At 74.6% G+C, this 57,671-nt stretch carries 12 protein-coding genes (2 of these 12 only partly in view); 5 read left to right on the forward strand and 7 right to left on the reverse strand.

All coding sequences use genetic code 11. The features are described from left to right. The 3 genes in view from ACZ4VF_RS21335 to ACZ4VF_RS21345 are tightly spaced (at most 20 nt apart) and all read right to left on the reverse strand, a layout consistent with a single transcriptional unit that may run on beyond the window. Positions 1-11,158 carry the 5' portion of an SDR family NAD(P)-dependent oxidoreductase gene (locus tag ACZ4VF_RS21335; RefSeq protein WP_467927749.1) on the reverse strand. 3,221 nt of this gene lie to the left of the window's left edge, so 11,158 of the gene's 14,379 nt are visible here — the first part of the coding sequence; the start codon lies at positions 11,156-11,158; the stop codon falls past the left edge of the window. A gap of 20 nt (positions 11,159-11,178) precedes the next feature. Then, positions 11,179-33,573, reverse strand: a complete 22,395-nt coding sequence (locus ACZ4VF_RS21340; protein WP_467927750.1) for an amino acid adenylation domain-containing protein — start codon at positions 33,571-33,573, stop codon at positions 11,179-11,181. After that, positions 33,570-48,152, reverse strand: a complete 14,583-nt coding sequence (locus ACZ4VF_RS21345; protein WP_467927752.1) for an SDR family NAD(P)-dependent oxidoreductase — start codon at positions 48,150-48,152, stop codon at positions 33,570-33,572. Before ACZ4VF_RS21345 ends, ACZ4VF_RS21340 begins: the two co-directional genes overlap by 4 nt. A 407-nt stretch (positions 48,153-48,559) precedes the next feature. Here ACZ4VF_RS21345 and ACZ4VF_RS21350 point away from each other — a divergent pair, with 407 nt between their 5' ends. The 3 genes from ACZ4VF_RS21350 (at position 48,560) to ACZ4VF_RS21360 (ending at position 52,475) form a co-directional block, all read left to right on the forward strand. After that, the gene (locus ACZ4VF_RS21350) at positions 48,560-49,318 is read left to right on the forward strand and encodes a thioesterase II family protein (protein ID WP_467927753.1); all 759 of its coding nucleotides are present in this window, start codon (positions 48,560-48,562) and stop codon (positions 49,316-49,318) included. Positions 49,319-49,488: 170 nt separating this feature from the next. Then, positions 49,489-50,913: an amidase gene (locus ACZ4VF_RS21355; RefSeq protein WP_467927755.1), complete on the forward strand. Its 1,425-nt coding sequence runs from the start codon at positions 49,489-49,491 to the stop codon at positions 50,911-50,913. A gap of 776 nt (positions 50,914-51,689) precedes the next feature. Continuing rightward, positions 51,690-52,475, forward strand: coding sequence for a pentapeptide repeat-containing protein (locus ACZ4VF_RS21360; RefSeq protein WP_467927992.1), 786 nt, complete (start codon positions 51,690-51,692; stop codon positions 52,473-52,475). Here the strand turns inward: ACZ4VF_RS21360 and ACZ4VF_RS21365 are convergent. Beyond that, entirely contained in the window at positions 52,453-53,148 is a 696-nt protein-coding gene (locus ACZ4VF_RS21365) for a 4'-phosphopantetheinyl transferase family protein (protein WP_467927993.1), read from the reverse strand. The two genes, ACZ4VF_RS21360 and ACZ4VF_RS21365, sit on opposite strands and share 23 nt — an antisense overlap. Before the next feature lie 195 nt (positions 53,149-53,343). On the opposite strand from ACZ4VF_RS21365, the gene ACZ4VF_RS21370 reads away from it, so the two are divergent. Further along, the gene (locus ACZ4VF_RS21370) at positions 53,344-54,054 is read left to right on the forward strand and encodes an N-acyl homoserine lactonase family protein (protein ID WP_467927757.1); all 711 of its coding nucleotides are present in this window, start codon (positions 53,344-53,346) and stop codon (positions 54,052-54,054) included. A gap of 40 nt (positions 54,055-54,094) precedes the next feature. On the opposite strand, the gene ACZ4VF_RS21375 is transcribed toward ACZ4VF_RS21370, so the two are convergent. Then, positions 54,095-54,832 (reverse strand): flavodoxin family protein, encoded by a 738-nt coding sequence (locus ACZ4VF_RS21375; RefSeq protein WP_467927758.1) that lies wholly within the window; start codon positions 54,830-54,832, stop codon positions 54,095-54,097. Positions 54,833-55,328: 496 nt separating this feature from the next. Then, positions 55,329-56,285, reverse strand: a complete 957-nt coding sequence (locus ACZ4VF_RS21380) for an NADP-dependent oxidoreductase (RefSeq protein WP_467927994.1) — start codon at positions 56,283-56,285, stop codon at positions 55,329-55,331. A gap of 149 nt (positions 56,286-56,434) precedes the next feature. On the opposite strand from ACZ4VF_RS21380, the gene ACZ4VF_RS21385 reads away from it, so the two are divergent. Continuing rightward, positions 56,435-57,409 (forward strand): GlxA family transcriptional regulator, encoded by a 975-nt coding sequence (locus ACZ4VF_RS21385; RefSeq protein ID WP_467927760.1) that lies wholly within the window; start codon positions 56,435-56,437, stop codon positions 57,407-57,409. 117 nt (positions 57,410-57,526) lie between these two features. Here the strand turns inward: ACZ4VF_RS21385 and ACZ4VF_RS21390 are convergent, their stop codons facing one another. After that, positions 57,527-57,671 carry the 3' portion of a cold-shock protein gene (locus ACZ4VF_RS21390; RefSeq protein ID WP_467927761.1) on the reverse strand. The gene runs 56 nt beyond the window's last position, so 145 of the gene's 201 nt are visible here — the last part of the coding sequence; its start codon lies off the right edge, out of view; it ends in the stop codon at positions 57,527-57,529.

The raw sequence follows: 57,671 nt of genomic DNA on the forward strand, positions 1-57,671 counted from the left end.
CGGCGGCGTAGTCGGCCTGGCCCGGGTTGCCGAAGGCGGCGCTCGTGGACGAGAAGCACAGGAACAGTTCCAGCGGCTCGTCCCGGCTCGCCTCGTCCAGGTTCACCAGCCCGCGCACCTTGGGGGCGAGCACCCGCTCGGCGTCCTGCGGTTCCTTGCAGGCGAGGAGGCCGTCGCCGATCACGCCGGCGCTGTGCACGATGCCGGTCAGCGGGCCGTGGACGTCCGTGATGCGGGTGATCAGTTCCCGTACCGCGCGCGGGTCGGTCACGTCCACCCGCTGGTGGTCCACCCGCAGCCCGGCGGCCCGCAGTCCGTCCAGCGCGGTCCGCCGCTCCCCGTCGAGCGGCGAGCGGCCGGTGAGGACGACGGTGGCGTGGTCGACGGACGCGGCGATCTCGCGCGCCGCGATGAGGCCGAGGGCGCCGGTACCGCCGGTGATCAGGTAGACGCCGCCGGTGCGCCACGGGGTCGTGGCCGGGCGGGCGGGCGTCACCTCGGTGAGCCGCCTCACCTCGCGCCGGCCGTCCCGGTACCGGACCTCCGGCTCCACGGGGTGGGCCGCCTCGGCCCGCAGGCGGGTGGCGACCAGGTCCGGGGCGGCCCCGTCGAGGCAGTCGACGTACTGCGCGTGCAGCCGCGGGTTCTCCAGCCGTGCCGTCTTCAGCAGGCCGGTCAGGCCGGCGAAGCACTCCTGGCGGTCGGCGTCACCGGGCTCCCCGACGGCCACCACCTGGAGCAGTGTCTCGTGGCGCGGACCGGGTTCCAGCATCCCGCGCAGCAGGCCGAACAGATGCCGGCTCACGCCGAGGTACTGCTCGTCCAGCGGCCCGGTGCCGAGGTCCACGAGGTCGTAGGAGACGGACTCGGGCAGCGCCCGCGCCAGCGCGTCCCGGGCGGCGGCGTCGAGGCGTCCGACGAGGACGACGTGGTGCTCGGCGAACCCGGCGTGGCCGGGTGCGCCGTCCGCCTCGGCGGCCTCCCACACGGGGCGCAGGAGCAGGAGGTCGGCGGGCGGCTCGGCGACCGCACTCGAACCCTCGCCGTCGGTGAAAGAGCCGGTGCCGGTGTGGCTGTCGGTGCCGGTGCCGGTGCCGGTGTGGCAGTCGGTGTCGCTGTGGCCGTCGGTGTCCAGCCAGTACCGCTCCCGCGCGAACGGGTAGCCGGGCAGGCTGATGCGCCGGGCGGGTGCGCCGGCCGGACGCAGCGCTTCCCAGTCGACGGCGAGCCCGTCGGCCCAGTGGCGCAGGACCGCGGTCAGGTCGCCGCTCTCCCACAGCCCGCGTACGGCATCCCGGGCGTCGTCGGCCGTGAGCGGCACCGGTTCGCCGGGGCGGACGGTGCCGCGCTGCCAGCGGCCGGGCCCCGCCGGGTCGTCGGTGAACGCGTGCAGGGTGCGGCGGAGCGAGGCGAGGGAGTCCGCGGTGAAGGCGAGGCGTTCCTCCATCGCGACCCGCCCGGTCTGGAGCGTCCAGGCGATCGCCGGCAGGTCGTCGTCGGTCAGTTCGGCGGTCCGTACGGCGAGGCGCCGGGCCTGCTCGACGAGCTGGGCCGCGCTCTTCGCGGACAGCACGATCAGGGCCGGCCGCGGGTCCTGGGGCGCCGCCGGACGCCGGCCGGCCGCCGGCTCGTACTCGGCGATGACCAGGTGGGCGTTGGATCCGCCGGCGCCGAAGCTGGAGACGCCGGCGGTACGGGGAAGGGCGCGCCGCTCGCCGTCGGTCACGACCGTCGGCTGCCGCCACGGCTCCAGGACCTGCTGCACCCGGAACGGGGTGCGCGCGAAGTCGATGTGCGGATTGGGGGTGGCCGAGTGCAGGCTGGGCACCAGTGCGCGGTGCTTCATCTGCAGGAGCACCTTGGTGACGGCGGCGATGCCCGCCGCGCTCTCGCAGTGGCCGATGTTGGACTTGACCGAGCCGATCGCGCAGTGGTCCGGCAGCGTGCCGTCGCCGGCCGTGCGGAACGCCTTGACCAGGCCGGCGATCTCGATGGGGTCGCCCAGGGACGTGCCCGTGCCGTGGGCCTCCAGATAGCCGAGCTCCCTGGGTTCGACCCCGGCCTCGGCGAGCGCGCGGGCGATGACGTCGCCCTGGGCGACGGGGCTGGGCACGGAGAAGCCGTGGGTGCGTCCGCCGTGGTTGAGCGCGCTGCCCTTGACGACGCCGTGGATGTGGTCGCCGTCGGCGATCGCGCGGTCCAGGGGCTTGAGCAGGACGGCGCCCACGCCCTCGCCGGGGACGTAGCCGTCGCCGCCCTCGCCGAAGCTGCGGCACCGGCCGTCGCCGGCGGTGAACCTGCCCTGGGCGAGCATCAGGTACTTGTTGGGGTGGACGCTGACGTTGACCCCGCCGGCGATCGCCGACGCGCACTGCCCGCTCCTGATGGCCTCGCAGGCCAGGTGGATGGCGGTGAGCGAGGAGGAGCACATGGTGTCCACGGCCATGCTGGGCCCGTGGAAGTCGAAGAAGTACGAGACCCGGTTGGCGATGGACGCCGGGTTGCCCGACAGCGCGACCTGGTGGCCGCGGGCCTGCGCCTGGGCGCCGTGGAGCTGGTACTCCTCGTACATCACGCCGACGAAGACGCCCACCTTGCCGTGGGGCTGGAGGGCGGCGGTGTCGTCGTCCGCGGACCGCCGGGCGAGCAGCTCGCCGGTGTAGCCGGCGTCCTCCAGGGTGTGGTGGACGCACTGGAGGAAGAGGCGTTCCTGGGGGTCGAGGTACTCGGCCTCGCGCGGGGAGATGTGGAAGAACAGCGGGTCGAACTCGTCCACGCCGTCGAGGAATCCGCCCCACCGGCCCCCGGCCGGGTACCGGCGGTGGTCCCAGCGGCTCGCCGGGACCTCGCGGATGCAGTCGCGTCCGGAGCGGAGGTTCTGCCAGAACTCGTCGAGGTCGGCGGCTTCCGGGTACCGCCCGGCGACACCGATGATCGCGATGTCGGCCGAGGCCGGCGGGACGGCGGTGACGGCGGGCCGCCGGGAGACGGTGGGCTCCGGGGAGGCGGTGGTCTGCCGGGAGGCGGTGGGTGCCCGGTGGGGCGCGTCCGGCGCGGCGGCGGCCGGGACCGCGGCCTCGGCACCGAGCGCCGCCCGCAGCTGTCGCGGGTACTCCTCGGCGAAGTGGTCGCTGAGCGCCCGGATGGTGCGCACCTCGAAGAACAGCGTCTTCGGCAGCGGGCCGAACGGTCCCTCCAGATGGCGGGTGAGTTCCATCGCCATCATGGAGTCCATGCCGTAGTGCTCCAGCGGCGTGTCCACGTCGAGGCGGTCCGGTGCCACCTCCAGCGCGGTGGCGAGCTGTTCGCGCACGTAGGGCAGGGCACGGACGCCGAGCGGCTCCTCCGGGCGCGCGGGGGCGGGGCCGTGGCCGCCCGGTTCGCCGCGGAGCACGCGTGCGCTCAGTCCGGTCAGCTCCGCGCACACCCGTCCGCGTTCGTCCAGCAGGGTCACGTCGAGCTTGGCCGAGGAGGCGTCCGGCCGGCTGCCGTCCTGGTGCCTGATCCACGCGTACGCCGTCACCGGCGTCGGCGCGGTCGCCCGCAGGTGCTGCAGGGCGAACGGCAGGGCGGGCCTGCCGCCGTCGTCGCCGGCCCGGTCGGCGGTCAGTCCGAGGCCGAGCGTGGCCTGCAACGCGCCGTCCACGATGCTCGGGTGCAGGTGGTACGACGCCGGGTGCTCCGCCTCCGCGGGCAGCCGCAGCTCGGCGAGCACCTGGGGCCGGCCGTCGGGGGCGGTGCCGGTGCCGAGCCAGGTCACGGACCGGTGCGCCGGGCCGTACTCCATGCCGACGCGGCTGTAGCGGTCGTAGATCTGGTGCGCGGTGAAGACGGTGTCGGCGCAGGAGGCGCGCAGTTCGTCGAGCGGCGGGACGGGCGTGCCGGGCGTGTCGGTGAGCCGGGCCCGGCCCTGGCTGCACAGGACGCGCCGGCCGTCGGCGTCGACGCTGTGCAGGGCGTACTCGTGGACGTCGTCGGACACCCGGCGCACGTCGAGGCTCAGGTGCAGCCCGTCCGCACCGCACACGGCGGGCCGCAGCCACACGATGTCGTCCAGGCGTATGCGGCCCGCCCGGTCCTCGCCCACCAGGCGGGCGACCGCCGCGTGCGCCATCTCCAGATGGGCCGCGCCCGGCAGCACGCCGGCCCCCCGCACCCGGTGGTCGCGCAGGAACGGCTCGCTGCCGCTCAGGCGGGTCTCGTAGCGGGTCGTCGTGCCGTCCGGCAGCGACCGTTCCAGGAGGGGGTGCGGGCCCGTCGGGGCGGCCGGTCCGGCCGTGGCCACGGCCGTGGCGGTCGGCCGGTCGGTGCCGCGGCCCGCCCAGTACCGCTCGTCCGCGAACGGATAGGTGGGCAGTCCGGTGCGGCGCGGACGGGGCCGGCCGGCGTGGAGCCGCTCCCAGTCCACCGGGTGTCCGGCCGCCCACCGGTCGAGCAGCCGGTCGTACTGCTCCGCGTCGATCCAGCGGCGGGACGCGGCGAGCCGCTCCGTGTCGCGCACCGCGGCCGCGGCGGCTCCGCGGGGTACGGAACCGCGGTGCCAGCCCTCCGGGGCGGCGTCCGCGTCCGTGACCCGCGCGAGCCGCCGGCGCAGCTCCGCGAGCGAGGACACCCGGGTGGCGAGCCGCTCCTCCATGGCGTCACGGCCCGTCTGCAGGGTGTACGCCAGGTCGGTCAGGCGGGGCGTGGCGATGCGGTCGTCATCGAGGTGGGCCAGCAGGTTGCGGGCCTGGGCGGCCAGCCCGCCGGGGGTTCGGGCGGAGAGGACGATCAGCTCCGGGGTCGCGTCGACGGCGGGCTCCTCACGGCGGCTTCGGCCCCGGTACTCCTCCAGGACCACATGGGCGTTGACCCCGCCGAAGCCGAACGAGCTGACGCCGGCGCGGCGCGGCACCTCGGTGCCGTCGGCGTCCCGCAGCCGCTGCCAGGGCCGGCGTTCGCGCACGACGTCGAACGGGCTGTCGGTGAAGTCGAGGTAGGGGTTGAGATCGTGGCAGTGCAGGCTCTCGACCAGTTCGCCGTGGCGCATCTGCAGCAGGGTCTTGATCATGCCCGCGACACCGGCGGCGAGTTCCAGGTGCCCGATGTTGCTCTTGACCGAGCCCAGGCCGCAGCGGGCGGGCTCGCCGACGCTGTCGGGAACCTCGTCGCGCAGCGTGGCGAACGCGGTCTTGAGCGCGCCCACTTCGACGGGGTCGCCCAGCTCGGTGCCGGTGCCGTGCGCCTCGACGTACGTCACGGTGCGCGGGTCGATCCCGGCCCGGCGGTAGGCCGTCGTGAGCAGGTCGGCCTGTGCCTGGGGGTTGGGCGCGGTGAGCGAGTGCGCCCGGCCGCCGTGGTTCTCCGCGGTCGCCAGGATGACGCCGTGGACGCGGTCGCCGTCGCGCTCGGCGAGGGAGAGGGGCTTGAGGACGAGGATGCCGACGCCCTCGCCGCGCACGTAGCCGTCCGCCTGTGCCGAGAAGGTCTTGCAGCGGCCGTCCTCGGACAGCATGCCGGCGCGGCTGTAGCCGATGTGCAGGTCCGGGCTGACGATGGTGTTCACCCCGCCCGCCAGCGCCAGGTCGCTCGCTCCGCTGCGGAGCAGTTCGACGGCCCGGTGGACGGCGACCAGGGAGCTGGAGCAGGCGGTCTCGACCGGCTCGCTGGGGCCGTGCAGGTCGAGCAGGTAGCTGACCCGGTTGGGCCCGACGGAGCCGGAGACGCCGGTGGCGGCGTAACCGTCGCCGGTGAGCTGCCCGTCGAGCAGCAGGGTGCCGTAGCCGCTGGGCGCGGTGCCGATCAGGACGGCGGTGTCGCTGCCCGCCAGGCTCGACGGTGCGTGCCCCGCGTCCTCCAGCGCCTGCCACACGTGGGTGAGCAGGAGTCGCTGCTGCGGGTCCATGGCGGTCGCCTCACGCGGCGAGATGCCGAAGAACAGCGGGTCGAAGCGGTCCACGGCGTCGAGGAAGCCGCCCCAGCGCACCGGCCGCGGGCCGGATCCGTACGCCGGGTCGTCGTGGAGGGCGCGCCAGTCCCAGCGGTCCTCGGGGATCTCGGTGATGCAGTCCCGGCCCTGCCGGAGGTTGTCCCAGAACGCGGTGAGGTCCGGGGCCTGCGGGAAGCTGCCGCTCATGCCGATGACGGCGATCGGCTCGGTCTCGCGCCCGGTGGGCACGGCGGACGGTTCCCGTCCCTCGCGCACCCGGGTGGCCCCGGGGGTCTCCACGGCGGCCGTACCGGGTTCGGTACGGGCGGGGCCGTTGAGGCGGAGCGGCTGCTCGCCGTGGGTGGCGACGAGGTGGGCGGCGAGGGCGCGCAGGGTGCGGTGCTCGAAGAAGACGGTCGGGGCGAGCGTCAGTCCGTGGCGTTCGCCCAGACGGCCGGCCAGCTCGGTGAGGCTGATCGAGTCGAAGCCGTACTCCCCCAGCTCCTCGTCCGCGTCGATCTCCGCGACGGGCAGACCGAGTTGGGCGGACACCTCCGCGGCGACCGCGGCGATGACGGCGTCGAGGTCCGCGGTGCCGCGGGGGGCGGGCCCGGTGACCCCGGAGGGAGCCGGATCCGTGGCCGGGGACGGGGCCGGGTCGGTGGTCCGGGAGGGGGCGGGCGTGTACCGGTCCGCGAGGTGGGCGGCGAGTCGGCGGGGGGTGGGGTGCTCGAAGAAGACGGTCGGGGCGAGTGCCAGACCGTGCTGGTCGCCCAGGCGCTCCGCCAGCTGGGTGAGGCTGATCGAGTCGAAGCCGTACTCCCCCAGTTCGCCGTCCGGCTCGATCTCCGCGGCCGGGAGACCCAGCTGCGCGGCGATCTCCTCGACCAGGACGCGCTCCCAGCCCGCCGCGTCCGGGCCGGCGGGCTCGGCGACACGGGAGGGGTCGGCGACACGGGAGGGGTCGGCGACACGGGAGGGGTCGGCGACGGGGGCGGTCACGGGACCGGCGGTGTCCGGGGACGAGTCGGCCGGGGACACGGCCCCGGGTGCCGGCCGGGTGAGCGGCGCGAGACGGGTGAGCAGGGTCTCCCGGTCGCCGTGCAGCACCAGCATCCGCTCCCGGCCGGAGGCGAGCAGGGCGTGCAGCGCGCGCAGTCCGTCCGGCGTGGGCAGCGGTGTCACGCCGAGCCGGGCCAGCCGCTCCAGGCCCGCGGCGTCGACCCGCATCCCGCCGTCGGCCCACAGCGGCCAGCTGACGCTGACGGCCCGGCCGGAGCGCAGGCCGCGCGCGGCGAGTTCGTTGCGGTGGGCGACGTAGGCGTCCAGGAAGCCGTTGGCCGCCGCGTAGTCCGCCTGCCCGGCGCTGCCGAACGCGGCCGCGTTGGAGGAGAAGACGACGAACCGGTCCAGCGGCAGGTCGCGGGTGGCCTCGTCGAGGTGGACGACACCCGGCACCTTCGGGGCGAGGACGGCGTGGACGTCCGCGTCCTGCTTGCCGGCGATGAGACCGTCGCGCAGGACGCCCGCGCAGTGCACGATCGTGTGGAGCGCGCCATGACGGCTGCGCACGCCGTCGACGAGGTCCCGGACGGCGGCCCGGTCGGTCAGGTCGGCCTGGCGGTACTCGACCGTGAGGCCGGGCCGGCGCAGCGCGGCGAGGGTGCGCTCGGTGTCCGGCGCGGACGCGGAGCGGCCCACGAGGACGAGCACGCCCTCGGTGAGGCCGCTCGCCAGGTCGCGGGCGAGGTGCAGCCCGAGCCCGCCGAGCCCGCCGGTGATCAGGTGGACACCGCCGTCGCGCCACGGCGCGTCCGCCGTGACCGCGGAGGCGTTCACGGGGAGTTGCGCGAGGCGTCGTACGTACGTCTCGCCACCGGTGCGGCGGACCTCGGCCTCGCCGGGGTGCCGCTGGGCCGCGCGGACCGTCCGGTCGAGGGCCGTTGCCGTCGGGGCGTCGAGGTGTTCGACGTACTGGGCGCGCAGCCGGGGGTGCTCCAGGCGGGCCGTGCGCAGCAGTCCGGACACACCCGCCATGAGGCGGGCCCGTGGCGCGTCCTGCCCGGCCACGACGACCTGGAGGAGGTGGTCGCGCGCGGCGCCGGTCGTGGTCAGGGCGCGTATCCCGGTCAGGAGCGCGCGGGTCAGCCGCTGGTAGTCCTCGTCCGCCGTGCCCGTCCCGGTGCGGAACGCGCGCAGTTCCGCACCGGCCGGGAGGAGGGCGGGCAGCGCGCGGGCGAGCGAGCCGTCCGGGTCATCGCCGACGAGCCACACCGTGTGCCCGTGGCCGTCGGCCGGGGCGTCGCCTGGTTCCGCGGCGGGCGGGCCGGCCGGCTCCCAGCGCGGTTCCAGCCACAGGGATTCGCCCTGCGGCACGGTGGCGTCCGGGCGGGCGGGTTCGGGGTCCAGCCAGTAGGGGTCGGCCGCGAAGGGGTAGGTGGGCAGGGAGGTCCTGGCGGGGCGGCCCGTCTCGAAGAGGGTGTCGAAGGGCAGGGCACGGCCCGCGGCGTACTGCTCGGCCAGCGCTTCGAGCTGCCGTCGGCCGACCTGGTCGGCGGCGCCGGACGGCTGTCCGCGGAAGCCGCCCGCGGGCCGCTCGGGCTTGCGGTCGCCGCGGTGTACGGCGGGGTCGGCGCCGGTGCGCAGCCAGTTCTCCAGCGTCTCGGTCACCTGCGCGGTGCTGTCGGCGACCAGCGCCAGGCGGTGCCGGAAGTGCTTGCGGCCCAGCAGCAGCGTGCAGCTCAGGGCGCGCAGGCTCTCCTGCGGGTGGGTGCGCAGGTGGTCGAGCAGCCGCCGCGCCTGGTCGCGCAGTTGCGTCTCGGTACGCGCCGACAGGGCGACGAGCCGGGCGCCGGGCGCCTCCCGCCCGGCGGCCCGAGCCGGGCTCGGCGGGGCCTCCGCGAGCACGACGTGGGCGTTGGTGCCGCTGTAGCCGAAGGAGCTCACCGCGGCGAGCCGGGGCCTGCCCCGGTCCGGCCACGCGCGTTCCTCGGTGTTCACGTAGAACGGTGTGCCGCTGAGGTCGATGTGCGCGTTCAGCCGGTCGTACTGGATGGTCGGGGGCAGCGTGGCGTGCTTCAGGGCGAGTACGGCCTTGAGGGTGCCCGCGACGCCCGCCGCGCAGGCGCTGTGGCCGATGTTGCTCTTGACCGAGCCGATGGCGCAGTACGCGGTGCGGTCGGTGCGGGCGCCGAAGCTCTGTACGAGGCCGTCGATCTCCACGGGGTCGCCGAGGGCCGTGCCCGTGCCGTGCGCCTCGACCAGTTCGATGTCGGACGGGTCGATGCCGAACCTGTCGTACACCCGCCCTTGGAGCGCGGCCTGGGCGTCGGCGTTCGGCGCGGTGATGCCGTTGGAGCGGCCGTCCTGGCCCACGCCCCAGCCCTTGACGACGGCATGGATCCGGTCGCCGTCCGCCAGCGCGTCCGGGAGCCGCTTCAGCAGGAGCATGCCGACGCCCTCGGCGGGGACGAACCCGTCCGCCCGGTCGTCGAAGGCGTGACAGCGTCCGGTCGGCGACAGGGCGCGCAGCTGACTCATCGCCACGTGGACGCCGGGGCCCGGGATCACCCAGACGCCGCCGGCCAGCGCGGTGTCGCTGTCGCCCAGGCAGAGGCTGTCACAGGCGGCGGCGAGCGCCACGAGGGACGACGAGCACGAGGTGTCGATGGACAGGCACGGGCCCTTGAGGTTCAGCGTGTAGGAGATCCGGCTGGCCGTGATCGCGCTGTTGGTGCCCAGGTTCTGGTGGGCACTCAGCCCGCTCTCGTCGACCCGGCCGCCGTAGCCGTTGACCGAGCAGCCGATGAAGACGCCGCAGCGCGAGCCCGAGAGGGTCTCGGGGTTGTGCCCGGCGTCCTCGACGCAGCGCCAGCTCTCCTGGAGCAGGAGGCGCTGCTGCGGGTCCATCGCCTCGGCCTCGGCGGGCGAGAGGGCGAAGAACAGGGGGTCGAAGTGGTGCGCGTTCTCCAGGACGCCCATCCACTTGCTGTACGACTTGCCGGGCGTCCCGGGCCGTTCGTCGTAGAACCGGTCCACGGCCCAGCGGGAGGGCGGCACCTCGGTCACGCAGTCCCGGCCGGTGACGATGTTCGCCCAGAACTCGTCCACGTCGGCGGCCTGGGGGAAGGCCCCGGACATGCCGATGACGGCGATGTCCACGAGGTCGACGGACGGGCGGGGGGCGCGGTCGGGGGCAGCGGGGGCGGGGGAAGAGGCACGGGTAGGGGCAGGGGCAGGGCGTGCGGGGGGCGCCGGGGCGTCGGCCGGGACCTCGGCCTCTGCGGGGACCGGCTCCTCCACGGGGACCGGCTCCTCGACCGGAACCCGCTCCACGTCCCCGGCCAGCCCCTCGGCCGGGCTCGTCCCGGCCGGGCTCTCCTCGCCGGCAGCCGTCGGCGCGGGCAGTGACGCCCCGTGTTCCCGTGTCAGGTGCGCGGCCAGTTCGGCGATGGTCGGGTGGCCGTAGACCGTGGTGGCGGAGAGCGCGAGGCCGAGGCGGGTGTTGACGGACCTGGTCCAGGTGACGCCCGTGATGGAGTCCAGGCCCAGCTCCACGAAGGGCGTGTCGTCGTCGATGTCGGACTCGGCGAGTTCGAGTTCCCTGGCGAGACTCTCCCGGAGCCAGCCGGTCAGCGCGTCCTCGGCGGCCCCGGACGCGGGGGCGGCGGGGGTCTCGGAGGCGGCCTGGGAAGCGGGCTCGGGCGCGCCGGCCGTGTCCTCCAGGCAGTCGGCCACGTGCGCGGCCAGGTCCGCGACCGTGGGGTGGCTGTAGACCTGGGTGGCGGAGAGCGCGAGACCGAAGTGCGTGTTCAGCTTGCGCGTCCATGTCACGCCGGTGATGGAGTCCAGGCCCAGTTCGACGAAGGGAACGTCGTCGGCGACGTCCGCGACGGGCAGCTCCAGCTCCTCCGCGAGGCTCTGCCGCACATGGTCGGCGATGGCGTCGCGCCCACGCGTGCCGTCGACGCGGGCAGCCGAGGACCGGGGGGTGGTGGCACTCATCAGATCTCCCATGACGCCCTCGATCAGGGCGGCCAGCTCGCCGAACGTGGGGTGACCGCACACCTCGGCCACCGTGAGGGACAGCCCGAGGGCACGGTTGATCTCGCGCAGCCACACGACGCAGGAGATCGAGTCCAGGCCCAGCTCCACGAGGGGGAGGTGGTCGGGGCTGGAGGTCAGATCGGTTCCCAGGACGCCGCCCAGCGTCTCTTGCAAGAACCGCCGCAGGTCACTCTCGCTGCGCATCCTAGTACCTGAGGACCGGCTCATCGCGCCTCGCCCCCGCCCGCCCCGGCCCGCCCGCCGGGAGCGGCAGCGGCTTCCGGAGTGGCTCCGGTGATGCGGCGGACGTGCCTGGCCAACGACGCGTTGAGCGCGTCGGGGTCCTCCAGCATCGCGAAGTGCCCGACGCCCTCGACGAGTTCGACCTCGACCCCGCGGCGCGCGGCCGAGTCCGTGTCCGTCGGCATCCACGAGGTCGAGTTGACCAGGACGAGCGGGACGGCGGGGTGGTGCGGCAGCCGCTGAAGGTACGTCAGCATCTCACGGAAGGCCGCCGACACGATGTCCGCGCCGACGTGCGCGCGGGTCCGCTCCACCAGCTCGATCAGGTCCGCCCGGCGCGCGTCGAGGAACAGTTCCTCGGCACGGACCGGGTCTTCGGCGAACGTCCGGACGAACCGGTCGATCTGTGCGTCGCTGAGCGGCCGGGGGTCGAAGGTGTGCAGGGTGTCCACACCGATCATGCCCCGGACCCGCCCGGTCAGCAGGGGTTCCGCGGCCAGCATGACGGGGCCGCCCAGCGAGTGGCCGACGAGGATCACCTCCTGGGCGCCGACGTGGTCCACGACGGCCGCCACGTCGGCGGCGAACGCCTCGACGGTCCAGCGCCGCCGCTCACGCCCGGACCGGCCGTGCCCGGCGAGGTCGAGGGTGACGACGGTGAAGTCCCCGGCGAAGTGCTCGGCCTGGCGGTCCCAGTACGACTGGTCGCAGCCGAGGCCGTGGACGAACACCAGGGCGGGGGCGCCGGGGCGTCCGCCGCGCACCCGGTGGTTGACGGGGAGGCCGTCGGCGCTGCGCACGACCTCTCCGGACGCGTCGCCGGGGGTGTGCTCCGGCTTGCGCGCGATGATGCCCACGTGCTCCATGTCCGGGCCGGGCGCCCCGTAGGCGCCCTCGTCCACGCCGACCGCGCCGAAGTACCCGGCGCGCTCCACGACGAACCCCGCGGCCTCGCACTCCCTGCGGAACACCTCCGGGTCGAGCGCGTTGATCAGGCTCGGCCCGCCGACGACGTGCGCGGGGTCGAAGTGGGCGGCGACGTCGGGGATGTAGCCGGGCCAGGGGTCACCGGCCCGCCTGCGCTCCTCGTACTCGGCCGCCTTGGAGGCCCAGTAACCGAAGTAGGGCGAGTCCGTGCTCAGGAACACCTTCCCGCCGGGCGTCAGCCAGCGGAACATCCTGCGCAGCGTCAGCCGGACGTCGTCCGGGCCGAGGAAGTGCATGACGCGGCTGGCGTGCACCGCCGTGAAGCGGCCGTCGGCGAAGTCGACGTCGGGCAGCACGCCCTGTTGCAGGGTCAGCCGGTCGCGGGCCTCTTCGGTGACACGCTGTCCGAGGATGTCCAGGTGCTTGCGCTCCATGTCCAGCGCGACGACGCGGGCCCCGCGCTCCAGCGCCGCGATGCTGGCGACGCCGTACGCGCAGCCGAGGTCGAGCACCTCGCCGCCGCACCCTCCGGCGTACTCGGCGAAGTCCGAGGAGTAGGGGATCAGGTGCTCCACCATGACCCCGGTGCGGTTCAGGGTCGCCACCATGCCGCCGAAGTCGATGTCCGCCGCCGACTTCAGGTCGTCCAGGATGTCGTGGTCCAGGGTGACCGGTCGCGGGGCGGGGGCCGGCTGTTCCGTCGCGGGAGCGGGTGAGGCGGGCGGGGGCGTGAGCGCGGTCAGCGTCACCGTGCGGGGCCGCGCGGCGGCGCTGTCGTCGATCCGGTGGGGCAGCCGTGTCACGTCGGTGAGGACGACGCGCCGGACGGCCGGCCCGTGGGGCGTCTCACGCGGAGCCGGGACGGCGGGGGTCTTCGCGACGGCGCGCTCGGAGGCGGGGGCCTCCGGGATCACGGTCGCGGAGGCGGGGGTCTTCGGCTCGGCGGGGTCGGAGGCAGGGGTCTTCGGCTCGGCGGGCTCGGGGGCGGCGGCTTCCCGCCGTACCCAGTAGCGGGTCCGGGCGAAGGGGTAGGTGGGCAGGGGCAGCCGGACCGGACGGGGTCCGCCGGCCGGGGCCGGGTCCGGGCAGGACATGTCGTGGCCGGCCACGTAGAGGCGGGCCAGCGCGGTCAGGGCCGTGCTGCGCTCCGTGGCGTCCGGCCCGGCTTCCCCTGCCCGGGCGGTCCAGGCGGCCACGGAGTCGCCGTCGGTGTCCGCGGAGAAGTCACGGGCCACCGTGCCCGCGAACCAGGCCGGGTGGGACGTGTTCCCGTCGGCGCGCCAGGTGCGCCACAGCTCCGCGGCCTCGTCGAGGGTGCCCACGACGACCGCGCAGCGGTGCCGGAAGTGGTGGCGTCCGCCGAACAGCGTCCGGCTCAGCTGCGGCAGGTCGGCGTCCCGCAGTCCGCCGCTGTCGATCCGGTCGAGGAGGCGGTCCACCAGCTCGCCCAGTGCCTCCAGGGTCTTGGCCGACAGGGGCAGCAGATGGCTGGTGGCACGCGGGGCGCGCACCGGGGCGGGGCCGGTGTGCTCGCGTACGACGACATGGGCGTTGGTGCCGCTCATGCCGAACGCGCTGACCGCGCCCATGCGCGGCCGGCCCTCCGTCACCCACGGCCTCGTGGCGGTGTTGACGTAGAACGGGCTGTCGCTCCAGTCGATGTACTCGTTGCCGTCGCGGTAGTGCAGGCTCGCCGGGATGACTCCCCTGCGGACCGACTCGGACAGGCACATCAGGCCCACCAGGCCGGAGGCGGCGAAGGTGTGGCCGAAGTTCGTCTTGGTGGAGGTCAGCGCGCAGAACTGTCCCGCGCCCGCGGCGCCGCGGGCGTGGAACGCGGCGCGCAGCGCGTTCGCCTCGACCGGGTCGCCGAGTTTCGTGCCCGTTCCGTGCGCGACGACGAGACCGAGGTCCCGCGGGTCGATACCGGCCCGCTCCTGGACGGACTCGACCAGTTCGCGCTGGGCCTCTCCGGCGGGCGCGGTGATGCCGTTGGTGCGGCCGTCGTAGTTGAGGCCGCTCGCCACGATCACGCTGCGCACCGGGTCGCCGTGCGCCTCGGCCGCGTCCAGCGGGCGCAGCACGAGGGCCGTGACCGCCTCACCGGGGACCATGCCGTCGGCGCGCTGGTCGAACGTGAAGCAGCGTCCCTCGGGGGACAGCATGCCCGCCTTGTCCATCGCCGCGAGCGCCTCGGGGGTGAGGACGAGGTTCGCCGCGGCGACCACGGCGATGTCGCACTCCTTCTGCCGCAGGCTCGTGCACGCCTGGTGCAGCGCCACGAGGCCGGACGAGCAGGACGTGTTGACCGCCAGCACCGGGCCCTTGAGGTCCAGGAAGTACGACAGCCGGGCGGCAAGGACGCCGTCGTGGTTGGAGGTGACGTTGCCGGCGTCCTTCACCAGCAGCTGGTAGTCGCCCTGCTCCACGCCGACGAACACGCCGACGCGGCGGCCCTTCAGTTCCTCCGCGCCCAGGGCGGCGTCCTCCAGCGCCTTCCAGCACTCCTGGAGCAGATGGCGCTGGCGCGGATCGAGGGTCCGGGCCTCCTTGGGCGCGAACTCGAAGAAGCCGGCGTCGAATTCGTCCGCCCAGTCGATGCTGCCCATCCAGGGGTAGCGGTCGTCGGGGCCGTCCGGGGCCGGGGCGTCGCCGAAGCGCACGGCGGGCAGCCGCGTGACCATGTCCCGGCCCTCGGCGAGCGCGTCCCAGAACTCGGCGACCGAGCGGCAGCCGGGGAAGATGCCGCTCATGCCGATGACGGCGACGGGCTCGTCCCGGCCGGCGGCCACCGGGGCGGGCGGCCGCTCGCTGACCGACGCGTCGCGACCGGCGGGCACGGAGACGGGCGGCTGCGCGCTGACCGGCTCCTCGCGGCCGGCGGGCACCGGGGCGGGCGGCTGCGTGGCGACGGACGCCGTGGCCGTCTCCCGCCGGGCGGTGACGCCGGGCCGTGCGTCGGCGGGGGCCGCCGCGGCCAGATGCCCGGCCAGGCGCTCAACCGTCGGGTGGTCGTACAGCACGGTCGGCAGCAGTCGCACGCCGAGGCGCTCCGAGAGCTGGTGCGCGAGCTGGGTCAGGCGCAGCGAGTCCAGACCCAGGTCGACGAAGGCGGTGCGGTCGTCGAGCCGGTGGGCCGGAAGCTTCAGGCACTCCAGGACGACCTCACGGACGGTCGCGGCGAGGTCCGGCCGCGGTGCCGCCGGGACGGCTCCGGCACCGTTCCGTTCCGCTGCCGGGCGCGCCGGAACGGAGGACGGCCGCGCGGCATGCCGTTCGGTCACGGCCGCCGGTTCGACGGCACGGCGGACGAGCGCCGCGGCCCGCGCCGCCGGGGCGTGCAGCACCAGGGGTGCCGGGTGTCCCGCCGTCAGCAGCCGCTCCAGCACGGCGAGACCCTGCGCACCGTCCAGGGGCCGCTGGCCGGTGGCGGCCAGGTAGGTGTCGGCGCTGCCCCGCTGGGCGGCGGCTCCCATCCCGCCGTCCGTCCACAGGGGCCACTGCACGGCGATCGTCGCCACCGGCGACGCGTCGTCGCGCAGAGCGCGGGCGTACGCCGCCTGGAAGCGGTTGGCCACCGCGTAGTCGCAGCTGCCGAAGTCTCCGAGGACGGCCGCGCTCGACGAGAAGTGGCACACGAAGGCCGGCGGGCGGGGGGCGTCGCGCAGTGCGCGGTCCAGCGCGAGGGTGCCGTGCAGCTTCGGACCGAGGACTTTCTCGAACGACGCGCGCGTCTTGTCGGGCAGCGCGACGGCGTCCGCCGTGCCCGCGGCGTGCAGGACCCCGTCGAGCGCGGGCAGCGTGGCCAGCAGCCGGGTCACGGCGTGCGGGTCGCTCATGTCGAGCCGGTGGCGGACGACGTCCGTGCCGTGCCGGCGCAGCGTCCGGATCCAGTCCTCGTCGGCGGGCAGCGGCGCGGAGCGGCCGACGAGGACCAGGTTCGCGCGGTACCGGTGCGCCAGGTGTTCGGCGACGCGTCGGCCGAGCCCGCCGAACGCGCCGGTGACGAGGTAGGTGCCGCCGGTGCGCAGGCCGGGGCGTGCGCCGGGCGCCGTGGCGACGTCGACCGGCTCCACCCGGCACACATGGCGTGCACCGGCCCGGTACAGGGCGCTGACCGGCCGCTCCTGGAGCTGCTCGGCGAGCAGCAGGCCGGCCCAGCGGGCGGGGGACGCCTCTCCCTCGTGCATGACCACGCGCAGTGAGGTGCCGGGCAGCAGCTCGGCGAGGGACCGCTCGTAGCCGATCAGGGAGTCGAGGACGGCCTCTTCCTCCGCGTCGCGGAAGTGCCCGGCGACGAGGACGCGGGGCACCGGCGTCCGGGTGCCGGCCAGGGCGCGCACCAGGGTGGCCACGCGCCAGGGCTCCTCCAGCAGGGACTCGCCGGGCACGTGTTCGGCCGGCCAGAGGTAGTGGACGGCGTCGACGCGCCCGTGCGCGTCGGCGGCCTCCGCCAGGACGCGCCGCAGCGCGTCCTCGTTCCCGGGATCGGCGAGGCGGCCGCCGCCGTCGTCACCGGAGCCCGCGCGGCCGACGAACACGGGCCGTACGCCGGGGGCACGCTCGCGCAGTTCCCTGGCGTACTCCCGCTGCGCTTCCTGTCCGGACAGGAAGCAAAGGACGACCTGGTCACCTGCCGCGGGGGTGCCTGCCGCGGCCTGCGGTACCCAGCGTTCCGCGGAGAAGTGCACCTGCGCGTCGGCAGCGTCGTGCTCCCGCGCCTCCGGTTCCCCCGGGCCGGCTCCCGCCGGGCCCGCTTCCGCAGGCTCCGCTTCCGCCGGGCCCGCGCCCAGCCAGTGGTACTCCTCGCTGAACGGGTACGTCGGCAGGCTGGTCCGGCGCGGCCGGCGCTCCCCCGTGTGCAGCGCGTGCCAGTCCACCGAGCCGCCGTCGGCCCACAGGCGGGCGAGCTTGTCCAGCCGGCCCTCGGCGAGCCAGCGGCCGGTGAGTACGCGCAGGTCGTCCTGGTCGAGCAGCCCCGGGGACACGCTCAGGGAGCCGCGCACGCACGCGGTGTGGTCGCGGCCGACGGCGAACTCCTCCAGTGCCTCGACGAGTTCGTCCAGGTCGCGCACCACGAACGCGACACGCTCCGCCAGGGCGGTGCGGCCGACCTGGAGGGTGTACGCCACGTCGGCGAGCCGTCGGCCGGGACGGGTGCCGTACGGTGCGGCGAGCCGGTCGGCGAGGTCACGGGCGTAGCGCCGGAGGTTCTCCGGCCTGGCCGCGGAAAGCGGCACGAGCCGCGGTCCGGGGGCGGGGGCCTCCTCGTCCGCCGGGGCGGGCGGGGCTTCCTCCAGGATGGCGTGGACGTTGGTGCCGCCGATGCCGAAGGAGCTGACGGCCGCTCGCAGCGGGCCGTTCGCGGGAGTGAGTTCGGTGAGCCGGTCCACGACGTGGAAGGGCGAGGACGCGAAGTCGATCCGCGGGTTGGGCGCGCTGTGGTTGACGGTCGGGGGCACCAGGCGGTTGCCGAGGACCAGCGCGGTCTTGAGGACGCCCGCAAGGCCCGCGGCGGCGTCGAGGTGGCCCAGGTTGGACTTGACGGAGCCTATGCCGCAGAAGCCCGTCCTGGTGGTGTGCCGCCGGTAGGCCTCGGAGACCGCCATCACCTCGATGGGGTCGCCGAGGCGGGTGCCGGTGCCGTGGGCCTCCAGGTAGGCGATGGTCTCCGGGTGCACCCCGGTGCGGTCGAGGACCGCCGAGATCAGCTCGGTCTGGCCGCTGACGCTGGGGGCGTAGTAGCCGGCCTTCCGGTCACCGTCGTTGTTCATCCCGACGCCACGCAGCAGCGCGTAGACGTGGTCGCCGTCGCGCACCGCCGACGCCGCGTCCTTCAGCAGCAGGACGACGACGCCCTCGCCGCCGACCATGCCGTCGGCGTCGGCCGAGAAGGGCTTGCAGTGCCCGTCCGCGGAGAGTGTCATGCCCTCCTCGTGGAGGTAGCCGACGGCGTGCTCGCCGTACACGCTCGCGCCGCCGACCAGGGCGTGCCGGGTCTGCCCGGACTGGATGGACTGCACCGCGAGGGCCAGGCCGGCCAGGGAGGAGGAGCAGTTGCTGTGCACGTACAGGCTGGGGCCCCGCAGGCCGAGCCGGTGCGAGATGGTCGTGGGGATGGTGCCGGGCTGGGCCTGGAGGAAGGCGACGAGGCCTTCGGAGTCGCGCCGGGCGCCGGGGCCGGCGAGCGGTGCCTGGTACAGGGCGTTGCTCGTGGACATGTACACGGCCGCGTCGGCGATGTCGCCCGGCAGGTGGCCGGCGTCCTCCACCGCCTTCCAGGAATGCTGGAGGAGCAGCCTCAGCTGCGGGTCCATCAGCTCCGCGTCACGGGGTGTGACGTGGAAGAACTCCGGGTCGAAGTTCCCCTTGCCGCGCATCGAGGACCGTACCGGCACGTAGTCCGGGTGGGCGATCAGTTCCTCGTCCACGCCGAGGCGGCGCAGTTCCCGCTCGGAGAAGAACTCCACGCTCTCCTGGCCGGCGACGAGGTTGCGCCAGAACGCGTGGTGGTCGTCGGCGCCCGGCAGCCGGCAGGAGACGCCGATGACGGCGACGCTGTCCCCGAGGTGGGCGGGCGTCGCGGTCAGGGGGGCGGCGGGAGCCGGCGCGCGCCTTCCGGCGGGGTCCGGCTGCGCGGGGGCCGTGCCGAGGGCGGTCAGGTGCTCGCTCATGCCGCGCGCGCTGACGCACTTGAAGACCTCGGCGGCGCCGAAGGGCAGCCCGTACCGCCTGCCCGCGCGGTCGGCGAGCACGGCGGCCAGCACCGAACTGCCGCCGGCGTCGAGGAACGCGTCCGTGGGGCGGAGGTTGCCCACGCCGAGGACGTCACGCCAGAGCGCGAGCACGTCGGCCTCGTCGGGTACGGCGGCATCGGCGGGTACGGCGGCATCGCGGGGTACGACGGTGGGCCGCGCGACGGCCGACCCGACCGGTGCCGAGCTCGGAGCGGAGTCGACTGCGGATTCCGGCCGGGAGGCCGGTGCGGAGTCCGGTCGAGAGGCCGGTGCGGCGGGTTCCGCTCCCCCGGGCAGCGTCACGTCGCGTTCCTCCAGCGCCTTGCGGTCCACCTTGCCGTTCGGCGTCCGGGGCAGCCGGTCGACGGGCAGGAGGAACGGCGGAACCATGTAGTCGGGCAGTCGGCGCCGCAGGTGCGCGGCGAGTTCGCCGGCGGACGTCCCGGTCGCGGCCGCTCGGGTGTAGTACGCCACGAGCTGCCTGCTCGCGGACTGGGTGCGCGCCACGACCGCGCACTCGCGGACGGCCGGGTGGCCGGCCAGGACGTGCTCGATCTCGCCGAGTTCGACGCGGAAGCCACGGATCTTGACCTGGGAGTCGATGCGGCCCAGGCATTCGAGGGAGCCGTCGCTGAGCCGGCGCGCCAGGTCGCCCGTGCGGTACAGCCGGGTGCCGGGTGCGAAGGGGTTCTCGGGGAAGCGCTCGGCGGTGAGTTCCGGCTTGCCGAGGTAGCCGAGGGCGAGTCCGTCCCCCGCGATGCACAGCTCGCCGGGCACACCGGCGGGCACCAGCCGCCCCCGCTCGTCCAGGAGGTGGATCCGCGTGTTGTCGATGGGCCGGCCGATGGTGACGCGCCGGTGCGGCTCGATCCGCCCGGCGGTGGACCACACCGTGGTCTCGGTCGGTCCGAACAGGTTCCACGCCTCGCAGCCGAGTCCGGCGAACCGTTCGCGCAGGGTCTCCGGCAGCGCCTCGCCCCCGCACAGGACGCGCACGCGTTCCTCGTTGGTCCACCCGGCGTGGAACAGCATCGTCCAGGTCGACGGGGTCGCCTGCATCACCGTCGGCCGCGCGGTGCCGATCAGCTCCTTGAGGCGTTCGGGGTCCCGCGCGGTGGCGGGGTCGGACATGTGGCAGCGGGCGCCGGTGACGAGCGGCAGGAACAGTTCGAGCGCGGCGATGTCGAAGCTGTGCGTCGTGACCGCGAGCATCCGGTCGTCCGCCGTCAGTCCGGGCCTGCGGGCCATCGCGCACAGGAAGTTGGTGAGGGCCCGGTGCGGCACCATCACGCCCTTGGGGTCGCCGGTGCTGCCCGAGGTGTAGATGACGTAGGCCAGGTCGGCTCCGCCGACGTGCCGCGGGCCGGCCCCCGGGGTGTCGTCACCGTGCTCCTCGTCGATCAGGACGACGTGGGGCGCGGTCGCCGCCGTCGTCAGTTCCCGGAGCCGGCCGTGCAGTCCCGAGTCGGAGACCACGACCCGCGGCCGGGAGTCGGCGAGGATGTACGCCAGACGGTCCCCGGGATAACCCGGGTCGAGCGGGATGTAGGCGCCGCCCGCCCGCATCGTGCCCAGCAGCGCGACCAGCAGCTCGGCGGAGCGCTCCATGTAGACGGCGACGAGGCTGCCGGGGCCGACGCCCAGCGCCGCCAGACGGCCGGCGAACCGGGTCACGCGGGCGTCCAGTTCGGCGTACGTGAGCGTGTCGGCGCCGCTCACCACCGCCACGGCGTCCGGGGTACGCGCGGCCTGTCCGGCGAAGAGCTCGTGCACGCACCGGTCGGGCTGCTCCACCCGGGTGGCGTTCCACTCCACGGTCAGGGTGTGCCGCTCCTCGGGGGACAGCATGGAGCACTCGTCCACGGGCAGGCCGGGGGCGTCCGACGCGGTGCGCAGCAACTGCTCGTACTGGCGCAGCAGTTGCTCGATGGTCTCCGGGTCGAACAGGGCGGCGTCGTACTTGCAGTTGACGGCGAGGCCGGGGCCGTGTCCGCCGGGTGCGACGACCTCCAGGACGAGTTCGTACTCCCCCTCCTGATGGATGCCCTCGACGTACCGGAAGGAGGGGGCGGGCGCGGTCACGTCCTCGTACCAGTCCTGGTACATGAAGGCGCAGGTGAAGACCGGTGTGCCGGTGCCGGACAGGCCGAGTCCGCGTACCAGCGCCGGGAAGGGGCAGGGGTGGGCGAGGCCCTCGACCAGGGTCTTCTGGACGTCCGCGGCGAGGCCGGCGAAGGGTTCGGCCGGGCTGACGCGGGTGCGCACCGGCATCATGTTCACGAAGTGGCCGACGGTCGCGGCGAATCCCTGTGCGGGCCGGGTGTTCACGGCCGCGCCCACGATCACGTCGTTCTGCTGGGTGTACCGGCTCAGCAGCACCTGGTAGGCCGCGAGGAACAGCGCCGACGGGTAGAGGCGGTGGTCGCGGGCGGCCCGCGTGATCCGCTCCGCCAGCTCCGGCGACAGGCGCCGGGTGGCGGTGGCCCCGCGCACGGGGCCGGGGTGCGCGGAGCGCGGCCGGTCGGTGGGCAGCGCGAGCGCGGGCAGCGGCGGAGTCAGCCGGTCGCGCCAGTAGGCGAGCCGGGCGTCGGCGTCCGGGGCGCGCAGGCCGGCCTCCTCCAGCGCGACGAACTCCGCGTAGGCGGCGGTGGGCGGGAAGGCGTCGGCTTCCGTGCCGTCCACGCGCGCCTGGTAGGCGGTGAGCAGTTCCTTCACCAGGACGACGGCCGAGGCGCCGTCGAGGACGAGGTGGTGGGCGTTCAGCAGCACCCAGGAGTCCCCGCCCGGCCCGTGGAACACGGCGATCCGGCACAGGGGGCCGCGCTCCAGGTCGAACGGCGCCTTGGCCGAGGCGCGGACACGCTCCAGGACCTCGGACTCGCCCCGGGCGGTGAGGTCGTGCTCGGTCAGCCACGGTCCCTCCGCGGGGGCCTCCACGAGCAGCAGGCGGCCGTGCTCCTCCCGGACGGCTCCGCGCAGGACGGCGTGCCGGTCGCGTACGGCGTCGAAGGCGCCGCGCAGCGCCGCCACGTCGGGCCCGGTCACCCGGAAGCACAGCGGCACGTTGTAGACCCCGGCCTCCGGTGCCGCCTTGTGCAGGGCCCACAGCCCCTGCTGGCCCTCGGTGAGCGGGTGCCGCAGGACCGCGGGGGCGGTGGCGGTGGCGGTGGCGGTGGGGTGCCGTACCCCGCCGTCGGCGGTCTGCCGGGCGGTGGGGGCGGTGACGCCCCGCCCGGTCAGGTGGGCGGCGAGTGCGTCGACCGTGCCGTACTCGAAGAGCAGCGCGGTGTCGAAGTCCGCGTCGAGGTCCTGGATCTGCCGGCCCAGCCGGACGAGCGCCATGGAGGACAGGCCGGCCGCGGTGAGGTCGCGGTCGGTGGGCACCTGGGAGGGGTCGCAGCCGAGGTGCGCCGCGACGGCCCGGCGCAGCCAGTGGCGCACGCCCTCCGGGCCGGGCGGGGCGGAGTCCGGTCCGGTGGGCGCGCCGGCCTTACCGGCCGGGGCGGGGACCGCGCGGTCCGGTGCGGGGGCCGCCGCGGGGCCCGGCCGGGTGTGCCAGTGCGGGGTGCGCCGGAACGGGTGCGTGGGCAGGCTGACCCGCCGCGCCGGGCGGCCGGCGTACAGCGTGTCCCAGGAGACGGCGGCGCCCGCGAGCCACCTCCGGGCCGTCTCGTACGGGTCGGTGCCGGTGCCCGCAGGCCCGTCGGAACGGCCGGGGCCGGGACGCGGTTCACCGGTGAGGTCGGCGTACGCGTCGGCGCCCGCCGTCCCCGTCTCCCGGAACTCGGTGAGGCGTGCGGCGAGTTCCGCGACCGAGCGCACCACGTACGCCAGCCGGACGGGCAGTTCGTCCCGGCCGACCTGAAGGGTGTGGGCGAGGTCGCGCAGCGAAACCGGGTGGGCGGCGCGGGCCGGGTCGGCGAGGAAGTCCGCCAGGCGCCCGGTCACCGCCCGCAGTTCCTCCGGGGTCCGCGCCGACAGCGGCACCAGGCAGGGCTCGTCGTGCGGGTGCTCCAGCGCCGGGGCCACGTCGCCGCCTCCACGGTGTTCCTCGATGATCAGATGTGCGTTCGAGCCGCCCGCGCCGAAGCAGGAGATTCCGGCGCGGCGCGGCAGGGGCCGTCCCTCGGCGTCCGTCGGTGCCCAGGGGGCGAGTTCACGCTGCACGCGGAACGGCGACCGGTGGAAGACGATGCCCGTGTTGAGTTCCTCGGCGTTGATCGAGGGCGCGAGCTGTCCGTGCCGCAGCTGCAGGAGGACCTTGGTCAGGCCCGCGAGGCCCGAGGCGCTCTCGCAGTGCCCCAGGTTCGACTTGAGCGAGCCGACCGCGCAGTACTGGCCCTCCCGGTCGCTCCCGAACGCGCGGGACAGCGCGGAGATCTCGATGGAGTCTCCGAGAGCGGTCGCCGTGCCGTGGGCCTCGACGTAGCTGACGGTGGCCGGGGTCACGCCCGCCTTCTCCAGGGCGCGCGCCACAACGTCCCGCTGCGCCCGCGGGCTGGGCATGCTGTACCGGCTGGTGCGTCCGCCCGCGTTGACCGCGCTGCCCTTGATGACCGCGTACACGTGGTCGCCGTCGTCCAGCGCGTCCTGGAGGGGCCGCAGCAGTACGGCGCCCACTCCCTCGGCCGCGAGGAAGCCGTCGGCGTGTTCCGAGAAGGGCCGGCACCGGTCCCCCTCGGACAGCAGGCCGTGCTCGGCGAGGACGTCGAAGTGGTCCGCGTTCAGCAGCAGGTTGACCCCGCCCGCGACGGCGCAGTCGGTGTCACCGCTGCGCAGGCTCTCCACGGCCAGGTGGACGGCGGTGAGCGAGGAGGAGCAGGCCGTGTCGACGGCGATGCTGGCACCCTGGAAGTCGAACAGGTGGGAGGTGCGGTTCACGATCGACGAGTAGGCGGTGCGGCCGTTGTACGTGGAGTTCATGACGCCGGCGAAGACACCGACCCTGCCGTGCCGGTTGAGGGCGTCGGCCGTGTAGCCGGCGTCCTGGAGGCAGCTGTGGACCGTCTCGATGAACAGCCGCTCCTGGGGGTCCATGGCCGCCGCCTCGTCCGCGGGCACCCCGAAGTACTCCGCGTCGAAGGAGGCCACGTCGTCCAGGAAGCCGCCGTGCGGGCGGCGGCGCCCTTCCTCGTCCCAGTTCACCCACCAGCGGTCGGCCGGGTACGGGGCCGTGCAGTTCCTGCCCTCGCGGACGTTCTCCCAGAGGTCGGCGACGCTGTCGGCCTGCGGGTAGCGGCCGGCCAGACCGATGATGGCGATGTCACCGGAGGGCCGTGCGGCGGCCGCGGCGAGCTCGGGGCGGCCGGGCTGTTCGGCGCGCTGCGGGCGTGCCGTCTGCGCTGCGTGCTCCGGACGCTCGGCGTGCTCGGAGGGCACAGCACGCTCGGCGCTCCCGGCGCTCTCGGCGTGTTCTGCGTCTTCTGCGTGTTCGGGGTCTTCGGGGTGCTCCGCGAGGAGGCGGGCCACGACGTCCCTGATGGTCGGGCAGTCGAAGAAGAGCGTGCTGCCGAGCCCCTCGAAGTCCTGGCTCAGGGCGTTGTTGAGCTGGACGACGAGGATGGAGTCCAGGCCGAGGTCGAAGAGGTTGGCGTCGGGCGACGGTTCGCCGGGGGCGAGCCGCAGGGTGGCCGCGACGAGTTCGGTGACCCGGCGCGTGGTGCGGTCGGCACGGGACTCCCCGGCGGGCCCGGGCGGCACGGCGGACACCGACTGCGCGGGGGACACCGACTGCGCGGCGGGTGCCGGCGACATGGCCGGCGCGCTGCCGAAGAGCCCGCGCAGCTCGCTCTCCCGCGTCGCGAGGAAGTGGCCGACCAGCTCGTCCAGGGTGCGCAGCTCGAAGAAGAGGGTGCTGCCCACGTCCGCGAAGTCCCGGGCGAGGGCGTTGTTCAGACCGGAGACCAGGATGGAGTCGAGCCCGTAGTCGTGCAGGTCCTTGTGCGGGTCGAGGTCCCCGTCCGGCAGCCGCAGTGCCTCGCGCAGCAGCCCTGAGAGGTACTCGGTGGTCCGCGCCCGCAGCGTGCCGTCCGTACCGGTGCCGGCGGACACCGGCGGCGTCCGCTCCGGCCGGGGGCTGCCGGGGGCGGCCGGCGTGCGCGGTACCCGGAACAGCCCGTCGCTCTCGGCGACGGTGAGCTGCTGGCCCAGGGCGTGCGCCTCCGGCTCGGGCTGGAGCGCCGTGCGGAAGCCTTCCCGGTCCAGTACGTCGAGCCAGCGGTCGGGGCTGAGCACCGGGCTGCCGGGGATGCGCAGCTCGGCGTCCCGGGTCCGCCACCAGCCGTCGACCAGCCCGAAGGTGAGGTGGGCCGGGAGCGTGTTGCGGCTCATCTCGTTCAGGAAGAGCAGGCCGCCGGGCCGCAGGGCCGCCTTGACGTTGCGCAGGGTCCGGGTGATGTCGGCGGTGGCGTGCAGGACGTTGGTGGCCACGACGATGTCGAAGGAGCCGGGCTGCAGGCCCTGTTCGCCGGGCGGACGCTCGGCGTCGAGGATTCGGGTCGTCAGGTAGGGGTGGTCCGGGAGGAGTTGCTCCTCGGCGCGGAACAGGAACGCCTTGGACAGGTCGGTGTAGCAGTACTCCTCGATGCGGTCGCTCAGCGGTGCGAGGGCCCGCAGGACCCGGGCGCTGGTGGCGCCGGTCCCGGCGCCGACCTCCAGGATGCGCAGCCGTCGTGCGGGGTCGGCCGTACCCCAGCGGCGCACGGCGTCGGCGAGGAGTTCGGCGAGCCGGTCGTTGAAGTAGTCGGCGATGGGGTCACCGCGGTAGATGCCCTCGACCCGGGACAGCGACGAGCCGGGGAAGAGGATCTCGGTGGCGGGGCGGGCTCCGACGAGGACGTCGGGCAGCGCGCGGAGGCAGGATTCGACCAGGTCGACGTGGGCCCGCTGGTGGTCGCCGTGGTGCCACTGCCCGCGTTCCTCGTGCCACTGGCGCCACAGCTCGGCGCTGTCGAGGCCGGACACGAGGGCGGTGCGGCGCCCGCCGGTGATCCGGAGCAGACCGGCGCGGGTCAGCACACGGTCGCTCTCCTCCAGCCACGGACGGTACCCGTCGAGCACGCGCTCCTCCAGGCCGTCCAGGCCGAGGTCGCGGAGCGTGGTGAACAGCAGGCGTTCGGCGAGCGCGCACAGGCGGGGGTGGGGCAGGAAACGGCTCAGCCGGGCGACCTCGCCGGCCGGCGGGCGGTGGGCCGCCACGACCTGGCCGAGTACGGGGGGCAGGGGGTCGGCGCCGGCCGTCTGCCGCTCGGCGAGGGCCAGCCCGTCGAGCGCCCGGTCGCCGAAGGTCCGCATGAGGGTCACCTGGTCGTGGGTGCCGCCGAGGAAGTGGGCCAGGTGGCGCAGCGCCTCCCCGGGGTCCAGGGAGTCGATGCCCTCGGCGGCCATGCGGCTGCGGTAGAAGTCGCCGCTGACGACGCCGGTGGCGCCCCAGTAGCCCCAGTTGACGGTCTTCACGGCGGTGTCCGGCCACCGGTCGCGCAGGGCGGCGGCGAGCGCGTCCTTGAAGGTGCACCCGGCCGCGTAGTTCGCCTGCCCCGCGTCCCGGACGTGGCTCTCCACCGAGGAGAAGAAGAGGACGAGGTCGAGGGGTTCGGCGCCGAAGACGCGGGCCATGGCGGCGCCCACGTCGACCTTGGCGGCCAGGGCGTCCCGGAACCGCTCCTCGTCCATGTGGGCGAGCGTCTTGTCGGCCAGGACGATCGCGGAGTGCACCACGCCGTCGATGCGGGGGCGGCTCTCCTTGATCCGGCGGTGGGCGGCGGCGAGGCTGTCGACGTCGCGCGCGTCCGCCGGGACGTACAGGGGGGCTTCGGCGCCGGCGGACCGCGCCAGCGCGGCGAGGCCGGCGAGCCGGCGCTCGATGTCCTCGTCCTGCTGCCGTCGGCCGATCCAGACGATCGCCGCCCGGTGGTGCTCCACCATGTACCGGCTCCACAGCTCGCCGAGGCCGCCGGCGCCGCCGATGACGACGTAGCAGCCGCCGTGGCGGTACGGCGCGGCGGCCGGCTCCAGGGCGGGCAGGGGCAGGAGTTCGGAGGAGAACCACCGGCCGTCGCGCAACGCCAGCGTGGTCCCGGGCCGCAGGCCGGGCAGCGCGTGCCAGGCCCGCCGCAGGGCGGAGGCCGCGTCGGTGGTGCCGTCGGCGGTGGCGTCGCCGGGCAGGTCGAGCAGGCGTACGGTCCACCGGGCGTGTTCCCTGGCCGCGCTGCCCATCAGCCCGTGGACGCTCGCGTGGGTGGCGGCGACCCGGTCGCCGGGCTCCACCCGCTGGGTGCCGTACGTCAGGCAGGTCCAGGTGAGCCGCCGGGTGCCGTGCCCGAGGGAGAGCAGGGCCCGGACGATCCGGTAGACCTCGATGACGCCCCGCTCCTGTCCCCGTACCAGGTCGCCGCCGTCGTCGTACGGGGCGGCCCACACCAGGTGCGTGGGTGCGTCGTCGCCGCAGGCCTCGCGGATCCGCCCGGCGATCTCCTCCACGGAGGCGCCCGGGCGCAGCGGGACGCGCCGGTGGCCGGGCGCGCACGCGGTCAGGGTGTCACCCAGCCGCCGGTCGGCGTCGAAGAGCAGGACGACGCCCGGTTCCCCGCTCGCGTCGTCCGCCGGGACGGCGAGGGTGCGCGGCTCCCAGACCGGGAGGAGGGTGCGCAGCGCCGAGTCCCGGCGCCCGGCGGCCCGCTCGCCCGTCTCCGGCGCGCGGTACGCCAGTCCGCGCAGCGCGGCGCAGACGCGGCCGCGGGCGTCGGTCAGGTCGATGTCCAGGACCCGGGCGACACCCTCCGGCGCGGCCGCGGTCGCCGGGCGCACCCAGGCGTACATCGACTCCTCGCAGTCGGCGAACACATCCAGCCGGTCCAGGGCGAACGGCACGGCCGGCGCGGCGCCCTCGTCGGGCAGTCGTGCGCCGTCCGTGTCGAGGGCGGGGTGCAGACCGAGCGAGGCGTGGATCGCCCCGTCGAGGTGAGCCGGGTGGAGCGCGTACCGCCGCAGCGAGTCGCGGGACGCCCCGTCGAGGCGCAGCTCGGCCAGGACCTCACGACGGCCGTCGCCGCCGCGCCACAGCGTGCGTACGACGCGGAAACCGGGGCCGTAGTCGACGCCGGCGCGGGCGATGTGGTCGTAGGCCTCGGCGCCGGTCAGCGGCCGCGAGGTCAGGGCGGCCCGCAGAGCGTCCAGGTCGACGGAGGGCCGCGGGACGGTGTCCGCGAGGACCGCGCGGCCCTGCACGTGGACCTGGCCGCCGTCGGCGGGGGCGGTCAGCTCGAAGCGCAGCGGGCCGTCCGCCGTCCCCGGGCGGTCCTCGGCCAGGGTGAACTCGACGTCGAGCCCGTCGTCGTCGACGGCGACCGGTCGCACCCAGGTGACGTTCCGCAGCGTGATCCCGCGCTGCGCGGCGCGGGGCACGGCGCGCCGGACGGCGGTGTACGCCATCTCCAGGCTCGCCACGGCGGGCAGCAGCCGTCTGCCGCCGACCACGTGGTCGCGCAGGACGAACTCCTCGCCGGTGAAGCGGCTGCGGTGGCGGACGGCACCCAGACCGGAGACGTTCTCGTGCAGCAGGGGGTGCGCGGGGGCCGCGGCCCGCGGTGCCGGGGTGCCGGTGCGGGCCGGCCAGGGGTGGACGACCGGGCGGAAGGGGTACGTCGGCAGGCTGAGCCGGCGGCAGGCGACGGGCCTGGTCAGCCGGGACCAGCCGACGTCGGCACCATCGGTCCATGCCTTGGCGAGCTTGCGCAGTCTGCCCTTCTCCCACCAGCGGGCGAGCTTGGCCGCGGGGTGGCCGGGAGCGGCGGCCGCGTCGCCGGTGAACCGGTGCGGCGAGTCGGCGCCGTCGAGGAACAGGGCGAGTTCGGCGGCCAGTTCGCCGAGGTCCCGCACGACGAACGCCACCCGCGCGGCCATCGGCACGCGACCGGCCTGGAGCGTGTACGCGAGGTCCCGCAGCCGGGCGTCGGCCGCCCGGGGGCCGCGGAGGTACGCCAGCAGGTCGCGGGCGTAGCGGTGCAGGTCGGCGCCGGCGCGTGCGGAGAGGGGGACGAGCTGCGGGGAGCCGTCGTCGGCGGGGGCGGCGGGGCCGGTGGCGTACTCCTCGAAGACGGCGTGCGCGTTCGCGCCGCCCAGTCCGATCGAGCTCTGCGCCGCCCGGCGCGGGGCGGGGCCGGCGGGCCACTCCCGCAGCGTGTCCACGACGTGGAACGGCGACCGGTCCAGGCGCAGCTCGGGGTTGGGCCGGGTGTAGTGGAGGGTCGGCGGGAGCTGCCGGTGGTGCAGGGAGAGCAGGACCTTGATGCTGCCGGCGAGCCCCGCGGCGGCGTCGAGGTGGCCGAGGTTGGACTTGACCGAGCCGATGCCGCAGTAGCCGGTGGCGTCGGTGTGGTCGCGGTAGGCCTCGGTGAGCGCGGCCAGTTCGACGGGGTCGCCGAGCTTGGTGCCGGTGCCGTGGGCCTCGACGTAGCCGATCGAGCGGGCGTCGATGCCGGTGCGCTGGAGGACGCTGCGGACGACGCGGCTCTGTCCGGTGACGCTCGGGCTGTAGAAGCCGGTGGCGTCGGCGCCGTCGTTGCCGACGGCGATGCCGCGCAGCAGCCCGTAGATGTGGTCGCCCGCGGCCACGGCGTCCGCGGCGCGGCGGATCAGCAGGACGGCGACGCCCTCGCCGCCGGCCATGCCGTCGGCGTCGGCGTCGAAGGCCTTGACGCGGCCGTCGCCGGAGAGGTTGAGGCCGGGCTGGTGCACGTAGCCCCGGCTGTCGACGCTCGCCGCGGACGCCGCGGCGACCAGTGCGAAGTCGGTCTCGCCGGAGCGCACCGCCTGGGCGGCCAGCGACAGGGCGGTCAGCGAGGAGGAGCAGTTCGAGTGCACGGACATGCTCGGGCCGCCGAAGCCGAGCTGCTGGGAGATCATCGCGGCGACGGTGCCGCTCTGGCTCATCACCCACGAGAGGTACTGCTCCGGTGTCTCCACGACGCCGGTGGGCGCCCCGTCGGCGGGCGCGCCGTAGAAGTGGTTGCCGTGGGTGACGTAGACGGCGGTGCCGGGGATGTCGCGATGGTCGTACCCGGCGTCCTCCACGGCCTTCCAGGCGTGCAGGAGCAGCTGGCGGAACTGCGGGTCCATGAGGGCCACGTGATGCGGTGACAGCCGGAAGAACTCGCCGTCGAAGAGGTCCTTGCCGTCGAGGGACGAGCGCAGGGGGACGAACCGCGGGTCGCGCAGCAGGTGCTCGGGGACGCCGGCGTCGCGCAGTTCCGGCTCGCTCCACCAGCGGGCCGCCGCGTCGCCCCGGGTCAGGTTCTCCCAGAACTGCCACTGGTCGTCGGCGTCGGCGAAGCGGCAGGCGATGCCCACGACCGCGATCGCGTCCTGCGGCACCGCCGGCTCCTGTCCGGGTGCCGGCCGGCCGGTCCCGTCCGGTGTGCCGTCGTCCGCCTCGTCGTCCGGGGCGGACGTCGTGGCGTGCACGTGCTCGGCGACGGCCCGGACGCTGCTGTGCTTGAACAGGTCGGCCGCCCCGAAGGGGATCCGGAACTCGCCGGCGATCCGCTGCGCGAGGAGCACCGCCGCGAGCGAGTTGCCGCCCACCTCGAAGAAGGAGTCCGCCGGGGCGATGTCGGCGACCTGGAGGACCTCGCGCCAGCAGCGGAGCACCCGTTCCTCGATGCGGGCACGCGAGGCGCGCGGAGCCCGGGGAGACCCGGGAACCTGCGTCGCGGGGGCCCGGTCCGGCTCGGGTGTGCGGGAGATCTCCCGCCGCATCAGCGCGTTGCGATCCACCTTGCCGCTGCCCGTCAGCGGGACGGCGTCGAGCGCGACGTAGAAGTCGGGAACCATGTACGCCGGAAGGCTCGCCCGCAGGTGCTCCTTGAGGGCAGCCGTGCCGCCCTGCCGTCCACCGGCGGGTACGTAGTAGGCGACGAGGTGCTTCGCCGCGTCCTCGCCGCGCGCGACGACGACGCACTGGGCGATGTCCTCGTGCCGGCCCAGGTGGTACTCGATGTCGCCCAGCTCGATGCGGTAGCCGCGGATCTTCACCTGGAAGTCCAGCCGTCCGAGGTACTCGATCTCGCCGTCGTCGGTCCAGCGGGCCAGGTCGCCGGTGCGGTAGATCCGGCCGCCGAGCGCGCTCGGACGGTCCACGAACCGTTCCGCGGTCAGCTCGGGACGGTTCACGTACCCGTCGGCGAGTCCGGTGCCGGCGATGCACAGCTCCCCGCTCTCGCCGGCGGCGACCGGCCGCAGCCGTTCGTCCAGGATGAGCGCCTCGGTGTTCGCGAGGGGCCGCCCGATGGTGATCGGGGCGTCGGCGCGCACGCGCGTGCCGGTGGAGTACACGGTGGTCTCGGTCGGGCCGTAGAGGTTCCACAGCTCGGTGCCGGTGCTCAGGAACTGTTCCTTCAGCGTGCGGGAGAGGGCCTCGCCGCCGCAGAAGGCGCGCAGTCCCTCCGGGTTGCGCCAGCCGGAGTGGAAGAGCATGCTCCAGGCGGCCGGGGTGGCCTGCATGACGGTGGGCCGCACGCGCGCGATGCGCTCCCTGAGCCGGTCGACGTCCTTGAGCGTCGCGCTGTCGCAGACATGGCAGCGTCCGCCGCGGACCAGGGGCAGGAACAGCTCGACCTGGGCCATGTCGAAGCTGATCGTGGTGACGGCGAAGAGCGTGTCGGTACGGTCCAGGCCGGGCTCCTCGGCCAGGGAGCGCAGCAGGTTGGTGAAGCCGCGGTGCGGGATCATCACGCCCTTGGGCTTGCCGGTGCTGCCGGAGGTGTAGATGACGTAGGCCAGGTCGGACTCGGTCGCCCGGACCTCGGCGCGCTCGCCACGGGCCGCGGCACCGGCGAGTTCGGCGCGCTGTTCGTCCAGGACCACGATGCCGCCCCCGGCCCGGTCGTCCCGGCCGGCGAGGAGGGCGCGGGCCTGCTCCTTGTGGCGGGACTGGGTGACGACGAGGGTGCTGCCGCTGTCGGTGACGATGTCGGACAGGCGGGCGGCGGGCAGTTCCGGGTCGAGGGGGACGTAGGCCGCGCCGGCCTTGAGGATGCCCAGCAGCGCCACGACCACGGCCGCGGAGCGGTCCAGCAGGACGGTCACCAGGTCGCCCCGCCGTACGCCGCGTGCCGCCAGGTACGCGGCCAGGGCGTCGGTGCGGCGGCCGAGTTCGGCGTAGGTGAGGACCTCGTCGTCGGCCTCGACCGCGACGGCATCGGGGTGCCGGCGCACGGCCGCCTCGACCATGTCGTGCACGCAGGGGCCGTCGCCCTGGGCGGTGCCGGGCGCGTCGGTGGTCCGGCACAGCTCGGCGGCCCGGGCCGCCGGATCGCCGGTCACGGCCCCGAGCAGCTCGCCGATCCGGACCTCCGGATCGGCGGTCACGGCCCGGAGCAGGCGCAGACAGCGGTCCGCGAACCGCTCGACGAACTCCCGGGAGTACAGCTCGGGGTGGTACTTCCAGTGCAGCGTGTAGCCGTCGTCGGTGCGCCAGGCCTCCACCGACAGCTCGTACTCGCCCTCCTGGTGCACCTCGTGGAGCAGCTCGTACGGCAGGCCGGGGCCCTCGATGCCGTCGAGGACGTCCTGGTAGACGAACGCCGTCTGGAAGACCGGGGAGCGGTCCGGGGCCGGTGCCTGCGGCAGGCCGACGGCCAGCGCGGGGAAGGGGCAGCTGTGGAGCATCCCGTCGACCAGGTCGCGCTGCACCCGGCCGGCCAGCTCCCGGAAGGGCTCGTCGGCGGCGAGGCCCATCCGCACCGGGACCATGTTGATCATGAATCCCATGGCGTCGGCGAGTGCCTCGTCCGTGCGCTCGTTCACGGGCACGCCGACGACGAACTCCCGGTCCTGCGAGTAGGTGGCCAGCACGGCCCCGTAGGCGCCGAGCATCAGCGCCGCGGGTGTCACACCCCAGCGGGCGGCCGATTCCGCGATCCCCGCGGCGAGCGCGGCCGGCAGGGTGGTGAGGCAGGTGTCCCCGGCGAACCGGTCCACGACCTGGCTGTGCGGCCGGTCGGTGGGCAGGTCGAGCGTGGGCAGCGCTCCCGCCAGCTTCCGCCGCCAGTGGGCGAGCAGTTCGGCGCGCCGCGCGGGCGGCGTGGCCCGCTGCCGCTCCACGAAGTCGTGGAACTGGGCCGCCGGTACCGCCGGGGTGGGTTCGGCTCCGGCCAGGACGCGCGCGTACGCCTCGAACAGGGCCCGCATCAGGATGCGCGCCGAGGTGCCGTCGAAGACGATGTGGTGGACGCTGACCAGCACGATCGACTCGTCCGACGGGCGGGCGAAGACGCGGATCCGGACCAGCGCCTCACCGTCCGTCGCGAACGGGCGCTTGTGCTCGCGTTCGACGGCGGCCAGCGCTTCGGCGTCCGGCAGGGCCGACAGGTCCACCTCGGCGTAGTCGGGCGCACGGCCGGGGTCCACCGACTGGTGCGGCCCGTCCGCGTCGCCGCCGAGCACCGTGGTGAGCACCGGGTGGGCCTCGGCCACGGCTCGCCACGCCCGCAGGAAGGCCGCGGTGTCCAGGCCGCGCACGCGGAAGCACAGCGGCACGTTGTAGGCGGTGGCGTCGGGGAACGCCTTCTGGAGCGCCCACAGTCCGCGCTGGCCCTCGGTGAGCGGGTACGTCCGCGCTCCCTGCCTGAGCCGCCTCAGCAGGTCGCCGACCTCGGCGTCGGTGATCTTCCCGGCCCGGTAGTCGGCGATCAGGGCGCTCAGTTCTTGCTTCACTTCGTGCTTCTCTCTGCGTCGAGGAGCGCTATCGCGTCGTCGAGGTCCAGGGCGCCCGTTCCCAGCCGTTGCAGCAGGCCGAGGACGTCGGGGCGCGGGGTGGCCGGTGCCGGGGCCGGCCGCGGTCCCGCGTCGTCGGGGACCAGCCGGGCCACCCGGTCCCGGTGGGCTCCGGTGAGGTGGGCGGCGAGGGCGGCGACCGTGGTGTGCTCGAAGAGCGTGCTCGGTACGAAGCCGGGCGCGACGGTCCCGGCCAGCTCCCGGGTCAGCCGGACGGCGCCCAGCGAACCGAGGCCCAGCTCCAGGAAGCCCGTGTGCACGGGTATCTCGTCGGCCTCGCGGCCCAGTAGGGCCGCCAGCAGCTGCCGCACGAAACCGCGCGCCCTGTCCTCGGCGGACGCGTCGATCCGGGCGGGGAGCGGTTCGCCCTCGGCGGCGAGACGCCAGACCGGGCCGGTCACGGATGCCCGGGACGGACGGCCGTCGGCGTCCGCGGCGCGGGCCGGCCTCGACGGCTCCGGCCGATCCGACGGTTCCGACGGCTCCGAGGACTGCGAGCGCTGCGTGGGCTTCGGCAGCTCGTCCCGCCGCTGCAGGGGGTGCGCGGCCGGGGTGCCCCCGGCGATCCAGTGACGCTCCCTGGCGAACGGGTAGGTGGGCAGGTGGAGGCGGTGCGGCGGCCTGGCGTGGAGGCGGTGCCAGGGCACGTCGTAGCCCTCCAGCCACAGCTCGGCGATCTTGCGCAGGCGGCCCTGCGCGGACCACCGCGCCACCAGGTCGTCCAGGAGGTCGTCCTCGTCCAGCAGCCGCGCCTCCGCCGGGAGGTCCCGGGTACGGGCTCGCCACACGTTCGCGGGCCGCGTGCCCCGCAGGAAGCCGCGCAGGCCTTCCCGCACCCCGTCGAGGTCGCGGGCCGACAGCACCAGGCGCTCCCGCAGCGCCACACGGCCCGTCTGCAGGGTGTGGGCGAGGGCCGCCAGGTCGAGGTGGTCCTGTGTGTCGAGGAAGTCGAGCAGCCGCTGCGCGTAGGCGCGCAGCCGGTCCTCGTCCCCGGCGGACAGCGGCACGAGCACGGCGCCGGGCTCACCGGACGCGGCGGCGGACCCTCCGGACACGACGGGCTCGGCGGACCCCGCGGCGACGGGTGCCTCCTCCAGCACGACGTGGGCGTTGGCGCCCGTGGCGCCGAAGGCGCTGACGCCGGCCCGGCGCGGCGACCCCGCCCCCGACGTGCCGGCGGTCCACTCCTCGGTCTCCGTCTGGAGCCGGAACGGCGAACCGTCGAGCGCGAGGTACGGGTTGTCCCGCTCCGCCCGGACGAGCGGGGTCAGCGTCCGGTGGTGGAGCTGGAGCACGGCCTTGGTCAGGCTGCCGATGCCGGCGGCCGCCTCGGCGTGCCCGATGGCGGACTTCACCGAGCCCAGGGAGCAGAAGGCGGTCCGCTGCGTCCGCGCGCCGAGGGCGCGCTGCAGGGCCTGTACCTCCATCAGGTCACCGATCTCGGTACCGGTGCCGTGGGCCTCCACGCAGCCGAGGGAGGCCGGGTCGACGCCGGCCCGGTCGAGGCAGTCGGTGATCACGGCCTGCTGCGCGGCCGCCGAGGGCACCCGGAAGCCGGGGGTGCGCCCGGAGTGGTTGACCGCGCTGCCCTTGATCACCGCGTAGACGGCGTCACCGTCCCGCAGCGCCTGCTCCAGCGGCTTCAACAGCACGGCTCCCACGGCCTCGGCCGGGACGTAGCCGTCCCCGCCGGCGCCGAAGGAGCGTGCCGGCCGCTCCTGTGCGAGCAGCCCGAGTCCGCCGTAAGTGCGGTACTTGGCGGGATGCAGGGACAGGTTGACCCCGCCCGCGAGCGCCGCGTCGCACTCGCCGCGGCGCAGTGCCTCGACGGCCAGGTGCACGGCGTTGAGCGACGAGGCGCACACCGTGTCGACGGCCAGGGACGGCCCGTGGAAGTCACAGACGTGCGAGACGCGGTGCGCGACGGTCGCCGCGTTGAACGCCAGGGGCATGCGCCGCCCCCGGCGCACGGCCTCCTCCTGGAGCAGGGCGTAGTCCTGGTGCATGACGCCGACGTACACGCCCACGGCGCGCCGCGGGCCGGTGCCGCGATCGCGGTCGCGGTCGCGGGAGAGTTCGGCCGGGGTGTAGCCGGCGTCCTCGACCGCCTCCCAGCAGACCTCGAGGAACAGGCGTTCCTGCGGGTCGAGGAGGGCCGCCTCGTCCGCCGGGATGCCGAAGAAACCGGCGTCGAAGCAGTCGACGTCGTCGAGGAATCCGCCCCAGGGCGACCCCTCCGGTGCGTCGCCGTGCGGCCACCGGGCCTCAGGGACCTCGGTGACGCAGTCCCGGCCCGCCTTGAGGTTCTCCCAGAACTCCGCGAGGTCACGGGCCTTGGGATAGCGCCCGGCCATGCCGATGACGGCGATGTCGCCCGGCTCGCCGGCGCCGGCGGCGGGGGAGGTCCGCGGGCGGTCGTCCGCGTCGTGCGGTCGCACGTCACCGCTCGCGCCCAGGGTCCGCCCGTCACCGTCGTCGTCACCGGTCGCCGCCGCGGCGGTGGGCGCCGGTGCGCCGGCCGTGGTGACCCGGCGCGCGCCGGAGAGGTGCCGGGCCAGCTCGGCCGGCGTGGGGTGTTCGAACAGCAGCGTCGGGGAGAGCGGTGTGCCCAGCGTCTCCTCCAGGCGGGCCGCCCCCAGGAGCAGCTTCGCGGAGTCCAGGCCCATCTCGTAGTAGCTCGTGCTCGTGGAGACCTGGACCACGGGGACGCCGAGCAGTTCGGCGACCACGGACCGGACCAGGTCGAGGACCGGGCGGCCGTCGGCCTCCACCGGCGCGGGCGCGCTGGCGGGAGCGGGCTGCCGGGCCGTGTCGGCACCCGCGCGGGCGGGGTTGATGTGCCCGGCCTGGCGCACGGCCTTGCCGGTGTACTCGGCCAGTTCGCCGACCTTGTGTCCGTCCGCGTCGAAGAACTCCATGGTGAAGGTGAGGAGTTCCGCGCGCAGGCCGGCGGCGTTCCGGCGGATCCGCGTCACACAGGCGTCCCGCAGGGGCCCGGACGCCCGGAAGGACTTGTAGAACAGCGGCAGGAACAGGCGCGACTCACCGCGGGACGGCCCGGCCAGCGCGTCGGTGGCCGCGACCGCGCTGCCGTCGATCAGCGTCGGGTGGAAGAGGTGGTCCCCGTGGTTCCCAGGGCTCTCCCCCGCACGGGCCCGCACCCACAGGGCCTCGGGGGCGTCGGCGACCGTGCCGTGGGCCTTCATCGGGCCCGAGTGGACCAGTTCCAGCTCCCGGTAGCCGCGGTAGACCTCGTCGAGGCTCCTGACCGTGGCGCTCTCGGGGACCCGGGCGTACTCGTCGTACGACACGGGAGCCACTCGGTGCATCTCGGCGGTGACGCAGCGCCCGGCGGCGTCGCCGGCCTCGACGCGCCAGCTGTCCGCGGTGTTCCGGCGGGCCTCGATCCGGAGGTCCACGGCGGTGTCGTCCACCGCGAGGGGGCGGTGGATGGTGAGGTCGCGCAGTTCCAGTCCCTCGGGTGCCTCGCCGGTCTCGGCGAAGCACCGGTAGAGCAGGTCGATCCAGGCCAGTCCGGGCAGCAGGCGGCGCCCGTGGACCCGGTGGTGGTCCAGGACCGGGTCCGCGGGGTGGAGACGCCTGATCCACACGGTGGTGCTGTCGTGGTGCGCGACGGGGGCGGTGTCGTGGGGGACGGCGGGGACGGTGTCGCGCCGGGCGGCGACGGGGACGGTGTCGTGGTGGGCGACGGGCGTCGTGCCGTGGGACGCGGCGGGGGCGGGCGTGCGGACGTCGGTGCGCGTCAGCTCGGGAAGGGCCACCGGCCCCCGGCGCGCCGCGCCGGGAGGGGCGCTGTAGCGGCCGACGACGACGTGCCCGTTGGTGCCGCCGTCGGCGAAGCTGCTGAGCGCCGCGCACGGCAGGTCGGCCGCCTCCGCCCGGCGCGGGAAGGCGAGGCCTGCCGCGTCGAGGTCGAAGTGCTCCATCGGCTGCCGGCCCGAGAGGAAGGGCACCAGACGCTGGTGGTGCACCATCAGCGCCACCTTGATGAAGGCGGCGATGCCCTCCGCGCACAGGGGATGCCCGATGTTCGGCTTGAGGGAGCCCAGGTGCAGCACGGGGTGCGTGTCGCCCGCCGCGGCGCGGTACACCGCCTGGACGGCCTTGAGTTCGAGCAGATCGGTCAGCTGGGAGCCGGAGCCGTTGGTCTCCAGGTAGGGCAGCTGCCCGGGGAGGCGGCCGGCCCGGTGCAGAGCGTCGCGCATCACCTGCTGCTGGGCCTGGAGGTTGGGCGTGGCCGGGCCGGCGGTACGGCCGTCGTTGTTGACGGCGATGCCCTCGACGAGCGCGTACACCGTGTCGCCGTCCCGCTCCGCCTGCGCGAGCGGTTTGAGGACCACCACACCGGCGCCCTCGCCGAGGACGACCCCGGCCGCGCGGCGGTCGAACACATGGAACGCGCCGTCCTCGCGCAGCAGGCCCCGCCGCCGGAACAGCTCGTGGTCCGAGGGGTCGGTGAGCAGGCTGACACCCGCCACCACGGCGACGTCGACGGAGCCCGCCGCCAGGGCGTCGGTGGCCAGTTTCATGGCCACCAGCGAGGAGGAGCAGGCGGTGTCCAGGACCATGGCCGGGCCCTGCCAGTTGAAGAACTGGGAGATGTTGGCCGCCAGGTAGTTCTGGCCGACCGCCATGATCGGGTTGCGGGCCGCGTCCAGCAGGCCTGCCTCCGCGCGGCCCCGCCCACGGGCTCCCACGTACACACCGGTGTTGCTGCCGTCGAGGTCCTCGTGCCGGTATCCCGCGTGGTGGATCGCCTTGAGGGTCTCCTCCAGAAGGACGAGTGCCTGCGGGTCCATGGCGCGTACGTCCTCGGGGTGCAGCATGAAGTGGCCCGGGTCGAAGCCGTACACGTCGTCGACGACTCCGGCCGAGAAGCCGGCGGGCCTCCCCCACCGGTCGTCGGGGACCGGACGGATCGCGGACCTGCCCTCGGACAGCAGGGTCCAGTAGGCGGCGAGGTCGGGGGCGCCGGGCAGACGGCAGGCCATGCCGACGACGGCGACGGGCCCGGCGGCCCCCGTGGACCCGCCCGGACTGGTCCGCTCAGGGACGACGGGCGCGGCTGTCGGCACCGGCGCCGACGCGGACGCGGGCGCCGACGGGGCGGGCGGCGCGGTGTCCGGCACGCCGGGTTCCCGCTCCGCGGCCGCGCCGGAGGGGGACCCGGCCGTACGGGAAGCGGACTCGGCCGTGTCGTCGGCCAGCTCGGCAGCCCCGGAGGCGTCGGACGTGCCGAACACGGCGGCCACCTCCGACGGGAACGTGTCGAGCAGCCAGGCGGTCAGCGCGTGCACCGTGGAGTGTTCGAGGAGCGCCGAGGGATCGAGGGAGACGTCGAGGCGACGCCGGATCCGCTGCAGCACCTGGGCCAGCAGGATCGAGTCGGCGCCGTAGTCGGCGTACGAGGTGCCCGGATCGAGAACCCCGGGCTTCAGCCTGAGTTCGGCCTCGAAGGTCTCACCGAGGAACGCCGTGAGCCGCTCGGCCGGTGCGGAGGTGCCGCCGTCCGCGGCGCGCGCGGGGGCGGTGGCGGGCGCGGTGGCCCGGGGATCCGGGGCCGCGGCGGGGCGGCGCCGGGGACTCAGCAGCGCGGCGGGGTCGAACCGGTCGGCGTCGACGAGCAGCGGCATGACGACCGGGGCCCGCCGGGAGGCCAGTATCTCGTCCAGGAGGGCCAGTCCCTCGGCGTCGCTGATGCTGAGCAGGCCGGTGTCGGTGTAGGCCTGGTTGGTGACCTCGCCGAATCCGGTGTCACGCCAGCTGGGCCACTGGATGCTGGTGACCGGCAGGGCGCCCGCGTGCGCCTGGGCCGTGTAGTCCAGGTAGGCGTTGCCCATGGCGTAGTCGCTCTGTCCGGCGCCCAGGGTGGGCAGGGCGGCGGAGACGGAGGAGAACAGCAGCACGAGCCGCGGGGACGAGGGGTTCAGGGCGGCCAGCAGGTTGCGCGTGCCCTCGGTCTTGGGGGAGACGACCCGGGCGATGCCCTCGACGGACTTGCGGACGAACGCCGGGTTCTCCGTGTCGACCAGTCCGGCCGCGTGGACCACCCCGGCGATCGGGCCCATCGTCGCCTCCACGGCACGCAGATCCGCGGCGACCTCGTCGGCCCGGTCCAGCGGCAGCGCGAGCACCCGCACCTCGACGCCGTCGGCCTCCAGGTCCCGCACCGCGCGGATCTTGTCGCGGACGGCGCCCTCGCAGGCGTCCGGGTCGTCCCAGAGGTGGCGTGGGGGCAGGGGGTCCCGGCCGGTCAGCACGAGCCGCCGTACGCCGTACCGCCGCACCAGGTGCCGGGCGCACAGCATGCCCAGGCCGCGGGTGCCGCCGGTCACCAGGAGCACCTCGTCGGCGGTGAAGCCGGCGAGGGAAGTTCCCGTGGAGGCCTCGGCCGGTGGGAGGTCGTCGAGCACGGGGGCGTAGCGGACGCCGTCCCGGTGGCAGACCTCGGCCACGTCGTCCGCCGCGTCGAGTTCGCGGCGGACGACCGCGGCCAGCCGTTCGAGGTCGGTGACCGCGGGGTCCAGGTCGGCATGGCGGGAGAGGAGGCCGCCGTACTCGCTGCCGAGCATCCGGTAGAGCCCGGCGCGCGCGGCGCCGACGAGGTCGGTCCGGGTACGGGGGTGGGCCTCCAGGCCCTGGGTCACGTACAGCAGCCGCAGGTCGCGTGCCGCCTTGGCGGTGAGCAGCGTCTGCAGCAGGGCGATCGGCTCGTCGGGCCGTTCGGGCCCGGACAGGCCGGTGAGGTCGATCCAGGCGGTGCACTCCTCGGCCCGGCCGGCCGGCAGTCGCTCGGCGGAGCCCGTCCGCAGCAGGGTGGCACCAGGGCACAGCCGGGCCAGGGCGGCGGCCAGGGACGCGGTGGCGGCGTCGTGCAGGACGACGACGGAGCGGGCCGCGTCGCCCGGGTGCGGGTCGGGGTACGGTGCCGGGCGCCACTGCTTGGTGAGGAAACGGATCTCACCGCGAGCCGGTGCGTCGGGTCCAGCGGGTCCGGCGCCGGGCACCGCCGCGGCCGCGATCGCGGTGGCGTTGGCGGTGGCGGTGGCGGTCGCGGTAGGGGTCGCCGCGAGTTCCTCCGGTACCCAGTGCCGTTCCCGGGCGAAGGGGTACGTCGGCGCGCTGATCCGGCGCGGTGTGCCCGAGCGGTGCGGGGCGCGCCAGTCGACGGACGCGCCACGCACCCAGAGGCCGGCCAGACGGTCCAGCCGACCCTGCTCCAGCAACCGCCGTGTGGTCTCGGCGAGTTCGTCGGCGGGCAGCAGGGAGGCGAGGGTGTCGCGGTCGCGCTTGGCGTTGCCGGTGACGACGTCCTCGACGTCGGTGTCGTCCGCGAGGTGGCGCTCCAGCTTGTCCGCGAGCGAGGCCCAGGTGTCGGCCACGACCGCGAGCCGCTCGTCCATGGCCTCGCGCCCGACCTGGAGGGTGTACGCCAGGTCGGCGGGCCGGGCCGTGCCGGCGTCCTGGTGAACGGACTTCTCGTCCACGAGTCTCTCGCGGACGAAGTGCAGCAGCCGGCCCGCGTAGGCGCGCAGGCGGTCGGCGTCCCTGGCGGACAGCGGGAACAGCAGGGGCTGCCCGGAGGGCGGTGCCGGGCGCCGGTCGGTGTACTCCTCCACCAGTACGTGGGCGTTGGAGCCGCCCGCCCCGAAGGACGAGACGCCGGCGAGCCGGGGCCGGGTGCGGCCGTCGACGACGGGCCGTTCCCACGGACGCAGTTCCTGGTTGACGACGAACGGGGTCGCGGCGAAGTCGATGCCGGGGTTCAGTGTGCGGGAGTGCAGTGAGGGCGCGATCTCGCCGTGTTCCAGTTGCAGCAGGACCTTGGTGAGTCCGGCGATGCCCGCCGCGCTCTCGCAGTGGCCGATGTTCGACTTCACCGACCCGAGGAGGCAGGACTGCGGCTCGGTCGCCCCGCCGAAGGCCTGGCCGAGCCCGGCGATCTCGATGGGGTCGCCGAGCTTGGTGCCGGTGCCGTGCGCCTCGACGTAGCTGACGGCGCGGGGGTCGGCTCCGGCCTCGCGCAGCGCGTCGGCGACGGCGGACCGCTGGGCCCGCGGGTTGGGCACGGTGTAGCCGTTGGTGCGGCCGCCGTGGGAGATGCCGATGCCCTTGATGACGCCGTAGACGTGGTCGCCGTCGCGTTCGGCGTCGCGCAGCGGTTTCAGGACGACGACGCCGACGCCCTCGCCCGGGACGTAGCCGTCCCCGCCGATGCCGAAGCTCTCGCAGTGGCCCTTGCCGGAGATGAACTGGCCCGCGCTGAGGCTCAGGTACTTGTTGGGGTGGACGGTGACGTTGACGCCGCCCGCGAACGCCAGCCGGGTGCGGCCGTCCCGCAGGTCCCGGCAGGCCAGCTCCAGCGCGGTCAGCGAGCTGGAGCACATCGTGTCCACGGTCATGCTGGGGCCGTGGAGGTTCATCACGTAGGAGACGCGGTTGGCGACGCTGGCGAAGCTGCTGCCGACCGCGCTCGGGTTGGCTCCGTCCCGGAACAGCAGTTGGTACTGGTTCCACATGGCGCCCGCGTACACGCCGACCTGCCCGTCGATGCGCCGCAGGTCCTCACGGGTGTGCCCGGCGTCCTCCAGGGCGGCCCAGGCGTGCTCCAGGAACAGCCGCTCCTGCGGGTCCAGGAAGTCGGCCTCGTAGGGCGAGATGTTGAAGAACAGGGGGTCGAAGCGGTCGACCTCGGTGATGAAGCCGCCCCATTTGCTGTAGTGGCGCCCGGGCCGGGTGCGGTCCTCGCTGTAGTACGCGCGCCAGTCCCAGCGGTCCTCGGGCACCTCCACGACGCAGTCGCGGCCGTCGCGCAGGTTCTGCCAGAACTCGCTCAGGTCGCGGGCTCCGGGGTACCGGCCGGACACCCCGATGACCGCGATGTCCAGGGCGGTCGGCACCGGCCGCACGGGCCCGGGTTCGGATGCGGACTCGGGTTCGGGTTCGGTTTCGGCTACGCGTACGGGTACGGGTACGGCCGCCCGGTCCGCCGCGGGCGGCAGCGGCTCGCGAGCGGCTTCACGGGGCGCGCCGGACGTGGCGAAGGTCCTCTCCAGGACGGGCCGGTGCCGCTCGACGAAGTAGCCGGCCAGCTCGGACAGCGTGTGGTACTCGAACATCAGCGTCTTCGGCAGCGGGCCGAAGGTGGACTCCAGTGCAGCGGTCAGCTCGGTCGCCAGGATGGAGTCCATCCCGTAGGCGCCGAGGAGTTCGTCCGCGTCGAGCCCGTCCGCGGCCAGTCCGGTGACGCGGGACAGCGTCCGCTTGAGCAGTCCGAGGGCGCCGTCGGTGAGTCCGGTGAGTCCGTGGCTTCCACCCGCGGGGTCCTCGGCCCGCTCGGGTACGACGTCGCGTACGGCATCGTCGCCGGCCCGGTCGGTCGCGGTACCGCCGGTCTCGGTCCGGTCGGTCCCGGGCGCGCCGTCGAGCAGGGCGCGGAGTGCCGCCTCGTCCCCGGCACCGACGAGCACCTGCGGCTCGCCCGACGCGAGGGCGTGGTGGAAGGCCGCCACACCGGCCGAGGTCGTCATCGGCAGGAGGCCGGTGCGCGTCCGGAGCGCCTCGCGTGTGGTGTCGTCGGCGCCCATGCCGCCGCTCTCCCACAACGGCCAGCCGATGGCGACGGTCCGGCCGCTGCGGGAGCCGGCCCGGACGAGCTCGTCCCGGCGGTGGGCGAAGGCGTCGAGGAAGGCGTTGGCCACGGCGTAGTCGGCCTGGCCGACGTTCCCGGTCGTGCCCATGATCGACGAGAACAGGGCGAAGAAGTCCAGCTCCGTGTCCTGGGTGGCCTCGTCCAGACCGGCCGCACCGTCCAGTTTCGGACGCAGGACCCGGCCGAACTCCGCCGCCGACTTCCCGAGCAGGAAGGCGTCGTGGAGCACGCCCGCGCAGTGCAGCACCCCGTGCAGGGCGCCGAAGCGGCGCACGAGTCCGGTGACGAGGTCACGGGTGCCCTGCCGGTCGGCGGCGTCCAGTACGTGGTACTCGACGGTCGCGCCGGTCTCGCGCAGCGCCGAGAAGCGTGCCTCCGTGTCCGCGGTGAGCGGGGAGCGGCCGGTCAGGCACAGCACCGCACCGGGAGCCCGGCGGGCGATCTCCATGGCGAACACGAGGCCAAGGCCGCCGGCGCCGCCGGTGACGAGGTACACGCCCCGCTCCCGCCACGGGACCTCCGCGGTGCCGTCCGCCGGCCGCGCGGCCAGGGGCTCCCAGCCGAGGACGTACCGTCGTCCGTCCTGGTGGCGCACCCGCTGGTCCCGCGGGGAACGGCCGCCGTCGTCCAGGGCCGCGGCCAGGGCGGCCGCCGTGGTCTCCGCGGGCACGGACAGGACCTGGCCCACCAGGGCGGGGTTCTCCAGGTGCGCCGTCCGCAGCAGACCGGACAGCGCCTCGTGCAGGCGCCCGGTGCCGTCGGCCGGCACCAGTACCTGTACGAGCACCGGGCCGGCCGGCCTGCCCAGCAGGATGCCCTTGAGCGCCCGGAACAGCTGGAGCGCCCGGGCGGCGACGGCTTGTTCGGGCCGGCTCGGCGGGACGGACGGGGCGCCCGGCACGGCTCCGGTCCCCGGCAGGGCTCCGGCCTCCAGCACGCCTTCGCTCTCCGCTTCGGCGGGGTCGAGGAACGTGATGTGCGGGGCGAGCCTGCGGAGTTCCGCCAGGTGTTCGTCGAAGCCGCAGGCCAGCGCTATGCGCGCGGTGTAGCGGGGCGGCCGGCCGAGGGCACCGGTACGCTCGCGCCACGTCGGCCGGAGCAGAGTGACCCGCTCGGTGGCCCGCGGAGCGGCATCCGGGCGGCGGCGCGCGCAGTAGCCGCGCAGGGCCGCGAACACCCGGCCGTGCTCGTCGCAGAGGTCGATGTCCCAGCGCCGCACGTCGTCCGAGGAGCCGGCGGCCTCGCGCACCCACGCGTACGCGGTGGCGGGAGTGGCGCCCCGTACCTCCAGGGAGTCGAGGGCGAACGGCAGCGGCGCCTTCCACGCGCGCGTCCGTGCGTCCGCGTCGGAGCGCGCGGCGTGGATCTCCGGCGCGTACACCGCCTGGAGCGCGCCGTCGAGCACGCTGGGGTGCAGCACGTAGTCGCCGGCGGTCGCCGCCACGCAGTCGGGTACGACCAGGGTCGCCAGCGTCTCCCGCTCCCCCAGCCGCACCTCGCGCAGCGCCCGGTGGGCGGGGCCGTAGTCCAGTCCGGCGGCACGCAGGGCGTCGTAGCACTCGTCGGCGCCCAACACCGCCGCTTCCGTACGGGCCGTCAGGGCCGCGAGGTCCAGTGGGGCATGGGTGCCCGTGGCGCGGGAACCTCGTCCGCGTGCGTGCGTCACCGTGCCCGTCGTGCCCTCGGGCCCGGTGGTGCGGACCTCGAAGCCGACCCGGCCGTCTCCCTCGTACGCCACGGTGGTGTGGACGGTGCGCGGTGCGTCCCCGACGACGACCGGACGCGTCCAGACCACGTCGTCCAGGCGCAGGTGCGTGCCGTCGGCCGGGGTGGCCGAGGTCGGGAGCGCTCGGTGGACGGCCTCACGCGCCATCTCCAGGTAGGCGACGGCGGGCAGGACCGGTTCGTCGTCGACGCGGTGGTCACGCAGGAAGAAGTCGTGCCGGGTGAAGACGGACCGGTGCGCCGGCTCGCCGGTCCCGCCGGTCTCCGTGGAGTGCAGCAGCGGGTGGCCGGACGCCGGGCGGGCGGGTTCCTCCGGGTCCAGCCAGTAGCGGGTCGGGGCGAAGACGTGCGTCGGCAGGGGGATGCGCCGGGGCTGGACGCCGTCCCGGTACAGCGCGGACCAGTCGACCGCCGCTCCGTGCACCCAGTCCTCGGCCAACCGGGCCGCGTCCTGCCCGGCCGCACCCGGGGCGGTGGCACGGCCGGTGCGCCCGGCCGGACTCGGGGCGGTGGCGCGGCCGGTGCGCCCGGCCGGACTCGGGGCGGTGGCGCGGCCGGTGCGCCCGGCCCGACCGCGGAAACCGGCGGGCGCCGTCACTCGCTCGCCCGAGACGACGCGGGCGAGGAGGGTTTCGAGCTCCGCGGCGTCGGCGGCGAGCAGCGCCAGCCGCTCGGTGAGGGGCTCCCGGCCGGTCTGGAGCGTGTGGGCCAGGTCCCGCAGCTCGGCCGGTCCGGGCGGGGCGGTGCGCAGGTGGGCGAGGAGCGACCCGGCCTGGCGTACCAGCAGTTCGTCGCTCTCCGCGGAGAGGACGACCGCCACCGGCGCCTGGGCCGTGCCGCCGGCGTCGGGGCGGGGTGCGGGTGCCGGGGGCTCGGCGACGATCACATGGGCGTTGCTGCCGCCGGAGCCGAAGCTGCTCACTCCGGCGACGCGCACGCCGTCCGCCGCGGCCGGCCAGTCGCGGAGCCGGTCGACGACGGAGAACGGCGTCCCGTCGAGGGCGATCTTGGGGTTGAGGCGTTCGTAGTGCAGGGACGCGGGCAGCTGCCCGTGCCGCAGGGACAGAACGATCTTCAGGAGTCCGGTGATGCCCGCGGCGGCTTCGAGATGACCGAGGTTGGTCTTGACGGAGCCCAGACCGCAGGGGGTGGTGCTGCCCGCGAAGGCTCGGGTGAGGCCCTGGACCTCGATCGGGTCGCCGAGCGCGGTGCCGGTGCCGTGTGCCTCGACATACGTCACCTCGCCGGGCGTCACGCGCGCGTCGGCGAGCGCCGCGGAGACCAGGCTCGCCTGCATCGGCGCGCTGGGAACGGTCAGTCCGCCCGCCTGGCCGCCGTGGTTGGTGGCGCTGCCCTTGATGACGGCGTGCACGTGGTCGCCGTCCGCGAGCGCGGCGGCCAGCGGCTTGAGCAGCATGACCACGCCGCCCTCGGACCGCACGTAGCCGTCGGCGCCCGCGTCGAAGGTCTTGCACAGGCCGTCCGGCGACAACATGCCGGCCTGGTGGTAGGCGATGCTCGAGGCCGGGTGGCACAGCACGTTCACCCCGCCGACCAGGGCGGCCTCGCACTCGCCTGCGCGCAGCGCCCGGACGGCCTGGTGGACGGCGACCAGCGAGCTGGAGCAGGCGGTGTCCACCTGGATGCTCGGTCCGCGCAGGTCGAAGAAGTAGGAGACGCGGTTGGCGATGACGGCCATGGAGGTGGCCAGTCCGCCGTGCGCGCGCACCGGCAGTCGACGGGTGTCCATGACGCGCTGGTAGTCCGAGCCGCTGGCCCCGACGAACACGCCGATCGGGGTGCCCGCGACACCGCCCGGCGTCTGCCCGGCGTCCTCCAGGCAGGCCCAGCTCAGCTCCAGCATCCAGCGCTGCTGGGGGTCCATGCGCCGGGCCTCGTTCGGGGTGATCCGGAACAGCCCGGCCTCGAAGCGGTCCGCGTCCGTGACGAATCCGCCCCGGTCGATGCCCGGGTGGGTGTCGGGGCCGGTGCCCTGGGGCCACTCCCAGCGGCCGTCGGGCAGCGGCCCCACGGCCGAGCCGCGGTCCGCGAGGAGGCGCCACAGTTCGGTGTAGTGGTCGATGCCTCCGGGCAGCCGACAGGCCATGCCGACGATCGCGATGTCCTGCGCGCCCGGGTCCCGCCCCACCGGCTCCTGCCCTACCGGGTCCTGCCCTACCGGGTCCTGCCCTACGGGGTCCTGTGCGCCCGAGTCCTGCCCGTCCGGTGCGGGTGTGCCGCTCTCGCCGGTCCGCACGGAAGGTTTTTCCTCCCTCAGGCCCTCGAGATAGTCCATGATCTTCGAGCCGGTGTTGCACTCGAAGAAGAACAGTGATCCCAGCTGAATGCCGTAACGCCCCTCGATCCGGTCCTGGAGATCGAGAAGGCTCGCCGAGTCGATTCCGAGCTCGAACAGCGGGCTTTCCAGCAAGAGGTCCGCGGAAAGGTCCGACGGCGCGATGTCCGCCGTTTCCGCGAGGAATTCCCGCAGTTCGCCGACCAGCCGATCGGGCGGGGGGATGTCGGCGCCCTTTTCCGCCGCGGTCCGCTCCAGCTTCCGCACGCGTTCCCGGCGGCTGCCGAGGTCGTACGCGACCAGGACGCCGTGTCCCCGGTTCACGGTGTCGGCCGGGCGGTAATCCGGCACGAGCCGGAGAATCTCAGCGCCGTGCAGCTGGTGCATCCGCAGCACGGTGTCGAGGCAACGCCCTCGCCCGCTACGCGCGTTGATGTATTCGGAGAGCTCCCACCCAGGATGGCGCTCGAAGTCGTGGCAGCGGGTGACACCGACCGCCGTGCCGACCCCCGCCTCCTCGTGACACCACGTCAGCAGGTGCTCCAGAAGGGCGTCGCCGTAACCGAGGCTCTGCGTACGGGGGTCGATGTTCAGGGAGAGCACATGCGCGACCGCACCGTCCTCGCGGTGCAGCCGGTCCGCCGTGTCGAACCGTACGGAGTCCAGAGCGCCGATGTCGGCGATGCGCTGCGAGTAGACGACCCCGCGTACGCCGTCATCGTCCTCGACGACGAATTGTCCGGCGGGATTGACTGCTATTCGGCGCTCGACGGTGTCCCGGGAGACCCGCAATCCCTCGGCCCAGCACAGTTCCTCGAGTTCCATGAGGCGGGGGAGATCGGACGTGTCCGCTGGGCGAATGACCGCATGGCGCTGCTCAAGCATCGTGAAGTGGTCCGCCCCCCGCACGCCGGCGCCCTCTTCACGGAGTCCCGACGACCGTCTTTCTGGCCATTGAAGGTGAAACCACCTGCACCGGTACCGTTCACTACGAGGTGAACGCATCCCCCTGCTGTTGACGGTTCGGCCCATATTTCACACGTCGCACACAGCACAGTCAAGCCATGGCCGGGAAGCGCCCCTCCCCGCCGACCGTCTAGGGTGGCCGTCGCCGCACGCACGTCTCCGCGGGGCGAGGACCCTGCGGCTGCCGCCGGCGCCGCCGTCGTGGGCGCGGGTTCCGTGGCCGAGGTCACGGCGGGGCGGCTCTCGCACAACGAAGGGGAAAGACCGTGGCCGAACCGTCGACGAGGAGCGCCTGGATCCGGCGCTTCCACCCGGCACCCGAAGCCGCCGTCCGCCTGGTCTGCTTCCCGCACGCCGGTGGCGCGGCCACGTACTACCACCCACTCTCCCGGGCGATGTCACCGCACGCGGACGTGCTGGCGATCCAGTACCCCGGGCGACAGGACCGCCTGACGGAACCGTGCATCGAGGACATCCCCACCCTCGCCGACCGGCTCGTGGCCGAACTCACCCCCTGGACCGACCGGCCACTGCTCCTTTTCGGCCACAGCATGGGAGCCGCCGTGGCGTTCGAGGTCGCGCTCCGGCTTCAGGCGAGCGGAGTGCTTCCGCTCGGGCTGTTCGCGTCGGGGCTGCGCGCACCCTCGCTCCGCCGCGACCGGCGCAGGCACCTCGCCACCGACGCGGAACTGGTCGCCGAGCTGAAGGACCTCAACGCCGCCAACGCCGCGGTCCTCGCCGACGAGACGCTGCTGGGGATGGTGCTGCCGGCGCTGCGCAGCGACTACCGCGCCATCGACAGCTACCACAACCCCTCGGCCGTACCGCTGCGGTGCCCGATCGTCGCACTGACCGGAGACGCGGACCCCGTCGCGGACACCGCCGACGTCGAACTGTGGGCACGGCACACCTCGGCGTCCTTCCGGATGCGGATCTTCCCCGGCGGCCACTTCTTCCTGGACGACCACGCCGAGGCGGTACGGCGGGAGATCCGGGAGCACATCCGGGTCGTGGGCGCGCGCTGAAGAAGCCGCCAGGCGCCGGGCACGGCACCGGACGGACGGGCACGGCACCGAACGGCCGGGCACGGCGCGGCCCGTGCGGGACACCGGCCGCGCCGGCCTGCGACGGGGCACCCGGCCCATGCCCCCGCGGTTGCCGTGTGTCAGGCTGACACCGGTCACGGAGTCGAGGAGTGGGACCGCTGGAACTGCATGAATACGCCGCCCTGGACGCGGTCGGCCTGCGCGATCTGATCCGGGCGCGCGAGGTCTCCGCGGCCGAGGTCGAGGACGCCGCGCGGCGCGCCCTCTCCCAGGTCGGCCCCGAACTCGGCGCCCTCACCCGCCCGTTGTTCGAGCCGGCCCTCGTCCACGATCCCGCCGGCCCGTTCGCCGGAGTCCCTTTCGTGATCAAGGACAGCGGTCCGTTCGCCCAGGGAGTTCCGTTCACCCTGGGCAGCCGCAGCATCCAGGGGGCCGTGGCCGCCGTGGACCACGACCTGATGGCCCGGTTCCGGGCGGCCGGCCTGGTGGCGCTGGGCCAGAGCACCGCACCCGAGTTCGGCCTGAGCTTCGCGACCGAGTCCGTGCGCTACGGCGTGACACGCAACCCCTGGAACCCGGACCGGGGCGTCGGCGGGTCCAGCGGCGGGGCGGCCGCGCTGGTCGCCTCCGGTGCCGTGCCGGTCGCCCACGCCAACGACGCCGGCGGGTCGATCCGCGTCCCCGCCTCCGCTTGCGGACTCGTGGGCCTCAAGCCGAGCCGCGGCCGCACCCCGTGCGGCCCGCTCACCGGCGAGGCCGCGTTCGGACAGCTCGTCGAGTTCGCCCTCACCCGGTCCGTGCGGGACACGGCCCATCTGCTGGACGCGGTCTCGGCACCGCCCGTCGGCGACAAGTACCAGGCGCCGGCCCCCGCCCGCCCCTTCGCGGAGGCAGTACGCACGGACCCCGGCCGGCTGCGGGTGGCCCTCGCCACCACGCCCTGGTCCGGCACTCCCGTCGATCCCCAGGTCGCCGAGGTCACGAAGAACGCCGGCAAGGTGCTGGAGTGGATCGGGCACGCGGTCACCGGGGCCGGGCCCGGCCTCGACGCCGACGACATCGTCGAGGCGGCCATGCTCAGCGTGGTCTCCACCGGCGGAGCCGTCCTCAGGGGCGCGCCCCGCCGGCCTGACCCCGCCTCGCTGGAGGCCGTGTCGCGTGCGGTGCTGGCCGAGGCCGAGGCGTCCACCGCGCTCGACGTGCTGGCCTCGATGGAGGCCCAGGACCGCGTGACCCGGTCCGTGGGGCGCTTCTTCCTCGACCACGACCTGCTGGTCACCCCGACCCTGGCGGCCCTGCCCGCACCCCACGGCACGCTGGCCTACGACGCCCCCGGCCAGAGCGCGCGCTCCTGGCTGCGCCGCATCTTCGCCCACGGCCCCTTCACGGCCGCCTTCAACGTCTCCGGTCATCCCGCGATCAGCCTGCCGCTGGGGCAGAGCCGCGAGGGTCTGCCCGTCGGCGTGCAGCTCGTCGCCGCCCACGGCCGAGAGGATCTGCTGCTCCAGGTGGCCTCCCAGCTGGAGCAGGCGGTGCCGTGGGCGGACCGGCAGCCACCGGTCTTCGTGGACTGAGGGCACCGGCTTCGGGGCCCCCGAGGGCCCCGTCGGCCCGGGCTCCGGGGCGGCGGGCCCGGTACCCGGGCGCCCGTGACGCCACCCACCCCCGACCCGGACGTCCCCGGCTTTCTCCGCCCTCCCCTTGCAGCCGCCCGGCCGGACTCGGCCGGACACCGTGCGCCGTCTGCGAGAATGGAAGCCGTTCTCGGAGCGCCGCGGTATGCGGTGCTCGTCGCCCAACAGGAGCACGCACGGTGTCGCCACAGCACGGAGCCCCCTCTTCCTCCGGGGGGCGCAAGCGCCCCTCCGCGGGCGAGGTCCGCAAGCAGCCCTCCTCCGCCGGGGACCGCCGACGGTCTACCGCCGGCGGTCAGGGCCGCGCGTCGTCCCAGGAGGCGGGCGAGCGCAAGCGTCCGTCCACGGCCCGGGGCCGTGACGGCGGTGACCCGGCCCAGGACCGGAAGCGCGGCACCACGGGCCAGGACCGGAAGCGCGGCACCGCAGGCCAGGACCGGGACCGCGGCACCGCAGGCCAGGACCGGGACCGCGGCACCGCAGGCCAGGACCGGAAGCGCGGCACTACGGGCCAGGACGGGAAGCGGGGTACCGCGGGCCAGGACCGTGCGGGGCGGCAGGGCGCGGACGACCGGCCGGCCCGTAGGCAGCGGCCCGACTCCAGGACCCAGGACCGCAGGCAGTCCCGGGACGGCCGCGGGGCGCCCCGGAACCGCGAGGCCGCCCAGGAGCACACGGCGCCCCGGAACGGCAAGGCCGCGCAGGACCGCAAGGACCTGCAGGCCGACTGCGCCAACTGCTTCGGCCTGTGCTGCGTGGCCCTGCCCTTCTCCCGCTCGGCCGACTTCGCCGCCGACAAGCCCGCCGGCCAGCCGTGCTCGAACCTCCAGCAGGACTTCCGCTGCGGCATCCACGCGCAGCTGCGCGACAAGGGTTACTCCGGCTGCACCGTCTTCGACTGCTTCGGCGCCGGCCAGAAGGTGTCCCAGGTCACCTTCGGCGGCACCGACTGGCGTCGGGCGCCGAAGACGGCGCGCTCGATGTTCCAGGTCTTCCCCGTCATGCGGCAGCTGCAGGAGCTGCTCTGGTACGTCACCGAGGCCCTCGACCTGGCGCCGGCCCGCCCCGTCCACAAGGAGCTGCGGAAGGCGCTGGCCCACATCGACGGTCTGACCCGCGGCAGTGCCGAGTCGATCACCGAGCTGGACGTGAACGCGCTGCGTGGCGAGGTCAACACCCTGCTGCTGAAGGCCAGCGAGCTGACCCGGGCCCAGGTCCCGGGCCGCAAGAAGAACCACCGTGGAGCCGATCTGATCGGCGCGAAGCTGTCCGGTGCCGACCTCAGGGGGGCGAGCCTGCGCGGCGCCCTCCTCGTCGCGGCCGACCTCAGCGGTGCCGACCTGCGCGACGCCGACCTGATCGGAGCCGACCTGCGGGACGCCGACCTCAGGGGCGCGGACCTCACCGGCGCGCTGTTCCTCACCCAGGCTCAGCTGAACGCGGCCAAGGGCGACGCGGCCACCGTGCTGCCCCCGGCGCTCAGCCGGCCCGCTCACTGGTAGGCGCGGGGATCACCACGGCGGTCACGACCAGCCCGTGCCGGACCCGCCACCGACCGTCGAGGCGGTCCAGGCGCACCCCGCCCACCTCGGGGCCGGGCACCTTCAGGACGGCGGTGAACGTGCCGCGCTCCGGGTCGGGCGTGATCGCGCACTGGTCGAAGTCCAGCCAGCGCCCGGTCAGCGGGAACCACGCCTTGTAGACGCTCTCCTTCGCGCTGAACAGCAGACGGTCCCAGTGCACACCCGGGTGGTCCGCGCCGAGCCGGTCGAGTACGGGCCGCTCCTCGGGCAGCGTGATCAGCTCGCGCACGCCCTCGGGAACGGGTTCGTTGGGCTCTCCGTCCACGCCGAGGGCCGCGACGGAGGCGGCGGGGGCGACGGCGGCCGCGTGGTACCCCGCGCAGTGGGTCATGCTGCCGACGAGTCCGTCGGGCCAGCGCGGTGCCCGGCGGGCCCAGCCGGGGCCGCTTCCGACGGGCGCCAGCGGACGGGGTGCCACACCGAGCCGTGCCAGCGCGCGGCGCGCACACAGCCGGACCGTGCCGAACTCCCTCCGCCGCTTCTCGACCGCACCGGCGACGGCCTCGGCCTCCTGCGGGAACAGCTCGACCCCGTCGACGGAGCCGAACAGCTCGGCCACGGCGACACCCTCGGGCAGCAGCCCCTCAAGCAACTCGCCCGGCACCCTGTCGTCGACCACATCGCCTCCCGCCACCCGACCACCCTATGCCCGCCGCGGACCGGCCCCGGCCGAGCGGATCGTCATGTGCCGGGGATCGTCGTCCGCCGAGGACCGGCGGGCATCCGGAGGATTCCGCTGCCGGCGAAGGGGTCCGGGCGGCCGCGGGCCGCCTGCCAGGATGGCCGCATGGGGAAGAACACCACGGTGCACCGACTCGACCTGGGCTACTTCGTCCGCCCCGCCGCGGAGACCGGGGGCCCGCGACCCCGGGTGGAACCGGTGCTCGCCTACCTCGTGGAGCACGATCAGGGCCTGATCCTTTTCGACACCGGCATCGGCGACGCGGACCCCGAGACCGAAGCGCACTACCGCCCCCGTCGCCGCGCACTGCGGGAGGCCCTGGCAGAAGCGGGAGCCGACCTCGGCGACATCTCCCTCGTCGCCAACTGCCACCTGCACTTCGACCACTGCGGCGGCAATCCCCTCCTGGCCGGCACGCCCGTCCTGGTCCAGGAGACGGAGCTGGCCACGGCCCGCCGCGGCGGCCACACCTTCGAGGAGCTGGTCGACTTCCCCGACGCGACGTACGAGGAGCTCACCGGCGAGGCGGAGGTCCGGCCGGGGGTCTGGGTCGTCCCGACACCGGGGCACACCCAAGGACATCAGTCCCTCGTCGTCCGGCAGGGCGACGGCACCGTGGTCCTCGCCGGCCAGGCCCACGACTTCGCCTCGCAGTTCGCATCGGACCACCTCGCCCGCCAGGCCACGCTCCACGGTCTTCCGCAGCCGCTCCCCCACTACCGGCCCTGGCTGGAACGGCTCATGGATTTCGACCCGCGCCGCGTCCTCTTCGCCCACGACTGCTCGATCTGGGAACCGGCGGACAGCACCTTCTAGCCCGCCCGAGAGCCGTTCCGCTCCCGGCCGCGCACGACCGTCACCGGTGCTCGGGGTTCTCGTAGTCGTGGCGGCAGCCGGCGTCCCAGGCGGTGCGCTGGTTGCCGTAGGCGGGGATGCCCCCGAGGTCCTTCAGGGCCCGCGCCATGTGGAGCAGGTTCCAGGTCATGAACGTGGTGTTGCGGTTGGTGAAGTCGTTCTGCGGTCCGCCCGAGCCGGGGTCCAGGTAGGAGGGACCGGGTCCCGCCTCGCCGATCCATCCGGCGTCCGCCTGGGGAGGGATGGTGTACCCCAGGTGCTGCAGGCTGTAGAGGACGTTCATGGCGCAGTGTTTGACGCCGTCCTCGTTCCCGGTGATCAGACAGCCGCCGACACGGCCGTAGTAGGCGTACTGGCCCGCCTCGTTGAGCAGGCTGGAGCAGGCGTAGAGGCGTTCGATCACCTGCTTCATCACGGAGCTGTTGTCACCCAGCCAGATCGGTCCGGCCAGCACGAGGATGTCGGCCGCCATGACCTGGCGGTACAGATCCGGCCAGGCGTCGGTCTCCCAGCCGTGTTCTGTCATGTCGGGCCACACCCCGGTGGCGATGTCGTGGTCCACCGCGCGGACGACGTCGACCCCCACCCCCTGCGCGTCCATGATGGCGGTGCTCCGGTCGATCAGCCCCTGGGTGTTGCTCGTCTCCGGAGAGCGTTTGAGGGTGCAGTTGATCACCAGGGCCCGCAGGTCGTCGTACCGGGCCGGCGGCGTGTCCTCGGCGGGTGACGAAACGGTCACGCGGTCCTCCCAGAGCCCTGCCGCCACCCCGTACCCGGCGGCGCGTCCGTGTCCAGGCCCAGCCTGCGTGCCGATCCCGGCGGACGCCATCGCAGCGCCTCCGAACGGGCCGAGGCCGTAGGCGGGCCGGCCAGGCCGGGGGCCGTGCACCGAGGCGGGTCGCCTGCTGGTCGTCGTGCTCGACCAGCGCGTCCCGCGCGCCGGGACGCGCGGCAGCCGCCGCGCCCGTCGGGGCCGGGTGGCCGGCGTAGCCGAGCGTGAGCGCGAACGAGGTGTCGCCGGGGCCCTCGTACCGCACACCGTAGGGGTCGCCGGGTCTGCCGGCCGCCCCGCGCACGGGCCGGCACCGGCCGGGCCCGTGCACGTCCCGGGGGCGCACTGCGCCGGCCGGGCCTGCTTCTGGGCGACGGAGCCGGCCGCGGACTCCGCCGCGGCGCGCCCGTGTCCGCCGCGGCGGGTCAGGGGGCCGGCGGGGTGCCGGCCACGCGGGCCGCCCCTACGGGTGCGCGGGGTCGGACGCGACAGTCAGGACGATCTTTCCTGTGGTGCGGCCGGTCTCACCCAACTCGTGTGCCTTCGCGGCGTGTTCGAGCGGGAACGTCGCGTCGACGACCACCCGCAGGCGGCCGTCCTCGACCAGTGCGCTGATCTCACGCAACCCCTGCTGGTCGGGTTCGACGAGCATGAACACCGCTCGGACCCCGGCCGTTTCGGCCTGCTGGGTGGGGAACGTGTCGTCGAACGGGAGGATGGAGACGAGGATGCCTCCCGGTCGCAGGGTACGCAGGGAGCGCGCCCAGTTGGGTCCGCCGATGCCGTCGAGGACGACATCGACATCGCGGACGGTGTCGGCGACGTCTTGGGTGCGGTAGTCGACGGCTTCGTCGGCGCCGAGCGCGCGCAGCAGGTCGTGCTTGGCGGCACTGGCGGTGGCGATGACGTACGCGCCGCGGGCCTTGGCGATCTGTACGGCCAGGTGGCCGACACCACCGGCCCCGGCGTGGATCAGGACGCGGTGTCCTGGCCGGACACGAGCGGTGTCGACCAGGGCCTGCCACGCGGTGAGCGAGGCCAGCGGCAGGGCGCCGGCCCGGATGTGGTCGAGACCGCGCGGGCGCGGCGCGAAGTGGCGGGCCGGTGCGGTGACGTACTCGGCGTACGCGCCCGCCGGGTGCGGGAAACGTGGCATACCGAACACCGCGTCGCCGGGCTGGTGGAGCGTCACGCCGTCGCCGACGGCCTCCACGACCCCGGACACGTCGAAACCGAGGATGAAGGGCGGTGTCGCTCCGGTGGCGAAGACACCGCGCTCGCGGGTCTTCCAGTCGGCGGGGTTCACGCCCGCCGCGTGCACACGGACCAGGATCTCGCCCCGGCCCGGCTCCGGTCGCCGGGTCTCGACGACCTTCAGTACGTCAGGGGCTCCCGCCCTGTCCTGGGACACGGCACGCATGGTGGATGGGACGACAACGGGCTGGGACATGAGGACGTTCCTTCTGCGGGTCGGTGCGAGTGATGCTCGTGCCGGGCACGGCTCAAGACTGCCCAGCCGGCGAAGCCCCCGGTGGGGTGGTGTCGGCCAGGTCCTGAAAGAATCCGGCCATGCACCGTGTTGGCGTTCTGGCCCTGGACGGCGTCGTCCCCTTCGAACTCGGGATCCCCGGCCGCATCTTCAACGCCGCCCGCGACGGCGACGGCAACCCGCTCTACTCCGTGACCACGTGCAGCGTGGACGGAGGCCCCGTGCGCGCCGAAGCGGACTACGACCTCGCCGTCTCCCACGACGCCTCCGTGCTGGCCACCGTCGACACCGTCGTCGTCCCGCCCTCCCACCGGCTGGGGCGGATCCGGGAGGAAGGCCGCCTGCCGGACCCGCTGCGCCGTGCCCTGGCCGCCATCCGCCCCGGCACGAGGATGGTCGCCATCTGCACCGGCACCTACGTTCTGGCCGCCGCCGGGCTCCTCGACGGCCGCCCCGCCACCACGCACTGGCGCGAGGCCGACCGGATGCAGCGCATGTTCACCACGGTCCGTGTCGATCCCGACGTCCTGTACGTCGACGACGGCGACATCCTCACCTCCGCCGGAGTCGCGGCGGGCATCGACCTGTGTCTGCACATCGTCCGCCTCGATCACGGCAGCCACATCGCCAACGAGGTCGCCCGCTCCTGCGTCGTACCGCCGTGGCGCGAGGGCGGCCAGGCCCAGTACATCCGACGCCCGGTGCCCGGCCCCCTCACCGGCAGCACCGCGGCCACCCGGGCATGGGCGATGCAGCGCCTGGCCGAGCCGCTCGCACTGCCCGACCTCGCCGCCCACGCCAACATGAGCGTGCGCACGTTCAGCCGCCGCTTCCGCGAAGAAGTCGGCAGCACCCCCGGACAGTGGCTGGCCCGGCAACGCGTCGACCTCGCACGGCACTTCCTGGAGACCACCGACTGGCCGGTCGACCTGGTCGCCCACAGGTCGGGTTTCGGCACGGGCACCTCACTGCGCCAGCACCTCCACGCCGCCATCGGCGTCAGCCCCCAGGCGTACCGCCGTACCTTCCGCAGCCCTCGGCGGACGGCTGCCTGAACGGTCGGCTTCGCGCCGGCGGACGAACTCGATCATGCACACAGCGAGGGCCGGCGCCTCACGGCACCGGCCCTCCTGTTCATCAGCAGGTGTGCGGCAGGTCTCGCCCGCCGTACCTCAGATGGCGCGGACGCGCGCGGCCTGCGGACCCTTGGGGCCCTGGACGACCTCGAACTCCACGTGCTGGTTCTCCTCCAGGCTACGGAAGCCGTTGCCCTCGATCTCGGAGTAGTGCACGAAGAGGTCCGGTCCGCCGTCCTGG

It is taken from the genome of Streptomyces sp. NPDC029151 (assembly GCF_055564315.1).

Excerpts from the sequence above, each read along its gene's own strand:
- ACZ4VF_RS21370 (WP_467927757.1), top strand. The coding sequence starts at position 53,344 with ATGGGGAAGAACACCACGGTGCACCGACTCGACCTGGGCTACTTCGTC.
- ACZ4VF_RS21385 (WP_467927760.1), top strand. The coding sequence starts at position 56,435 with ATGCACCGTGTTGGCGTTCTGGCCCTGGACGGCGTCGTCCCCTTCGAA.
- ACZ4VF_RS21345 (WP_467927752.1), bottom strand. The coding sequence starts at position 48,152 with ATGGAACTCGAGGAACTGTGCTGGGCCGAGGGATTGCGGGTCTCCCGG.
- ACZ4VF_RS21380 (WP_467927994.1), bottom strand. The coding sequence starts at position 56,285 with ATGCGTGCCGTGTCCCAGGACAGGGCGGGAGCCCCTGACGTACTGAAG.